This is a genomic window from Chryseotalea sp. (genome assembly GCF_057350905.1).
In genome coordinates this window covers 57,672-114,528 of the sequence record NZ_JBMRCF010000022.1, presented here as the reverse complement: position 1 = coordinate 114,528, position 56,857 = coordinate 57,672, and the positions used below count along the sequence as shown (strand labels likewise).

The 56,857-nt window shown below is 39.2% G+C and carries 64 protein-coding genes (2 of these 64 only partly in view); 24 read left to right on the top strand and 40 right to left on the bottom strand.

Annotated elements, in window-relative coordinates; translation table 11 throughout:
• The 3 genes from ACO1XM_RS20365 to ACO1XM_RS20355 all read right to left on the bottom strand — a co-directional run.
• Positions 1–242, bottom strand: the 5' portion of a protein-coding gene (locus tag ACO1XM_RS20365; RefSeq protein WP_486232485.1) for a hypothetical protein. 46 nt of this gene lie to the left of the window's left edge; 242 of the gene's 288 nt are visible here — the first part of the coding sequence; the start codon lies at positions 240–242; its stop codon lies beyond the left edge, outside the window.
• Between the two features lie 304 nt (positions 243–546).
• The gene (locus tag ACO1XM_RS20360) at positions 547–1,401 is read right to left on the bottom strand and encodes an OmpA family protein (protein WP_486232483.1); all 855 of its coding nucleotides are present in this window, start codon (positions 1,399–1,401) and stop codon (positions 547–549) included.
• 75 nt (positions 1,402–1,476) lie between these two features.
• Positions 1,477–1,914 carry a hypothetical protein gene (locus ACO1XM_RS20355; protein ID WP_486232481.1) on the bottom strand — a complete coding sequence of 146 codons (438 nt, stop codon included), beginning with the start codon at positions 1,912–1,914 and terminating at the stop codon, positions 1,477–1,479.
• Positions 1,915–1,988: 74 nt separating this feature from the next.
• Here ACO1XM_RS20355 and ACO1XM_RS20350 point away from each other — a divergent pair, with 74 nt between their 5' ends.
• Entirely contained in the window at positions 1,989–2,930 is a 942-nt protein-coding gene (locus tag ACO1XM_RS20350; protein WP_486232479.1) for a DM13 domain-containing protein, read from the top strand.
• 2 nt (positions 2,931–2,932) lie between these two features.
• Positions 2,933–3,772, top strand: coding sequence for a hypothetical protein (locus ACO1XM_RS20345; RefSeq protein WP_486232477.1), 840 nt, complete (start codon positions 2,933–2,935; stop codon positions 3,770–3,772).
• 78 nt (positions 3,773–3,850) lie between these two features.
• On the opposite strand, the gene ACO1XM_RS20340 is transcribed toward ACO1XM_RS20345, so the two are convergent.
• Together ACO1XM_RS20340 and gap are read right to left on the bottom strand one after the other, a co-directional pair.
• Positions 3,851–5,050, bottom strand: coding sequence for a J domain-containing protein (locus ACO1XM_RS20340; RefSeq protein ID WP_486232475.1), 1,200 nt, complete (start codon positions 5,048–5,050; stop codon positions 3,851–3,853).
• Positions 5,051–5,224: 174 nt separating this feature from the next.
• Positions 5,225–6,223 (bottom strand): type I glyceraldehyde-3-phosphate dehydrogenase, encoded by a 999-nt coding sequence (gene gap / locus ACO1XM_RS20335; RefSeq protein ID WP_486232473.1) that lies wholly within the window; start codon positions 6,221–6,223, stop codon positions 5,225–5,227.
• Positions 6,224–6,351: 128 nt separating this feature from the next.
• Here gap and ACO1XM_RS20330 point away from each other — a divergent pair, with 128 nt between their 5' ends.
• From ACO1XM_RS20330 to ACO1XM_RS20305, 6 genes are all read left to right on the top strand, one after another.
• Positions 6,352–6,945: a TetR/AcrR family transcriptional regulator gene (locus tag ACO1XM_RS20330; protein ID WP_486232471.1), complete on the top strand. Its 594-nt coding sequence runs from the start codon at positions 6,352–6,354 to the stop codon at positions 6,943–6,945.
• A gap of 5 nt (positions 6,946–6,950) precedes the next feature.
• Entirely contained in the window at positions 6,951–8,195 is a 1,245-nt protein-coding gene (gene fabF, locus ACO1XM_RS20325; RefSeq protein ID WP_486232469.1) for a beta-ketoacyl-ACP synthase II, read from the top strand.
• A gap of 17 nt (positions 8,196–8,212) precedes the next feature.
• A complete protein-coding gene (locus ACO1XM_RS20320; protein ID WP_486232467.1) occupies positions 8,213–8,440 on the top strand; it encodes a hypothetical protein in 228 nt (75 codons plus the stop codon).
• A gap of 91 nt (positions 8,441–8,531) precedes the next feature.
• Positions 8,532–8,774: a UPF0175 family protein gene (locus tag ACO1XM_RS20315; RefSeq protein WP_486232465.1), complete on the top strand. Its 243-nt coding sequence runs from the start codon at positions 8,532–8,534 to the stop codon at positions 8,772–8,774.
• Positions 8,752–9,210 carry a PIN domain-containing protein gene (locus ACO1XM_RS20310; RefSeq protein WP_486232463.1) on the top strand — a complete coding sequence of 153 codons (459 nt, stop codon included), beginning with the start codon at positions 8,752–8,754 and terminating at the stop codon, positions 9,208–9,210. The genes ACO1XM_RS20315 and ACO1XM_RS20310 overlap by 23 nt, the downstream gene beginning before the upstream one ends.
• A gap of 123 nt (positions 9,211–9,333) precedes the next feature.
• Positions 9,334–9,957, top strand: a complete 624-nt coding sequence (locus ACO1XM_RS20305) for a hypothetical protein (RefSeq protein ID WP_486232461.1) — start codon at positions 9,334–9,336, stop codon at positions 9,955–9,957.
• Positions 9,958–10,014: 57 nt separating this feature from the next.
• On the opposite strand, the gene bamJ is transcribed toward ACO1XM_RS20305, so the two are convergent.
• A complete protein-coding gene (gene bamJ / locus ACO1XM_RS20300) occupies positions 10,015–10,746 on the bottom strand; it encodes a BamJ family beta-barrel-assembly machinery protein (protein ID WP_486232459.1) in 732 nt (243 codons plus the stop codon).
• A 103-nt stretch (positions 10,747–10,849) separates the two neighbouring features.
• On the opposite strand from bamJ, the gene ACO1XM_RS20295 reads away from it, so the two are divergent.
• On the top strand, positions 10,850–11,362 hold the full coding sequence (locus ACO1XM_RS20295) for a hypothetical protein (protein WP_486232457.1): 513 nt from the start codon (positions 10,850–10,852) through the stop codon (positions 11,360–11,362).
• 135 nt (positions 11,363–11,497) lie between these two features.
• Here ACO1XM_RS20295 and ACO1XM_RS20290 read toward each other — a convergent pair whose 3' ends face one another.
• Positions 11,498–12,841: a sensor histidine kinase gene (locus ACO1XM_RS20290; protein WP_486232455.1), complete on the bottom strand. Its 1,344-nt coding sequence runs from the start codon at positions 12,839–12,841 to the stop codon at positions 11,498–11,500.
• A gap of 142 nt (positions 12,842–12,983) precedes the next feature.
• Positions 12,984–14,369, bottom strand: a complete 1,386-nt coding sequence (locus tag ACO1XM_RS20285) for a sigma-54-dependent transcriptional regulator (RefSeq protein WP_486232453.1) — start codon at positions 14,367–14,369, stop codon at positions 12,984–12,986.
• 373 nt (positions 14,370–14,742) lie between these two features.
• On the opposite strand from ACO1XM_RS20285, the gene ACO1XM_RS20280 reads away from it, so the two are divergent.
• The 6 genes from ACO1XM_RS20280 (at position 14,743) to ACO1XM_RS20255 (ending at position 24,936) form a co-directional block, all read left to right on the top strand.
• Entirely contained in the window at positions 14,743–15,990 is a 1,248-nt protein-coding gene (locus ACO1XM_RS20280) for an efflux RND transporter periplasmic adaptor subunit (RefSeq protein WP_486232451.1), read from the top strand.
• A gap of 163 nt (positions 15,991–16,153) precedes the next feature.
• The gene (locus ACO1XM_RS20275; RefSeq protein ID WP_486232449.1) at positions 16,154–16,843 is read left to right on the top strand and encodes an ABC transporter ATP-binding protein; all 690 of its coding nucleotides are present in this window, start codon (positions 16,154–16,156) and stop codon (positions 16,841–16,843) included.
• Positions 16,844–17,080: 237 nt separating this feature from the next.
• Entirely contained in the window at positions 17,081–19,486 is a 2,406-nt protein-coding gene (locus ACO1XM_RS20270; RefSeq protein ID WP_486232447.1) for an ABC transporter permease, read from the top strand.
• A gap of 186 nt (positions 19,487–19,672) precedes the next feature.
• Positions 19,673–22,102: an ABC transporter permease gene (locus tag ACO1XM_RS20265; RefSeq protein ID WP_486232445.1), complete on the top strand. Its 2,430-nt coding sequence runs from the start codon at positions 19,673–19,675 to the stop codon at positions 22,100–22,102.
• A gap of 58 nt (positions 22,103–22,160) precedes the next feature.
• The gene (locus ACO1XM_RS20260; RefSeq protein WP_486232443.1) at positions 22,161–24,578 is read left to right on the top strand and encodes an ABC transporter permease; all 2,418 of its coding nucleotides are present in this window, start codon (positions 22,161–22,163) and stop codon (positions 24,576–24,578) included.
• 82 nt (positions 24,579–24,660) lie between these two features.
• A complete protein-coding gene (locus ACO1XM_RS20255; protein ID WP_486232441.1) occupies positions 24,661–24,936 on the top strand; it encodes a hypothetical protein in 276 nt (91 codons plus the stop codon).
• A 195-nt stretch (positions 24,937–25,131) separates the two neighbouring features.
• Here ACO1XM_RS20255 and ACO1XM_RS20250 read toward each other — a convergent pair whose 3' ends face one another.
• The 5 genes from ACO1XM_RS20250 to ACO1XM_RS20230 are packed head-to-tail and all read right to left on the bottom strand — an operon-like array spanning position 25,132 to position 29,415.
• Positions 25,132–25,833 carry a lycopene cyclase domain-containing protein gene (locus ACO1XM_RS20250; RefSeq protein ID WP_486232439.1) on the bottom strand — a complete coding sequence of 234 codons (702 nt, stop codon included), beginning with the start codon at positions 25,831–25,833 and terminating at the stop codon, positions 25,132–25,134.
• 8 nt (positions 25,834–25,841) lie between these two features.
• Positions 25,842–26,336 (bottom strand): sterol desaturase family protein, encoded by a 495-nt coding sequence (locus tag ACO1XM_RS20245; RefSeq protein WP_486232437.1) that lies wholly within the window; start codon positions 26,334–26,336, stop codon positions 25,842–25,844.
• Position 26,337: 1 nt separating this feature from the next.
• Positions 26,338–26,814: an SRPBCC family protein gene (locus tag ACO1XM_RS20240; RefSeq protein ID WP_486232435.1), complete on the bottom strand. Its 477-nt coding sequence runs from the start codon at positions 26,812–26,814 to the stop codon at positions 26,338–26,340.
• 43 nt (positions 26,815–26,857) lie between these two features.
• On the bottom strand, positions 26,858–27,568 hold the full coding sequence (locus ACO1XM_RS20235) for a hypothetical protein (protein WP_486232433.1): 711 nt from the start codon (positions 27,566–27,568) through the stop codon (positions 26,858–26,860).
• Between the two features lie 20 nt (positions 27,569–27,588).
• Positions 27,589–29,415, bottom strand: coding sequence for an LTA synthase family protein (locus ACO1XM_RS20230; protein WP_486232431.1), 1,827 nt, complete (start codon positions 29,413–29,415; stop codon positions 27,589–27,591).
• A 312-nt stretch (positions 29,416–29,727) separates the two neighbouring features.
• Here ACO1XM_RS20230 and ACO1XM_RS20225 point away from each other — a divergent pair, with 312 nt between their 5' ends.
• A complete protein-coding gene (locus tag ACO1XM_RS20225) occupies positions 29,728–31,434 on the top strand; it encodes an amidohydrolase (RefSeq protein WP_486232429.1) in 1,707 nt (568 codons plus the stop codon).
• A gap of 162 nt (positions 31,435–31,596) precedes the next feature.
• Here ACO1XM_RS20225 and ACO1XM_RS20220 read toward each other — a convergent pair whose 3' ends face one another.
• The 12 genes from ACO1XM_RS20220 to ACO1XM_RS20165 all read right to left on the bottom strand — a co-directional run bounded on the left by ACO1XM_RS20220 (position 31,597) and on the right by ACO1XM_RS20165 (position 40,529).
• Complete coding sequence (locus tag ACO1XM_RS20220) at positions 31,597–32,190, bottom strand: YdeI/OmpD-associated family protein (protein ID WP_486232427.1); 594 nt, start codon at positions 32,188–32,190, stop codon at positions 31,597–31,599.
• A 33-nt stretch (positions 32,191–32,223) separates the two neighbouring features.
• Positions 32,224–32,574: a TonB-dependent receptor plug domain-containing protein gene (locus ACO1XM_RS20215; RefSeq protein WP_486232425.1), complete on the bottom strand. Its 351-nt coding sequence runs from the start codon at positions 32,572–32,574 to the stop codon at positions 32,224–32,226.
• A gap of 185 nt (positions 32,575–32,759) precedes the next feature.
• Entirely contained in the window at positions 32,760–33,323 is a 564-nt protein-coding gene (locus ACO1XM_RS20210) for a hypothetical protein (protein ID WP_486232423.1), read from the bottom strand.
• A 233-nt stretch (positions 33,324–33,556) separates the two neighbouring features.
• A complete protein-coding gene (locus ACO1XM_RS20205) occupies positions 33,557–34,144 on the bottom strand; it encodes a hypothetical protein (RefSeq protein ID WP_486232421.1) in 588 nt (195 codons plus the stop codon).
• Positions 34,145–34,251: 107 nt separating this feature from the next.
• On the bottom strand, positions 34,252–34,917 hold the full coding sequence (locus ACO1XM_RS20200) for a hypothetical protein (RefSeq protein ID WP_486232419.1): 666 nt from the start codon (positions 34,915–34,917) through the stop codon (positions 34,252–34,254).
• A 268-nt stretch (positions 34,918–35,185) separates the two neighbouring features.
• Positions 35,186–36,055 carry a TolB family protein gene (locus tag ACO1XM_RS20195; protein ID WP_486232417.1) on the bottom strand — a complete coding sequence of 290 codons (870 nt, stop codon included), beginning with the start codon at positions 36,053–36,055 and terminating at the stop codon, positions 35,186–35,188.
• A gap of 197 nt (positions 36,056–36,252) precedes the next feature.
• Positions 36,253–36,741, bottom strand: a complete 489-nt coding sequence (locus ACO1XM_RS20190; RefSeq protein WP_486232415.1) for a DUF6756 family protein — start codon at positions 36,739–36,741, stop codon at positions 36,253–36,255.
• 209 nt (positions 36,742–36,950) lie between these two features.
• On the bottom strand, positions 36,951–37,319 hold the full coding sequence (locus ACO1XM_RS20185; RefSeq protein WP_486232413.1) for a hypothetical protein: 369 nt from the start codon (positions 37,317–37,319) through the stop codon (positions 36,951–36,953).
• Between the two features lie 259 nt (positions 37,320–37,578).
• Entirely contained in the window at positions 37,579–38,046 is a 468-nt protein-coding gene (locus tag ACO1XM_RS20180) for a hypothetical protein (protein ID WP_486232411.1), read from the bottom strand.
• A 261-nt stretch (positions 38,047–38,307) separates the two neighbouring features.
• A complete protein-coding gene (locus ACO1XM_RS20175; RefSeq protein WP_486232410.1) occupies positions 38,308–38,712 on the bottom strand; it encodes a hypothetical protein in 405 nt (134 codons plus the stop codon).
• Between the two features lie 89 nt (positions 38,713–38,801).
• On the bottom strand, positions 38,802–39,497 hold the full coding sequence (locus ACO1XM_RS20170) for a hypothetical protein (RefSeq protein WP_486232408.1): 696 nt from the start codon (positions 39,495–39,497) through the stop codon (positions 38,802–38,804).
• Between the two features lie 210 nt (positions 39,498–39,707).
• Positions 39,708–40,529 (bottom strand): hypothetical protein, encoded by an 822-nt coding sequence (locus tag ACO1XM_RS20165; protein ID WP_486232406.1) that lies wholly within the window; start codon positions 40,527–40,529, stop codon positions 39,708–39,710.
• A 238-nt stretch (positions 40,530–40,767) separates the two neighbouring features.
• Here ACO1XM_RS20165 and ACO1XM_RS20160 point away from each other — a divergent pair, with 238 nt between their 5' ends.
• Positions 40,768–41,058: a hypothetical protein gene (locus ACO1XM_RS20160; RefSeq protein WP_486232404.1), complete on the top strand. Its 291-nt coding sequence runs from the start codon at positions 40,768–40,770 to the stop codon at positions 41,056–41,058.
• Positions 41,059–41,217: 159 nt separating this feature from the next.
• Here the strand turns inward: ACO1XM_RS20160 and ACO1XM_RS20155 are convergent, their stop codons facing one another.
• From ACO1XM_RS20155 to ACO1XM_RS20120, 8 genes are all read right to left on the bottom strand, one after another.
• The gene (locus tag ACO1XM_RS20155) at positions 41,218–41,757 is read right to left on the bottom strand and encodes a hypothetical protein (protein ID WP_486232402.1); all 540 of its coding nucleotides are present in this window, start codon (positions 41,755–41,757) and stop codon (positions 41,218–41,220) included.
• Positions 41,758–42,113: 356 nt separating this feature from the next.
• Entirely contained in the window at positions 42,114–42,626 is a 513-nt protein-coding gene (locus ACO1XM_RS20150) for a GNAT family N-acetyltransferase (protein WP_486232400.1), read from the bottom strand.
• A 211-nt stretch (positions 42,627–42,837) separates the two neighbouring features.
• On the bottom strand, positions 42,838–43,407 hold the full coding sequence (locus ACO1XM_RS20145; protein ID WP_486232398.1) for a protein-disulfide reductase DsbD domain-containing protein: 570 nt from the start codon (positions 43,405–43,407) through the stop codon (positions 42,838–42,840).
• A 129-nt stretch (positions 43,408–43,536) separates the two neighbouring features.
• Positions 43,537–43,992, bottom strand: coding sequence for a hypothetical protein (locus ACO1XM_RS20140; RefSeq protein WP_486232396.1), 456 nt, complete (start codon positions 43,990–43,992; stop codon positions 43,537–43,539).
• Positions 43,993–44,128: 136 nt separating this feature from the next.
• Positions 44,129–44,302 carry a hypothetical protein gene (locus ACO1XM_RS20135; RefSeq protein WP_486232394.1) on the bottom strand — a complete coding sequence of 58 codons (174 nt, stop codon included), beginning with the start codon at positions 44,300–44,302 and terminating at the stop codon, positions 44,129–44,131.
• 32 nt (positions 44,303–44,334) lie between these two features.
• Positions 44,335–44,883, bottom strand: coding sequence for an SRPBCC family protein (locus tag ACO1XM_RS20130; RefSeq protein ID WP_486232392.1), 549 nt, complete (start codon positions 44,881–44,883; stop codon positions 44,335–44,337).
• Positions 44,880–45,200: an ArsR/SmtB family transcription factor gene (locus ACO1XM_RS20125; RefSeq protein WP_486232508.1), complete on the bottom strand. Its 321-nt coding sequence runs from the start codon at positions 45,198–45,200 to the stop codon at positions 44,880–44,882. Before ACO1XM_RS20125 ends, ACO1XM_RS20130 begins: the two co-directional genes overlap by 4 nt.
• A gap of 305 nt (positions 45,201–45,505) precedes the next feature.
• On the bottom strand, positions 45,506–46,429 hold the full coding sequence (locus ACO1XM_RS20120; RefSeq protein WP_486232390.1) for a WD40/YVTN/BNR-like repeat-containing protein: 924 nt from the start codon (positions 46,427–46,429) through the stop codon (positions 45,506–45,508).
• 368 nt (positions 46,430–46,797) lie between these two features.
• On the opposite strand from ACO1XM_RS20120, the gene ACO1XM_RS20115 reads away from it, so the two are divergent.
• Positions 46,798–47,862, top strand: coding sequence for an alpha/beta hydrolase family protein (locus ACO1XM_RS20115; RefSeq protein ID WP_486232387.1), 1,065 nt, complete (start codon positions 46,798–46,800; stop codon positions 47,860–47,862).
• A gap of 39 nt (positions 47,863–47,901) precedes the next feature.
• Here ACO1XM_RS20115 and ACO1XM_RS20110 read toward each other — a convergent pair whose 3' ends face one another.
• From ACO1XM_RS20110 to ACO1XM_RS20080, 7 genes are all read right to left on the bottom strand, one after another.
• Complete coding sequence (locus ACO1XM_RS20110; protein ID WP_486232385.1) at positions 47,902–48,390, bottom strand: hypothetical protein; 489 nt, start codon at positions 48,388–48,390, stop codon at positions 47,902–47,904.
• A gap of 98 nt (positions 48,391–48,488) precedes the next feature.
• Positions 48,489–49,310, bottom strand: a complete 822-nt coding sequence (locus ACO1XM_RS20105; protein ID WP_486232383.1) for an SDR family NAD(P)-dependent oxidoreductase — start codon at positions 49,308–49,310, stop codon at positions 48,489–48,491.
• Positions 49,307–49,891 (bottom strand): SRPBCC family protein, encoded by a 585-nt coding sequence (locus ACO1XM_RS20100; RefSeq protein ID WP_486232381.1) that lies wholly within the window; start codon positions 49,889–49,891, stop codon positions 49,307–49,309. The genes ACO1XM_RS20105 and ACO1XM_RS20100 overlap by 4 nt, the downstream gene beginning before the upstream one ends.
• A gap of 67 nt (positions 49,892–49,958) precedes the next feature.
• A complete protein-coding gene (locus tag ACO1XM_RS20095; RefSeq protein WP_486232379.1) occupies positions 49,959–50,528 on the bottom strand; it encodes a Crp/Fnr family transcriptional regulator in 570 nt (189 codons plus the stop codon).
• A gap of 41 nt (positions 50,529–50,569) precedes the next feature.
• A complete protein-coding gene (locus ACO1XM_RS20090; protein ID WP_486232377.1) occupies positions 50,570–50,914 on the bottom strand; it encodes a hypothetical protein in 345 nt (114 codons plus the stop codon).
• 165 nt (positions 50,915–51,079) lie between these two features.
• Positions 51,080–52,255: an MFS transporter gene (locus tag ACO1XM_RS20085; protein WP_486232375.1), complete on the bottom strand. Its 1,176-nt coding sequence runs from the start codon at positions 52,253–52,255 to the stop codon at positions 51,080–51,082.
• Positions 52,256–52,353: 98 nt separating this feature from the next.
• Positions 52,354–52,521: a hypothetical protein gene (locus tag ACO1XM_RS20080; RefSeq protein WP_486232373.1), complete on the bottom strand. Its 168-nt coding sequence runs from the start codon at positions 52,519–52,521 to the stop codon at positions 52,354–52,356.
• A gap of 48 nt (positions 52,522–52,569) precedes the next feature.
• On the opposite strand from ACO1XM_RS20080, the gene ACO1XM_RS20075 reads away from it, so the two are divergent.
• The 6 genes from ACO1XM_RS20075 to ACO1XM_RS20050 form a co-directional block, all read left to right on the top strand.
• Entirely contained in the window at positions 52,570–52,776 is a 207-nt protein-coding gene (locus tag ACO1XM_RS20075; RefSeq protein WP_486232371.1) for a hypothetical protein, read from the top strand.
• Entirely contained in the window at positions 52,773–53,045 is a 273-nt protein-coding gene (locus ACO1XM_RS20070) for a hypothetical protein (RefSeq protein WP_486232369.1), read from the top strand. Before ACO1XM_RS20075 ends, ACO1XM_RS20070 begins: the two co-directional genes overlap by 4 nt.
• Before the next feature lie 3 nt (positions 53,046–53,048).
• The gene (locus ACO1XM_RS20065; RefSeq protein WP_486232367.1) at positions 53,049–54,098 is read left to right on the top strand and encodes a sensor histidine kinase; all 1,050 of its coding nucleotides are present in this window, start codon (positions 53,049–53,051) and stop codon (positions 54,096–54,098) included.
• Positions 54,088–54,804 (top strand): LytR/AlgR family response regulator transcription factor, encoded by a 717-nt coding sequence (locus ACO1XM_RS20060; RefSeq protein ID WP_486232365.1) that lies wholly within the window; start codon positions 54,088–54,090, stop codon positions 54,802–54,804. The genes ACO1XM_RS20065 and ACO1XM_RS20060 overlap by 11 nt, the downstream gene beginning before the upstream one ends.
• 92 nt (positions 54,805–54,896) lie before the next feature.
• Positions 54,897–55,982, top strand: a complete 1,086-nt coding sequence (locus ACO1XM_RS20055) for a serine hydrolase domain-containing protein (RefSeq protein ID WP_486232363.1) — start codon at positions 54,897–54,899, stop codon at positions 55,980–55,982.
• Between the two features lie 489 nt (positions 55,983–56,471).
• A protein-coding gene (locus ACO1XM_RS20050) for a hypothetical protein (RefSeq protein WP_486232361.1) crosses the window boundary here: on the top strand, positions 56,472–56,857 show its 5' portion. Its footprint extends 112 nt past the window's final position; only the first 386 of its 498 coding nucleotides appear in the window; the start codon lies at positions 56,472–56,474; its stop codon lies off the right edge, out of view.

The following is a 56,857-nucleotide window of genomic DNA, read 5'->3' as shown; positions in this document are numbered from 1 at the left end:
GTGTTGCTGCGTTTATTACTTAAAAGCTGACAAGCATTTGCCATCAGGTTTGCCTGCTTTCTGTAGCTGGCTTTATTTTTTCTTTGCGCCTCACGCTGGTAGTCTTTAGCATCTGCGGTGGTAGCAGAAATAATCATCCCGATCAGGATGGCGAGTATCAAAACAAAGATCTGCTTTAAGCGGCCTGAAACGTTTACGTTCCCTACGTCCTTCGAATTACTTTTCATGCTGGATGAGATCATGGTGGTTGGGTTTTGTTAAGACAAATGTCGCTTGCCAGCCCCGTTATCTTATGTAAAATAACTCTTGCACCCTACATCAGTAGCTTTACCATTAGCGAACGAATCAATTGCATATACCATGCAAAATCTGATTATAAAGGCCATTTTTAGTCTAAAAACAGAGTTTTCACTTTATCAGGGACTCCATGACTTGCTGGTTACATCATTTTTAAGGTGCTAAAAAGTGGAGGTATTCCCTCGTTTCAATGAAAAACTTGCATGACTCTGCATGATGAGCCAGCGAATCACAGTATCAGGATAGGGATCAGAAAGCCTTGAAATCGACCCTTCTGTTTTGTTGTTTACCGTCTTCGGATTTATCGCTATGGTCAGTAACTTCTTCGCCATAGCCAACCACTGAGATTTGGTCGTCATGTACACCCATATCCAACATGAGTTGTCGGATTTTTTGAACACGTTTTATGGATAATTGAACATTATAATCGTCATTGCCCTGGTGGTCAGTATGGCCTTCAATCAATATATGTTTCCCCTGCAGCGCAAATTCAACGGCAATCAGGAAAGGATCCATGTCAACAACAGAAAACTCATCCTGATCGAAAGTAAAGAAAAGTGGCTCCAATTCGATGGGTTCATTATCTGTTTTCTTACTAATTGTGTTGGCCACCAGCCTTCTGATTTCTTCGTGTTTTTCTGATGTGGGTTTGGGTAAATGATTCAACTCCAACACCTTGTCTTCTTTATTATGAAGCTCATCCAGCAGCGTTTTTGGAACTGTAGGCGTTGGTGAGAAAGTTGGTTTAACGGTAGTAATTTTAGGTATAGGCTTGGGAGTAACAACGGGGCTACTCTTTGAAGAGGCAGATGCGACAGGTGGTCCTACCTCGGCCATGGGCTTAGGTTTATTGTTTTTTCGGGCTGCCAAAGATGGCACGTGCCTGTTTTTGCCTGATTTTTTATTTCTTTTAACGATATCGCAAGCGCGCGCAACAGAAGAGTTTCCCTTCTTGTAAACACTTTTGTAGTATTTATGCTTGTCTTTATGAAAGCTTTGGGCTGACAGACCTAAGGAAAAGCAGAGCCCTGCAATAAGCAACACAGCAAAGCGCTTTTGCAAGCCTGTAAAGCCTGATGACCGATATAGAATGAGAGGGGGCATGAAAAATCATTACAAAGTAAGCCATTTTTTCTGTAAAGTGCTATAAAACAGCAGTTTTGGCTTTTTTATACCTGCTTAGGCTTCGTAAACTTTCAGGAAATCCAATACCTCCTGGCGAACATCCCGCTTCACATTGTCGTCATAAACAGCAGTGGCAATTGATTTAAATAATTCACTCACCAGGTTGTCCTTAAAGCCAAGTTTGACAGCATAAAGGGAGGCAACCTCAAGTTCCATATCTTCCACCACCTGATCCAGATAGATCATATAGACAAGGTGATAAATGGATTCAAGCTTTTCCACCTTGCTAGCCGGATCTTTATAGGCCAGCTCAGATACATCTACATTGATGTGATAGAGATCTGCAGGGCTGAGATGCAACTGAAAACCCCATTTTAGTAAACAGCGCAAATAGGCACTTCTTACTTGTTCTTTCTCAAGAAAAAGCGCTAGCATGTTTAGGTAGCTTTTTTTGATACTGATGAGTTGTTCGTGACTAAGTTCGGTATTCATGGGCTAAGGTCTTATGTCGCTGAGGCGACTCTAAATGTCAAATCAGTTGTTCAATTTCGTAAAAAAAATCGGGTATGAGGCGACCATTTGTTATAATTTTTCTTTTACTCAATTTTTCATGTGTCGGTGTTGATGTTCTGGATGATCCTATAGATCTGGTAAAAGGTAATTCTATTGCCTTCCTGAACACTGAAGGCAATATATTGGCATTGCGCACAGGTGAAGTCTTTGACGTTGAAGCGGTTTATTTCGATCAATATGGTATACTAAGAGACTACACACTTTCCTGGCAAAGTGAAAATGAAAATATTGCCAGTGTTCAGGATGGCAAGGTAGAAGGAAAAGCCGCAGGCACAACAAACATTGTTGTCACCTATTTGGATGCTTCAAAAGCACTTCAAATTACGGTAGTCAATGATGCTTCAGCCGTTGCTTCAGTTACCATTGAAACACCCTCCAATACATCTTTAAGTTTATCGGAGGAGGTTCAGTTAACAGCAATGGCTCGTAATATTGATGGTGAAGTATTGGCAGATAGAGAAATAGAATGGTTTACAGAGAATGAAACATTGGCCAGCGTTTCTTCAACTGGTCTGGTTAAGGCACTTGCGAATGGTGTAGTAGAAATCCATGCAAAAGCTGAAGGTGTAAAAAGCAATAGTATCATTTTCACTATAGGCAGTTCAAACATGCGTCAGGGCAGCTTTGTGCCAGCCGGAGGTTATCAGGCACGTGGCACTGCTACGCTAAGCATGGTAGATGGTCAGCTGGTATTAAAGTTGAGTGATGATTTCCAAACTAGTTTTGCATTAGGTACCTATATCTATTTAGCCAACACAACTGCTGGTTCGCAGGTAAAAGCAGGCGGTTTTGAAGTAGCACAGATTACGACCAATGGTGCAAAGACTTTTAACATATCTAACCTGAATGCGTCAATAACAATTGATCAGTATAAGTATGTGATTATACTATGTAAGCCAGCATCGGTCACGTTTGGTTACGCTGAAATGAATTAAAAATGAAAAGTTTATTACTATTAATCCTTCTCTCTGTTAGTGTTGAATCATTAGCGGGTGGCGGCTGGCCTGTTGGTAAGCGCAAGACTTACGTTAAGTTGGGTCAAAACGCCATTGTTTCTCCTTTTTATTATTCGCCCAGCGGTGAGATTGTTGATATACGCACCACAAGTTTATATACCACCTCTTTGTATGCAGAGTATGGTCTTAGCAACCGACTGACTGCTGTTTTGTATCTGCCTTTTTTTGTTCGTGCTACCCTTAATGAGGTGCAGTACAGACAAAGCGGACGCGTTGATGAAGGAGAGGAGCTGAATGCCGTTGGTGATACTGATATTAGTTTTAAGTATAGTTTGATTAAAGACAAACCCATTGTGGTGAGCGCTACTGTTTTACTAGGGTTGCCCCTTGGTGAAACACGTGGGGGTGCAAGCGGCATTTTACAATCCGGAGATGGTGAGTTTAATCAGCTGCTGCGTATTGATGCGAGTCACTCTTTTTATCCCAAACCAGTGTATGCCTCGGCTTACGTTGGTTTTAATAATCGTACAAAGGACTTTTCAGATGATTTTAGAGCAGGTGCAGAAGTTGGTTACACTTTTAAAAGTAAACTGGTAGCGATACTTAAGTTTGATCTTGTGCAATCGTTTTTTAATGGAAGTACTTTGGTGGCGGATAACGGAATCTTCTCCAACAACACCGAGTATGTTTCGCCATCTGTTGAGTTTGCCTACGTTGTCAATAAAAATTGGGGACTTAGTGCATCAGCTGGTTTTGCTTTAGCAGGAAGAAATATTTTAGCAGCACCTAATGTAGGAGTTGGGATTTTTATAAAGAGATAATATTCAGTTGAGTCAGAATTGTCAATTGTCAATGAACAATTGACAAGACAGCAAGCAGTGACAGAGATTGCAGGTTGATTATCCAGCGCAATTTCTTTTTCTCTCTACGTGTGCTTTTTCATGACCAAGACTTTCGGCTTTACTTAAATCATCGCAGGCACGATTGTATTTATACAGCCTTCGCGCGATGAGTGCTCGGTCGTAATAGGCATCGGGCAAATGCGGACGAAGCACAATTGCCCAACTGCAATCCTTCTCTGCATCTTCAAATTTTTGCAAGGCAATATTAACAGCAGCCCTGCGCCTGAAAATATCGAAATAAATATCGTGTACATAAGCAGGATTCATCATCAATTCAAAGGCTTCCCCATACAGACTGGTCATGTAGGTTTTGAAATTTTTACGTCCCATGCTCAAATAGATAAGCGCTTGTGGCAGGTCTTGTACATCATCCTGATAAATGAGCGCGATGCGATGAATCAGTTCAATATTGCCAGGTTGTTTTTCGAGTAGCATTTTTAGAATAGTAAGGGATTCTTCATACTGCCCAGTGTAATATTCGCATTCCGCTATTCGCTGATATGTTTGTGCACGAACTGGTTTTTCATATTGTTCCAGTAATTTAAATTGTCGTTTGGCATCCTCAAATTTGGCCTCACCAAATTCAACTTCTGCCTGCTTTCTTAATGAAATAATCAGACTGTCTTCAGCAAAAGAAAATAGATATTCCAGTGGCTCCTCTCTTTGCAGTTGTCGTATTTTAGTAAATGCTTCTTCTTGTTTACCACTAAAGAAGAGCACATTTACCTGTTGGATCAAGGCAAGATTTTGTTGATATGTTTCTGTTAGTTTTTTGTTATGAACATATTCAATGATATTAATCGCGCCAAAACAAAAACCTGCTATCAATAAAAATACACCAATCGCAAGTCCCTGTATCTTAAAATAACGTTTATCGAATTTATAAGTGCTCTGTTGTGTTTGTCTCCATTGCTCATAACGCTGCCTATGGTATTGTCGCCAGTAAGCAGAAGTGTCGTGCGCAGAACTATGGTAAGTGTGTTGAGGATAAGATATACCTAGATCATAGATCTGCCTTTTTTGTGGGTCAGCCAGCACGTGGTAAGCTTCATTGATAAGCTTGAATAACTCTTCCGCTTCTTTATTGCCGGGGTTCCGATCAGGGTGATAGAGCATGGCCAGCTTTTTATAAGCCGTTCGGATCTCTGTTGAGGAGGCATTTTGTTTAATGCCCAGAAGCTGGTAGTAATCTGCCATGTCCAACCTATTAACGTCTAAGATAGCTGAATCGTTTATACGATGCATAATCTTTTTGTAAGCAGGTAATGGCGAAACCGATTAGCCATTCCGTTAGGCTTTAATCAAGCCAGGTCTTAAAAACAAGAAAGCCCCTTTTAAGGGGCTTTCTGATTATCAAAATATGCTCAGAACTTATTTCTTGGCCAATTCCTGAACCAGGTCAATCAATTTATTTGAATAACCCCACTCGTTATCGTACCAGGCTACTACCTTCACAAACTTATCATTCAAAGCGATACCTGCTTTTGCATCGAAGATAGAAGTGCGTGCATCGCCCAGGAAATCCTGTGATACAACTTCGTCTTCAGTATAACCCAGAATGCCTTTCAACTCGCCTTCAGAAGCATCCTTCATGGCCTTCTTAATATCTTCGTAAGAAGCAGGTTTGTCAAGCTTTACTGTTAAGTCTACTACAGAAACATCGGCTACAGGCACACGGAATGACATACCTGTTAACTTACCTTTCAACTCAGGCAATACCAGGCCTACTGCTTTAGCCGCACCTGTTGATGAAGGGATAATGTTAGAGAAACCACCACGGCCACCTCTCCAGTCTTTTGCTGAAGGACCGTCTACTGTTTTTTGTGTTGCTGTTACTGCGTGTACTGTGCTCATCAAACCTTCTACAATACCAAACTTGTCGTTTAATACTTTAGCCAGTGGCGCCAGACAGTTAGTAGTACAAGATGCGTTAGAAACAATTGTGTGTTGTGCAGTAAGGTTTTTGTGGTTAACACCCATTACAAAGGTAGGGGTGTCATCTTTTGCAGGAGCAGACATCACCACTTTTTTAGCACCAGCCGTAATATGCTTTTGTGCATCCGCTTGTGTTAAGAACAAACCTGTTGATTCGATTATAATTTCTGCACCTACTTCATTCCACTTAAGGTTAGCAGGATCTTTCTCAGCGGTTACACGAATTTTCTTTCCGTTAACAATCAATGCACCATCTTTGGCTTCAACTGTGCCATCAAATCGTCCATGTGTTGAATCATATTTAAGCATGTAAGCCATGTACTCAGGATCAACCAGGTCATTAATACCTACAATTTCAATATCCTTGCGGTTAACTGCGGCTCTGAAAGCCAGGCGGCCGATACGACCAAAACCATTAATACCAATTTTTGTCATTTATATACGGGATTATATTCCTTTAAAAGCAGGCCAAAATTAAGACTACTGCTAATAAAACCAATACACAGCTTAATTAATTCCTTTATTGTTTGTAAAAATATACCGAATGGTATATTTTTGTGCGGATGTCAAAAGCAACACAAACACGTAAGTATATTATTGAGCGAACAGCACCGATTTTTAATACAAAAGGATACGAAGGCACTTCACTTGCAGACTTAACAGCCTCTACAGGCCTTACAAAAGGTTCTCTATACGGCAATTTTACCGATAAAGAAGACATAGCCCGTGAAGCATTCCGCTTTACGATCGAAAGGATCAGGGAGGTAGCGAAAACGTTTGTGGGAAATGGCGGGTCACCACGTCAGCGATTGTTGAAGCTCCTTGATTTTTATGAAAGTGTTTATTCAAATCCACCTGTGCAGGGGGGATGTCCCTTGCTGAACACAGCGATTGAAGCTGATGATTATCGGATATCAATGAAGAAAGTGGTCGCTTCGGAGATCAATAAGTCTATCGAGCATATGAATGTTTTGTTGAAACAAGGTGTTGAAGAACAGGAATTTCATGCAGACATAAACACACGCGAACTGGCCACTGTTTTTTTTGCGGCCATTGAAGGCGGTCTGATGATTTCGAAAGTATCTTCTTCATCGCTTGCATTGAGTGCAGCCATTAGTCATTGTAAAAACGTTATTAAGAGTATAACCATTAAATAAATCTGATGAAACAAAGAAGAGTGGTAGTAACAGGTATGGGGGCTTTAACACCCCTTGGTAATACAGTAAATGATTTTTGGAAAAACCTGATTGCCGGTAAAAGCGGAGCAGCAACCATTACCCATTTTGATACAACCAAGTTTAAGACAAAGTTTGCCTGCGAACTAAAAGGCTTTGATCCATTAAATTATTTCGAAAAATCGGAGATAAAAAAAATGGATCCATTTTCACACTATGCTTTAGCAGCTACGGCCGAAGCAATACAGGATTCAGCGTTAAACCTGGACACGATAGATAAAACCAGAGTAGGTGTAATCTGGGGTTCGGGTAATGGTGGTTTTCAAACTTTTCAAAACGAGATCATTGATTTTGCCAAAGGCGATGGAACACCCCGTATTAATCCTTATTTCATTCCGAAAGTTATCGTTGATATTGCTTCGGGCTGGATTAGCATAAAGTATGGTTTTATGGGACCAAACTTTACAACGGTTTCGGCATGCGCAACATCAACTACTTCTATTATTGAAGCGATGAATTATGTGCGGTGGAATAAAGCCGACATCATGATTACCGGAGGTTCGGAAGCCGCGATTAATGAGGCAGGTGTTGGTGGCTTCAACGCATTAAAAGCTTTATCAACGCGCAATGATGATCCTGGTCGTGCTTCCCGACCTTTTGATGTGGACCGCGATGGTTTTGTGATGGGTGAAGGTGCGGGTACTTTGGTGTTAGAGGAATATGAGCACGCTGTAAAACGCGGTGCTAAAATTTATGCAGAAGTTGCTGGTGGTGGCATGTCTGCCGATGCTTATCATTTGACTGCCACGCATCCGGAGGGTAAGGGTGCGCTCTTGGGTATGCAGTGGGCCTTGGATGATGCAGGCTTACAAGCGAATGATGTTGACTATTTAAACCCGCATGCTACTTCAACACCGGTTGGTGATTTAAGTGAGATGAAAGCAACGAAGCAATTGTTTGCTGATAATCATAAATTACACATCAGTGCCACCAAATCAGCCATTGGGCATTTGTTGGGTGGTGCGGGTGCGGTTGAAGCCATTATTTGTATTAAGGCTATAGAAGAAGGAATTATTCCGGCAACCATCAATACACAAAATATTGATCCGGCTTTACCGCAAGGTTTAAATATTCTTATTGGTAATGCGCTTAAGAAAGAAGTGAATGTGGCCATGAGTAATACCTTTGGTTTTGGCGGGCATAATGCTACGGCAGTGTTCAAAAAAGTTTAACTGTAAATAAGTTTTAAATGAATACGCAGGAACATCAGATAATTCTAAAACATGTTGTTACCAAAGGTGGCACAGGCAATGTGATGGAAGCCCTGCAATGGGATGTAAATCGTTTCGATGAAGGTTTTGCTATTGCCCTGGATATACAAAACCTTGATTACGTAAAACTCTTGTATTCCAATTTCAACAAAAATCTGATTGTAGTCGAACTTACCTTGGTTGGATTGGCAAAGGGGAGGGAGTAGGGTAAGACTTTTGGAGATTAGGTATTAACTTATCTTCCATAATCTTATCAAAGATTAATGGAATGTAGTAATAAAAGCTTAAATTGAAATAATGAAGACCATCACCATAAATATACCGGATACTGTTCAAATTGATGATAAAGAGGCCCTTATGGCAATAGCATCAAGGTTGTATGAAACAGGTAAGCTTTCATTAGGGCAAGCGGCAGAGTTAGTGGGACTTTCTAAAGCAACTTTTATGGAAATGCTGAACGCCTATGGCGTTTCTGTTTTTAATTATCCATCAACAGAACTCGACAGCGATTTAGCGAATGCAAAAAATTATAATCTCTGATACCAGTTGCTTGATTCTTCTTGATAAAATTGGAGAATTGAATCTGTTAAATAAACTTTTTGGAGAGATTATAATAACACAGGAGATAGCAGATGAGTTTAAAAAAGAACTGCCAAGTTGGTTTAAAGTCAAAGCAGCCACAAACAAAGTATATCAAAAAATACTAGAAGCATCATTGGATAGAGGGGAAGCAAGTGCAATAGCTTTTGCAATTGAACAAAGTGATTGTTTACTGATAATAGACGATTTGAAGGGAAGAAGGTACGCTCAACAACTTGGGATTAGAATAACAGGGTGTCTTGGTGTAATCATTGATGCAAAGTTGTCTGGGTATATACCATCTATTAAATCTATTTTAGATAAAATTAAAAAGACAGATTTTAGATTGACTGAAGAGCTTGAAAGAAGGATGCTGGAAAAAGGAGATGAACTCTGAAAAGTCAAATCTTGATCTGCGCTCTGGGATGGTATTTTTTGACTCAGGAACAGGCAAACGATGAAGCGGACAAATGGTTAAAGAATAATCATATCTTTTAATAACTATCTTAGATACTTCAATATGAGAAAAAGCAACTTATTCATTTTGGCTGCTTTGCTAACTCTAGCCTGTGCAGCACCTACAGAAAAAGAAGCAGTACCCATTGAAGCATTGTTAATTGAAGAAAAACCTGCTGAAAATAAAAAGCGTGTTTATGCAGACAGCTTGCTTCAACTCAACACCAGTGCAGTTGAGAAGACCTTTCAACTTGAAAGTCATCACTTCGGAGATTTCTTTTGCGACAGGGCTTCCTTTTATGTTATCCATGAACCTGCCAACACATTTTACTCAATAGAAGCAGCCTCTATTACCCTTTTCTATATAGATGGTGCCTTGCGACAAACAAAGTATTTATTGAAAGATGATATCAGTGCTGATCTTGTTCGCTCTTACGGTACTTTTAAAATTGCAGGCTTTGATGAAAAGAACAGGCAATTGATTAAGGCCAGGTCTATATTAAAAGATTCAGCACAAGGGATGATGGTAAACCCCACCTTAGATAACTATGAGTTGCGTTGGGTATTTAATGACAGAGAGATTAAGTACAGAGTAAAACGAGTGGGTAAGGAGACTGAATTTAAGTTTATAGAGCGTGTAAAGAATTTCGAGAAAGAATTTTCGGCTATAGAAAAAATGTGCAGCTAACTCAAAAAAGCTAACTGCACTTTATTACTTTAACACTTTAGTACTTCAACATTTTTATCAATTCACTTTTATCAATTCCACTTCAAAAAGCAGCGTTGAGTAAGGAGGGATCTGTGCACCACTGCCACGCTCCCCATAGGCAAGGTCGTAAGGAATATACAACATCCACTTATCACCTTCCTTCATTAATTGTAAAGCCTCAGTCCAACCGCGGATAACACCACTTACGCCAAAGGTAGCCGGCTGACCACGTTTTATTGAACTATCAAATGGAGTTCCGTCTATTAAGGTGCCTGCATAATGAACGGTCACGCGGTCTTGCGCAGTGGGTTGTTTACCATTGCCTTGTTGCAGCACCTTGTATTGTAAGCCGCTGGCGGTTGTGATTACACCTTCTTTCGTTTTATTGTTGGCTAAAAATTGCTGACCTGCCTCTTTTGCTTTCTCAGCCTTTCTCATCATGGCTTGCTGCATATAATTTTGCACGAGTCCCATGGCTTCATTTTGATCAACTAAGAGTGTTTTACCTTCCAGTACATCTTTTAAACCTGCTGATAGTGCTTCGAGGTCAAGCGAATCTGCTCCTTGTGCTTTTACATTAGAGGCCATCAGGGTGCCTAATGAATAGCTGATTTTAACCATGGGGTCTTCCATGTTCAAGGTTTTAGGTTTCTTGAGTTCAACTATTTCTGATTTTAATTTTTCGATCTCGGTTTGCATTTCTTTTTTTGATTGTGCCACTATGCTGGTGCTAATAGTGAGGGTTAGAATGAAGATTAACGTTCTCATGTTTTGGTTATTAAGACTACAAATAAAGTTAAAAAGAAAGTCAAGGCATAGCTTTGCCCGGCAGAAATGGGGTGCCTGAGTACTAATTGGCTCTACCTGGATTATGGAAACGAATTATTTTGCCCGATTGGTTTACATTAATCTTTTAACAATAATTATCTTGAGCCACAATTTGCCCCAGTTTTTTATGGATAGTTATGGAAATTTGTTCAACCGTATTAGTTATCTTCAATATCCCTTGATGCTGCTCGGACTGTTTTATTGCTATCGTCCTCTTTTCACCGATTTATCAACCTTGTTTGTAGAGATGAACAAGGCTCTTGTGTTTTTGGGTTTAGGTATTAGCTTTTCGGCACTTCAGGACACAAAAAAGGTTCAGAATAATTTTTCAAAACGTATTTACCAGAATCCTCGATCTACAAAAATCTTTATCAGGATTATGATGGGAATGGTGCTCTTTTTTTGTTTGACAGGTCTGGCGGCATTTTTCACAGTAGAAAAGAATGCCTTCAGCGAGCTTGCATTCGGATTGATTTCTGTTGGAATCGGTATGATAGGTATGTTGAAAGCCGCAGTTGAAATGGCGGAGTATCAGCAGAGTTTGAATAAGATTTAAGATTTAAGATTTAAGATCTAAGATTCCTAACAAAGGATATTTCGTTTTTAGATATTTAAATTTGGCAAAAAACTTCAAACCTTCAGCATCAAGCCTAGAACTTCGAGCCTCGAGCCTCCAACTTCTAACCTCGATTTAAAATTTTAGTGTAAACACCGTTTTTACATCCGGTTCTGAAACTACTGTTATCGATCCATTGTGTAGTTGCATAATCTGTCTGGACAAGCTTAAGCCAATACCTGACCCACTGCGTTTGGTTGTATAAAAGGGCACAAAGATATTCTCAATAGCCTCTTTAATGATACCTGGCCCATTATCGATGATGTCAATTTTTATGGCGTTATCCTGAAGATAAGCTTTCAGTGATAAACTGGCATCCTTTGTTTCGGCTAATGCTTCTTTAGCATTTTTAAGTAAGTTAATGAGTACTTGCTCAATCATTTCCTCATCTGCCTGTATGGTAATGTACTCTGAGGCACAGCTTACTTCAAATTTTATGTTGGTGCGTTTCAGCTCTTCTTTCATTAAAGTTGAAACTTTATCCACTAAATCTTTTAGCCTCACACTTTTGAAAACCGGTTTCGGTAAAGAGGTATATTCTCTGTAAGCATCGATAAACTTAATAAGTCCTTTGCTTCTGTTTTCAATGGTGAAAAGCCCGTCTTTTAAGTCAGTGGCAGTTTCGTCATTGATTTCAAAATGATCTCCCTGCTTTTTTATATCGTGTTCTAATATTTCACGCAGGGTGGAGGTTAAAGAAGAAATGGGTGTGATCGAGTTCATGATCTCATGTCTTAACACCCTGGTCAGGTTCTGCCAGGCTTCGGCTTCCTGCTTCTGTAATTCTCCTTGAATGTTTTGTAGTGTTATCAGCTTAACATCAACACCGCGTATGCGCAGCTCAGTACATTGTATAGTAAGTTGTAAATCGTTACTGGCCTTATACAATTCGCTTTTACCGGCCTCAACCGAATTGATGTTGTGATACAGTTTTGGATTTAAGTCAATCAACTCCCGGATGTTTTTAATAGTGTTGGTGCCGATGTAACGTTTTGCATTGTTGTTAATCAGCTGAATGTTGCCATCACTATCAAAAGAAATGATACCCGTACGCACCTGCTGAACGACTGTGTTCAAATACTGCCAGCTTTCTTCCTTTTCACTTCTGGCTTTTCTGAAGGCCTCCATTACTTCATTGAAAGCAATATTCAAATCTTTAAAACTATTGCCTAGTTTATGATCAGCTGCAAAGCCTGAAATAAAGTCAGAGTACTTAATTGATTCGAGAAAGCGAGTCAGTTTGCGGTTGGTCTGGCTCACGAACCTGAAGATTTCTGCCAATTGCCCGATAATAACAAAGCCTACCAGCACAGAGGCAAAAAGCATATTGGGTTTACTCACCATAAACATGAGTAAAGCCATGCTTGTACCCAGCAGGAGGGTTCTTAATAAAGCACGGGAACGGAAGTCTTTTAACATGTAATTTGAAAATTTGATGATTTGATCATTTGAAGATTAATTAACTTGATGACATTTAATGAACGACAAGTAAAGCAATTGGAAGTTGCTTCTGCGAAGTCAATCATTTTCAAATCTTCAAATTTGCACATTTTCAAATTGGTTATAATCCATGCTTTTCCAATCGCCTGTATAACGATGATCGGGTGAGGCCTAATTCACTGGCCGCCTGGGTTATGTTGCCATTATATTTTTTCAATACTTTCCTGATTAATAGTTTTTCCACTTCATCGAGGTTGTACTGATCTAAGCTTAACTGTTGGTTCTCTTCTTTTGGGGCTGTTGCGTTAAAATTAAAATCTTCGGGCTGCAATACACTGGCATTACTGAGAATAACAGCGCGCTCTACCGCATGTTGAAGCTCACGAATATTACCTGGCCAGGTATGTTTGTGCATGCGGGTTAAGGCGGCATCGCTGATCTTACTGATATTCTTACTGTACTTTTCAGCGTATTGCTTTAGAAAAAAATTGGCCAGTAAAGGAATGTCTTCAAAGCGCTCTCGCAACGAGGGGAGTTGTATTTCGATGGTGTTAATTCTATACACTAAATCTTGCCTGAAACGGTTCTCCTTTACCATATCGTACAAAGGCATATTGGTAGCACAGATTAAACGGATGTCGATATTGGTTTCTTTGTTGGCACCAACCCTGCTTACGCGTCTGTTTTGTATAACGGTAAGTAATTTTGCTTGCAGGGGCATGGATAGATTGCCGATTTCATCCAGAAATAAGGTGCCGCCATTTGCCAGTTCAAAGCGACCGGCACGGTCTTCTTTGGCATCAGTAAAAGATCCTTTTTTATGACCGAAGAGTTCGCTTTCAAAAAGTGTTTCTGTAATCGATCCTAAATCCACACTAACAAAGTTCTGATTTTGTCGCACAGAGTTTTTGTGAATAGCTCTTGCAATCAATTCTTTGCCGGTACCATTTTCGCCAAGAATTAAAACATTGGCGTCCGTCTTTGCCACACGATCGATGGTGGCAAATATTTTTTGCATGATGCTGCTTTGCCCGATGATTTCGCTGTAGCGGTGATTGATCTCGCGGTTGATCTCCTGATTTTTTACTTTTAAAGTCTCTACCTCATCACGTGTTTCACGTAAGCGCATAGCCGCATAGAGCGTTGCCAGCAACTTCTCGTTCTCCCAGGGTTTCAACACAAAGTCAGTAGCACCGGCTTTAATGGCTTTTACAGCCATTTGTACATCGCCATAAGCTGTAATGAGCACCACAACAGCAGAAGGATCAATTTTTAGAATTCTCTCCAGCCACATATAGCCTTCATGCCCGCTCACAACATCTTTAGTGAAGTTCATGTCAAGTAGAATCACATCATAGTCTTCCTGATTGAGTAGGCCTGGTATTGCTTCAGGATTCTTTTCTATGTCTACTTGCGAAAAATGTCTTTTCAAAAACATTTTTGCTGCTTTCAACAAGTCTTCATTATCATCAATAATTAAAATCTTTCCGTGTTTAGCTTCAGTCATAAAAACAGTCTTTTCTAGTGTTACAGTGCTCTCATGTACTCCTGTTTGGTTGTACAGGCAAGCAACATGTTCACTATGCTCATGGCTTTGTCACAAAGGGCATACCGAAGCATACAAGCCTTTAATGCCGCTCAAAAATGCATTTTTAAAAGAAATTATTCATAAAAATTTGTTCGCAATCGGACAGGTACGTCCAGTTGTGAACTTGGGAACGAACACATTTCCATGTTTTTGATGCTTTTTTCGCAGATTCCTGCTTGGCACATTTGTTGGCAATAGAGGGATAGTTGATTTTGCGAATGGAGGGCTTTATGACCTGGTGCCATAAGTATCTACAAGCAAAGACTAACCACCAACCATCAACAACTTTATAATGGATAAGCAGATTAAAAAGAAGACCTGGACACTTAAGCGTATTGCTACTTTTGGCGGTGGCGGATTATTAGTCATTTTCATAGCCTATCAGTTGGTTTTTGCTGACAGACGTTCTAAACTAAAAATTGAAAAAGATAAGATCACCATTGCTACAGTAAAGCGTGGTGTGTTTCAGGAGTTTATTCCACAAACCGGAACAGTCGAACCAAGTCGCACGGTGTTTCTGGATGCCATTGAAGGTGGTAACATTAAGCGTGTTGTAGCTGAGAGTGGTGCTATGCTAAAGAAAGGTGATGTGATTATGGAGCTTAGCAACCTGAATCGTGAGTTGACTGTATTGCAACAGGAAGCGCAATTGAATGAAAGCATTACGCGTCAGCGCGACACACGTCTGGCGATTACAAGAAATGATTTGGAGCAACGCCAGACATTAGCCTTGATTGACAACCAGTTAGCAATTCTGGGGCCTCAATATCACAGACAGAAGCAACTATTTGAGAAAAAACTCATCTCTAAACAAGATTTCGAGAGAACTGAAGCTGATTATAAGTACAACGTGGAAAGAAGACGCATCACGTATGAGGTGTACAAGAATGATTCATTGGATCGAATCCGTCAATTACGCGAACTTTCTTTCCGTGAATCTAAAATGACTGAAAGCCTTGTAGGCGTAGGAAGGATTCTTGATAATCTGGTGATACGTGCTCCCATAGACGGGCAGTTATCGCGACCACAGTTGGAGGTGGGGCAAGCAGTCAATCAAGGCCAACGCATCGGGCAGATTGATGTGGTGGGTAGTTATAAAGTAAGTGTACAAATTGATGAATTGTATTTACCACGCATTTCTCAGGGATTGCATGCCACAACCAGTTTTAACAACAGGGATTATGAACTTCAGATCACCTACATCTATCCAACAATTGCAGGCGGTCGTTTTCAGGTGGATATGAATTTTGTTGGCGAAACACCTGATGGTATCCGGAGAGGCCAATCATTACGCTTGCGTATAGAGTTAGGCCAATCTTCAGAAGAATTACTCTTGCCAGTTGGCGGATTTTATAAGGATACCGGTGGAAACTGGGTATATGTGCTGGACGGAGAAAACAAAGCAGTGAAACGAAATATACGACTTGGCCGTAAAAACACCGAGAACTTCGAAGTATTGGAAGGATTGCAGCCTGGCGATAAAGTGATTACCTCTTCGTACGAGAATTTTGGTAACAACGAGGTTTTGATCTTAAATTGATAGAAATAGAGACGCAAGCTAAATTGGATTCTAAAAAATAATTGTAAATTAAAGTGTAACCATTAAGATAAAGCTGAGTCATATAGAGAAGTAAAACTTTTAATGAATCAGCATCATCCTACTGAATATATTAAACCAGAACTTAAAAATTTGAATTAAAGCCATGATAAAACTTAAAAATCTTGAGAAGGTCTATCAGACTGAAGAAGTAGAAACAACAGCATTGAACAACATCAACCTTGAAATAAAGGATGGTGAGTTTGTTGCCATAATGGGTCCTTCAGGTTGCGGTAAATCAACCTTATTGAACATTTTAGGATTGTTAGACAATCCTTCAAATGGAGAATACCATTTTGGTGAACATGAAGTTGCCAAATATTCAGAACGCCAGCGTGCACAATTGCGCAAAGGCTCAATCGGTTTCGTATTTCAGAGCTTTAATTTGATTGACGAATTAACGGTTTACGAAAACGTAGAACTTCCTTTATTGTACATGAAAGTACCTGCGGACGAGCGTAAAAAGCGTGTGGAAGAAGTTTTGGAGCGCATGAATATCATGCACAGAAGAAACCACTTCCCTCAGCAGCTATCCGGTGGTCAGCAGCAGCGTGTGGCTATCAGCCGTGCCATTGTAGCAAAACCTAAAGTGATATTAGCCGATGAACCTACTGGTAACCTGGATTCAACCAATGGTGAAGAAGTAATGAAATTGCTTTCTCAGTTGAATGAAGAAGGAACAACCATCATCATGGTTACTCACTCTCCTTATGATGCTAACTATGCTCACCGCGTTATCAACTTATTTGACGGTAAGGTGATCACAGAAAATGTGAAAGAACAGTTTCATATTTAATAGATACGTAACAAATCTTTTAAAAGCCACCCGATTACTTCGGGTGGCTTTTTTGTTTTTTGGTGGATAATATCCGTACACAGTACTGTTCGTATCTGAACATCGCCCGAACAGTGTTCTGCGCATTCAGCGTTAAAAGAAGCATTATGATATTGGCATATAAATGGATTCCTCTGTAACACTATGCAACTTCCTTCGTCTTATACCTGTCTTTAGCTGTAACCAAAAAACTCAGCCATGATCAAAAACTACCTCCTCATCACGCTTAGAAATTTATTAAAGAACAAGCTCTTCATCTTTATCAATGTATTTGGTATGGGTGTGGCCATTGCATGTTGTATCGTAGCCTACCTCAATTGGGAATACTCTGATAAATGGGATGCCAGTTTTTCGAATACAGAAAATATCTACAGAGTTCAGTTTTGGCGTGAGTTTCAGGGTAAGCAAGAGCGCTACGGTATTATACCTATGCCGGTAGCAGGTTATGTGAAGCAAAATATTAAAGATGTAGCGGCAGTTACGCGCTTTCATACCACTTACAGCGACATGCGTATCGGGGATGAAATATTTGGTACGCAGATGGCCTTTGCCGATTCTTCTTTCTTCTCTTTTTTCGATTATAAGCTTAAGTACGGAACACTTGAAAATTTCTATGACAAAAGCCAAATTTTTATCAGTGACGAAACAGCCAGAAAATACTTCAATAAAGAAGATGTGGTTGGCGAAATGCTAACCCAAATTATTTTGAATAAAGATGGGGTAAGAAACCCTAAAGAATTTATCATCGGTGGTGTATTTGAAAAGAAGCCTACTAACATAAGCTTTGGCTTTGAAGTAATTACCTTATTCGATAATTTCTGGGAGGTGAACCGCGATCCGGAAATGAGTGAAACAAGCTGGAAGCGCTGGACGGGTGCTTTGTTTTTAAAGATCAACGATCCATCGCTGGTGAAGAGTGTTACTGCTCAACTTCAAAATTATGTGGAGCCCCAGAATAAGGCACGGGAAGATTTTAAGATTACTTCTTATTACTTACAACCCTTTGTAGGGATGATGTCTGCTAATCGCGCCAATCCAAGGTTGAATAGCGATTGGATGCGGGGTGGTATTCCGAGCGAAGCGGTAGTGGTGCCCGCCATCATGTCTGTTATGCTTTTGCTATTGGCCTGTTTTAATTTTACCAATACTTCTATTGCTATATCGAGCAGGCGCTTAAAGGAAATTGGTATCAGAAAAGTAATGGGTGGTTTGCGTTTTCAATTAGTCGCACAATTTTTAGGTGAAAACCTGATCCTGTGTTTTTTAGGATTGATTGCAGGTTTACTTTTGGCGGAGTGGTTAGTGCCAGCCTATGATTCATTATGGCCTTGGTTGGATTTAAACCTGAGTTATACGGAGAACATTGGCTTCTTATTATTCCTTGTCTTGCTGTTGATTATTACCGCGCTGATTGCCGGCAGTTATCCTGCTTTTTACATTACGGCATTTGAGCCGGTAAGCATTTTAAAAGGTAAAGCAAAGTTTGGTGGTACTAACTGGTTTACGCGCATTTTACTGGGCGGACAATTTGTGATATCACTGCTTTCTATCATCATGGGGGTAGCCTTTTATAACAATGGGGTGTATCAAAAAAATTATGACCTGGGTTTTGCTACCTCAGGCGTTATTTCTGCATGGGTAGGCAATGAAGCGGGCTTTAACACCTACAGAGACGCACTTGCATCAAATCCTGATATTATCACCATTGCCGGCACAAACAACCATGTGGCTACTGGATTTTATAACGATCCTGTTAAGTATGAATCTTTAGAACGCGAAGTAGACATCATGGATGTAGGCGATGAATATTTTGAGGCGATGGACATGACCTTAGTGGCGGGAAGAAAGTTTATCAAAGATTCTGAAACAGATATAAAGGAGTCGGTAATTGTTACTGAAGAATTTATTAAAACCTTCGACTGGAAAGATGATGTGATTGGAAAAAGATTAGTGTGGATGGATACCGTTCAGTTATATGTAGTAGGTGTAGTAAAAAATATTTACAGCCGTGCCTTGTGGGAACCTATTGAACCCATGATGATTCGCTACGCCCCCCCGGCTAAGTTTCAGCAGCTGGTGGTTAAAACAGCGCCTGGAAAAACGGCTGCAGTTCATGAATACATGGAACAAAAATGGAAAGAGGTTTTCCCTAACTCACTGTATACTGGTCAGATGATCGATCAGGAATTGCAGGAAACAAACGAGATCAATGCTAATGTTACCACCATGTTTGGCTTCCTCGGTTTCTTTGCAGCACTTATGACCGGCATCGGCCTGTACACCCTCGTGTCGCTCAACATCGTGAAGCGTATGAAAGAGATTGGTGTGCGTAAAGTACTGGGTGCTTCAATCAGCAATATTGCAGGTGTTATCAATTTCGAATTTATCATTAACCTGGGTATTGCCACCTTGTTGGGTGGTGCCTTAGGCTTCTTTGCCGCGAATGCCTTGATGGATTCTATCTGGGAATATTATTTACAACTGAATTATGTTTCACTGATTGTATCGGTAAGTGTAATGGTGGTGGTGGCTCTATTGGCTGTTGGATATAAAACGATCTCCACCGCGATGTTAAATCCGACTAAAACTTTACGTGATGAGTAATCTTGTTAAGAGCTTAGGAGTGATAAATGAAAGGTAATAATAGTTGTCCATGGTCAATTGTCCTTAGACTATTAACCATGGACAATAAACTGATGCAGATGAAATTGATTTTTGTTTACTGACACTGTAACATGAATAGAAACCGAAGCGTCCAAGGCATGTAAAAGACTCCTAACCGCACTGCATATGTTAAAGAACTACATCCTGATCGCCTTACGAACAATTCGTAAACACCGCACCTTTTCATTTATCAATATTTTTGGCTTGGCTGTGGCCATGTCCATTTGTATGGGCATAATTATGTTGGTGGCCGACCAAATGATGGTCGACAGGCATAATCCGCTGGCAGAAAGAATTTACAGAATCAATTCTATTCCCTATTACAGAGAAGAGGGTAATTTGCCTGGTAACGAAGCCGCAACGACAACGTTGCCCCTAAAGGAAGAATTGCTCACCAAATATACAGGGGTGGAAAAGGCTGTGCGACTGATGCGCGGTTTTGGCAATAGCTGGATGGAGCTGGAACCTGGTCATGATATTAATGTGCCTGTGAGTGGATTTTTTGCAGACCCTGAAGTGCTGGAGGTTTTTAACCATGAACTCTTATATGGAAATCCTGCAACTGCTTTGATCGAACCATACTCCGTGGTGTTGACCAAAGAAGCTGCTGAAAAATTATTTAAAGTTGAAAATCCCGTAGGTGAATCGTTAAAAGTTGGTGAGCTGGGTACCTATAAAGTGACAGGTGTTATCAAAAAGACAGAAAACAGATCGCACATTGTTGCTGAGGCTTTTGCCAGTATGGCTACCGTTAAAAGCTTGCAGGCGGCTGAAGTATTGGGTGGCGATCTGGACAGCTGGAATAACTACACCATGGGTTGGGTGTATGTGGTATTGGAGGAAGGAAAAAGTATTGAAGCCATTGCGCCTCATTTGACTAAAATCAATCAGGATCATTACGGAGATCTTCCACCTGATACTGGTGTGGAGATAAAATATGTACCACAGAATTTACTTGATATACTTCCGGGTAGAATGATTAATAACCCCATTGGTCCTTTTATGCCCTGGTTCCTGATTTATTTCCTGTCTGGTATTGCAGGCATTGTATTGATTACTTCGTGTTTTAATTTCACCAATTTGTCTATTGCCCGTTCATTAACGCGTGCCAGAGAGATTGGTGTTAGAAAAGTAACAGGTGCTATGCGTTGGCAATTATTTACACAGTTTATCAGTGAGTCGGTTGTGATTGCTTTGTTTGCCTTAGTCTTTGCAATCGTCTTTATCTATGCTTTACGTCCTTTTATTGAAGACCTCGCTTTTGCAAGATTCCTGAAATGGAATCTATCTGCAAATTATATCGTGTATGGAATTTTTCTGGTGCTGGCTGTTGTAGTGGGTATTGTAGCAGGTTTGTTCCCCGCTGTAGTCTTGTCTGGTTTCCAACCTATTAAAGTGTTAAAGAACCTGAATAACACCAAACTGATGTCGAAAGTAGGACTGAGAAAAGCCTTATTGGTTGTTCAGTTTTCACTTTCCATGATTTTTATACTGACAGTAATTGTACTCTATAATCAGCTGAATTTATTCCTGCATAATGACAATGGTTTTACTACAGCTAATAAACTAATTGTTCCGGCCAACAGCACATCCTTAACTACCTTAAAGACAGCACTGGAAAAAGAAAGTAATATTAGAAGTGTGTCTGCGGTTTCCCATGTACCCCTTACTGGTATTGGCTATGGAGAAGACGTGAAGCTTTCAATGGAAGAAGAAGAGTGGCGCAATATTAATTATTATGCAGTGGATGAAGATTACCTGAAGAACATGGAACTCGACTTAGTGGCTGGAAAATTTTATTCCAGTGAACTGAACAAATCCAATGCTAATTTTATTGTATTAAATGAAGAGGCTGTCAAGGCGTATCAGTTAGGCACACCCCTGGAAGCTATTGGTAAAACAATTATCTTCAGAAGAGATTCTACAGAGAAACAGGTTATAGGTGTTGTAAAGGATTATTTCTACGAATTTTTCGGTGAGCGTATCATGCCAATGGCCTTGCTTTACAGTCCGGAAGAATTTAAGCAATTGCAGGTTGTATACACGGGTGATTATAAACAGGCTGCTGCCACGGTTGAAAAAGTATGGGCAGGGATTAATCCTGGAATAAAAGCTGATGTAAGAGATTTCGAAGCTGAGTTAGGTGAACTTTTTCAAATCATCTTCGGCACCTTGCTGCGTGTACTAAGTTTCATTGCCTTCCTGGCCATTGTCATATCCTGTCTCGGTTTATTGGGCATGGCTACCTACACCATAGAAACGAAGAAAAAAGAAATTGCTATTAGAAAAATATTAGGCACCAGCGACAAGTCACTTGTCTTTAACCTTTCTAAAGGCTATTTAATTATCTTGTTGCTGGCTATACTTATCTCAGTACCTGCAGCATACTTTATCAACAATTTCTGGTTGCAGAACCTGGCCTATCATGTTAATGTCGATTTCTTAACGATTTCCATTGGGATATTAGTCTTAATTTTCTTTGGCTTGTTTACTGTTGGTTCACAAACAATACAGGCCATCAGAATTAACCCGGTAGATAATTTGAAAAATGATTAATAAATAAAGCAACCCTATGTATCATTTTGACGTCTGCATATAATCAACTCTTACTGTTATGTTAAAAAATTACTTCAAAATAGCTATTCGTAATATAAAGAAGCACAAGTTTTACTCAGCCATTAACATTTCCGGGCTTGTTATCGGTATTGCCTGCTGCTTGCTGATTTTTGTCTATGTTAAAGACGAGCTTAGCTACGATCGTTTTCACCGCAATGTTGAGAACATGTACCGTATTGGTTTGCATGGTAAAATAGCGGGACAAGAAATTTATACCACTAACTCATGCTTACCATTGGGACCCACCATGCAGGATGAAATCCCTGGTGTTGAATCGATGACGCGCTTAAACCCCTTTGGCAGAAACAGAGGTGTGGTATTCAAATATGAGGAGAAAATTTTCTCGGAGTTTAATATACATTATGCCGATTCTAATTTCTTTGAATTCTTCAGTTTTGAATTGTTAGCTGGTGATAGAGCAACGGCATTAAAAGAACCAAATTCCGTGGTCATTACTGAGGCGCTTGCGAAAAAATATTTTGAAAGTGAGGCCTTGGGTAAAATGCTTGTAATCGGAAATGGTAACGAGACCTTCAAGGTAACAGGCATTGTAAAAGAAGCACCAGGTAACTCGCATCTTAAATTTTCAGCCTTACTTTCTTTTTCTACTATTCTTGATGATCCCAATGAAATTTATGCAGGCTGGACAGGTAATTCACTCCAAACCTATGTAACACTGAACGACCAGACAAAACTGGAAGACGTTAATGCCAAACTTGAAGATATAGTGGCGAAGTATGTGGGTGTGGAATTGGAGCAAGGTCTAGGTATTAATTTCGATGAATTCAAAAAACAAGGAGGTATTTACAGTTATGTAGCCTATCCTATCGTTGATTCACACTTGCGCAATAAATTTCCTGACGATCTGGAACCGACAAGCGATATCCGTTATGTATATATATTTTCCGGTATAGGTATTTTCATTTTGCTACTGGCTTGTATCAATTTCATGAATCTTTCTACAGCACAATCTGCAGGGCGTGCTAAAGAAGTGGGCTTACGCAAAACCCTGGGCTCGCAACGCGGGCAAATGATGTGGCAATTCTTGTCTGAGTCATTGGTGTATAGTTTAATAGCTGTCATCATTTCAGTGTTGGTTTGTTATGCAGCACTACCTTACTTTAATTTGCTTTCAGGCAAGCAGCTCAGTATTGAAGCCCTGAGGGATCCTATGTTTTTTGTTTCCGCCACAGCGCTTGTATTGCTCGTAGGTTTCTTAGCAGGCAGTTATCCTGCCATTTACCTTACCTCCTTTAATGTAGTGGAGGTTTTAAAAGGTAAGGCGCGCGGAGGTATGAAAACCAAAGGCGTTCGCAGTTCCCTGGTTGTGTTTCAATTTGCAGTGTCTATCTTTTTAATTATTGCCACCATGGTTGTGTATTTGCAGATCGACCATATGCAAAATAAAAATATGGGTCTTGATCAACGCAATGTGTTTGTTTTGAAAAATGTAAATCGCTTGAACACACAAAGAATTGCGTTTAAGAATTCAATCCTTGAGCAAAGTGGTGTAGTGGGCGCCTCTTATGCCAATAATACATTTCCAGGAGCTAATAATATCAATGTGTTTCGCGCCAAAGGTGTTGAGGTTGATCATCTCTTAATGAAATACTATGCCGACTGGGATCAGGCGGAGGTTTTAAAGTTTAAAATGAAAGAAGGCAGGTTTTTATCAAAAGATTTTGCTTCCGATTCAATGGCCTGCGTTATCAACGAATCGGCTATGCGCGAATTTGGCTGGACAGAAAGTGAAGGCAAAGAAATTATTGACTTTAATTTTGAGACACCCCAAACCATCAAAGTAGTAGGAGTAGTAGAAGACTTTAATTTTGAATCGCTTAAAAAACAAGTGATGCCGGTATTGATAAGGCTTACAGATCAATCTTCTAATCTCTACATCCGCTACAGTGGCTCACCGAAAGATATTGTGGCTTCTGTAGAATCGATCTGGAAACAATATGCTCCTGGGGATCCATTTGAATATGTGTTTCTCGATGAAAATTTTGATACCCTATTCAGAGAAGAGCAGCGCTTGCGCGATATCTTTACAGTGTTCTCTTCACTCGCTATTGCTATTGCCTGTTTAGGTTTATTTGCACTGGCAGCTTTTACTACGGAGCAGCGTACTAAAGAAATTGGCATCAGAAAGGCCCTGGGTGCCTCTGTTACAAACCTGTCCTTACTATTATCCAAAGAATTTGTAATTCTCGTACTCATCGCCCTGATTCCGGCCATAGGCCTGGGTTGGTATTTGGCCAATTGGTGGTTAGCTGATTTCCCATATAGAATTGAACTGAGTCCTTTCATTTTTATAGGAAGTGCCCTTGTCTCTATTCTAATTGCATGGCTTACTGTGAGTTACCAATCCATTAAGGCAGCGTCAGCAAAACCGGTTGATTCATTGCGTTATGAATAACGCTTTTCAATGTTAAGTTTATGTTACCACACTGACTATTTACATAACATTGCATACATTGAGAATTCATTTGCCACTTGTTATGGAGAAAAATAAAGTAAACAAAAAGAAAATTGCCTCAGACTTGTCAACAGCTTTTAGTACAGCGGTAGCTTCAGTAGAAGGTGCACGTGCCGGAAGAAAGTTGAAGAAACTAGTTGCTAAAAGTGCCAAGAAGATTGCGGGAAGAATAATTGAACAAATTAAGCGCGATTTAAAAAAAGCCGAAGCGGCCTCAAAGTCCATTAATAAACTTGAAGGTGCTTTGAAGGGCGAGAAAAAGAAAAAGAAAGTGAAAACTGAAAAGGCTCCTAAATAGGAGCCTTTTTATTTGTGATCTCAATTCATTCCTTTTAACACTTTGTTATTATACCTGCTGATAAGGTTTGTTTTTACCTTAAATCCGTCTGACCGCTTCTTACTTCTGCATTCAGCGGTCTGACGGATTGTCTAGGTTGTCTAATTAAACGAAATTGATTTTTAAATTAGGAGTATCCCAAAAGATTGACAGAGTCTATTTTGTCCCGAATCTCTTTTTGAAAGCTTCGTAAATGGTAGTTACCATTAACAACATCAGCATGTTGTAAAACAAATCATCAAAAGGAATGGTGCCCATGCGGATGTTCAGGTTCTCTGCATTATTATACCAAACCACTTCTTCCTCAATAAAGGATCCGGTCAATATGCCATTCACTAAGAAGAAAGGTATTTGAACGAAAATATAAGCGAAATAAAACTTTCCTAAGTATTCACTTTTCCACCAATATAAATGCATCAGCAGAAAAATGGCAAGGCTTATAAAAGTAACTGATGTATACCAGCGATGTGTATTCAGTAAACCTGCTATTAATAAGAAGCTGATCAATACCGCGGTAATGAGCCTGCTATAAGGTTTTAAATAATCCTTCTTCGAAAGGTGCTGAGAAGAGAAGTAGATAAAAATGCAGGCATAAGGAATGAAAATAAAAAATAAAACTTCTTCCAAAGGAAGACTGCCGAGGTAAATGCCAGTGAGGTAGCGACTGTTAAAGCCCCAGATACCCATTTGAGTAAACACCTCGTCCCACACAATAAATACAATTGCTGTTATGAGTAAAGCGGGAAATAGAAATTTCCATTCCTTCGAAAAATTAGCTTTAGGGTAAAAGCTAAACAGAAAAGGAAATGAAATAGACCCTATGTCCAGTGCAAGGTATAAATAACGTTCGTTTAACACTGTTGGATCTATTGAGTTGCCTGACGATCTTTTTTTAATTCAAGGTGATTGACATCATACTTCTTTGGCGCAATTAAAAAACCAAATGCCTCACAGTCTTCTTTAGTGTGCTTAGCATGGTGTATGTAATGCGCGTGAATCATTCGATTTAAATAACTGCTTCGTTTTTTTGGTCTCCACTTTACACGCTGATGTACAATCACATCATGAAAAATTAAATAAAAAAGCCCGTAGCAAAGTATACCCACCGCTACTGAGAAAAGGTAAGGACTCTTATAAACTGTAGTTGAAATAATAAACAGAGCGATAGAAGGAATACTGAAGACAACAGCGAACCAGTCATTTTTTTCGAGTGAATGATCATGCACAGTATGATGCGATTTATGCCAGGTCCATAAAAAACCGTGCATGACATACTTGTGTGTAAACCAGGCTACGAATTCCCAAAACAGAAAAGTACCAACTGCAATGATGACACAAAGACTAATCGTAATCCAATCCATGTTATTTACTATTTACTTTCTCTGAAAAATATTTCTCCAGCACTTCATAGCGATGATCAAAAATAGCATTTACCGTACGGCCTACAAAGAGGAGATTCGCTAAACGCCCCAATGGCCCCAAAGGAATGCCGTAATTAACCTCATCTACCATTTCCACACCTCCGGGCACAGCCTTGAAATGGTGCTGGTGGTGCCATAAAGCATAGGGTCCAAAACGTTGTTCGTCCACAAAGTAATTGGGCTCTTGCACATGACTAATTTCAGTTACCCAATGCATGGGTACAAAAGGCAGACCATATACCTTATAACGAATTAACTGTCCGGGATACATTTTAGTGCCTCCGGATTTGTATAAAATATTGAAGCCCATGTGTTTGGGCGTAATTTTTTCCAAGTTGTTGGGTGTAGAAAAAAAATCCCAGGCTTCCTGAAGACTAATGGGCAAAAATTGCGTGCGCTTGAGGTTGTAAATTTTCATCGCACGTATAACAGTAAAAACAGCTAATTGTTCACGTTTTTGGCTATCTTCTTCTTTTTGGTCGGGCTTTACCCTGGCCACCGCTGCTCATAAATACACCCACCGAAAATTCTAATCCGGTTAGGTCCATCTTGGCATCTTCATAATTGAAATCCTTTGTTTCAAGCGTACCATTTCCACCAGTATACGTACCCTGCATAGCAAAACCGGCTGCTCCGGCCAGGTAGTTAGTCTCCAACGATACGCCTATCTGTTTTGTAATGTTGATTGTTAATTCAGCGCCTGCCATCCAGCCATAGCCTGGCTGACTTTTAAAGCTTGCATCGGCATTGGCCACCTGCCAGTTTTCAGCGGTGCGAATAGCCCTGTCTAAATGACCGTGGTTAAGTTTATTGGCAAAGGGTACAAAGCCAAAGCCACCGCCCTTTAGTTCGAATGATGCACCATTGCCTCTAAGCGCAAAAACAAGTTGCACGGGTACAAACAGTGTAAAGTTAGGACCTACAATAGGCTCTTTCGTAGTAAGGGGTATGTCTTTTACCATCAGGCCAGACATGCGGTAGAGGGAAGCGCCTGTTTCCAATGAAACATAGTTGTTAAAATTAACACCTACACCTCTGAGTGAAAAGGGGCTAATGGGCGTGGAGAAATAACCATTCTTTGGAATAAAGTACGAGAACGAAAGACCAAAGTCTTGTGCCTGCGCGTATGTGCACAAGAACAATAGAGTGCATAGTAAATAAATTTTCTTCATCTTATTGTGATGCGAATCGCCTAACGTTTATTAAAATCTGAATACAATTTCTGCTGATAGGCTTTTCCTAATTCCATTTCAGCTTCACTTACATTTTCAGTCTTCACAAAAATTTTAGCGGTATTGTCGTAAACCATCAGTTTATTTTCAGGTAACACAAAACCAAAGCCGTTGTTGAAAAAGAACGCAGCATGTGGATTTAATGTATACGCAAAAAGATTTTTACTAAAAATAAATTCGGGTGAAGCTGCCTTTAGCTGTGCCAGTAGGGTATTGGCTATGTCCGTCTGGCTGCCGACTGTATGAATTACTGAATCAGTTTTAACAGCACCACCTAAAAATAATAAGGGTATCCGAAATCTTCTGGAAGATTGTATATCCTGATTATCAGGTAAGCGATGCCCGTGATCTGCCGTAAGAATTACCAGCGTATTAGCCCAGTCATCTCTTGTTTTGAGTTTATCAATGAAAGCACCGATACAACTATCAGTATAGTGGCAGGAGTTAAAGAAGCGATGCTCAAGACTGTTATCTGTAAACTTAGGCTTAGCCGGAACATCAAAAGGTTCATGACTACTTTGTGTTAACCAAACTTTAAAGTATGGAGCTTGTGCGGTATCGAGTTCTTCAAGAGCACGCAGACCAACAAAGCCATCATGCACGCCCCATTTTGAATCGTTTAAGTCGTCATCAAAATCTTCATCTTCCGTGAGTGCATCAAAACCGGATGCTGTGATGTAAGACCTGAAGTTGGCAAAATCCGCATCACCACCATAAATGAAAGAAGTTCTATAACCGAGTGCTTCCATTTTTTTATTTAACGAAGGCAACTTTTGCGTTTTACCAGGAAACTTAATAATGGATGAGTTAGGTTGTGCAGGATAAGCGCTTAACACACTGCTTAATCCTTTATCGGTACGATCACCGCTCGCATAAAAATTATCAAAGAGAATGCCTTCTTTACTCAATGCGTTAATGCGTGGCGTAACACCAGGCACACCGCCCAGCGCTTCGATTACCGAAGCTGTGTAGCTTTCTATGATAATCAGTACAACGTTCGGCTTTGGTGTATTTAAAATGCTGAACGTTGAATCGCTCTCTGGATAAAGATTCTTAAAATGATTTTCTGTGAGTTGCTGATCAAAAAAAGTTTCAGGGTAAACAACGCGTGAACTGCTGCTCAGACTTCTGAAGAAATTCCACACAACATTAATGGCTGCATGGTTGGCATACATTTTTGTGGTATGAAAATAGACAAAGCCGGTGTTCATTGTAGCCACTGTAAAACTTCCCCGGATGCAGATGACCATGGCAGCGCTTACCAGCAGGAGTACGAGTGCTGATTTTTTACTTGCAGCTGTCAGCTTCCAGAGGGCAGGCGCAATCCACCTCAAATAGAGCCAGACAAAAACCAAAGCCAGTGCAGCACCGATGAGCAACACTTTAATGGCAACCCACAGGTCAATGCTACCTGCGGCACCAGACCCCATGTAAAACAAGGGAGTGTTGTTCATTCGAAAACCCCAATGTCTGTAAAGTTCAAGGTCGACAATAACGATGATGATTTGTAAAAACAAGGCCAGCATGGTGAGGCCAAAGATTGCGTAGTAAATCCAACGACCTTTGATCAGTGTTGATGCTGTTAAAAAAAGACCTGATAAAAGCATAACGTAGCCAGTCATGCTCAAATCCATGGGTGTGCCGTAGAGGAGAGACAACAGCATCTCAGCGAAGGTAAGTTGACTGCTAAAATCATAGTTATAGGCAAGGAAACTGATGCGGATTACGGACATGAAGAGCATCCAGTAGAGCATGAGTTTAGCGAAAATCCAGAGACGTGCGCGCATAGCTTGGTTAAAGCGCAAAGATACGTTTTTAAGGTTCGTTTAGGATAGTGGGGTCAGGTATTTGTAGATCACTTATTTCTAGTATCGCCTCCCGCCAGGGCATGACACGATATGTAGTAACCTTATGAATATCAACTCATCACCGAATTAATCCATCACCAAATCAGCACACCATCACATCAGCACATCAACGAATCAGCATATCACCGAATCAAAATCCCTACCGAACAAATCATCCTGGGGTCTGTTAAAGAATCCACAGATAATTTTCTGAAAAATATCCTTAACATTACAGTCTAAGCTTAAAACCCTATGCAAAAGTACATTCACATGTTCATACTGGCGATGCTTTCATTCGCTTGTTCTCAACAGGAAACGGCAGATTTAGTCGTTAAAGGCGGTACTATTTACACCGCAGATGCTAATAACAATACCGTTGAGGCGGTAGCAGTAAAAGGCAACAAGATAATCGCAGTAGGATCAACCACAGATATCGAAAAATACATTGGCGAAAAGACTGAGGTAATCAACCTCGAAGGCAAGATCATGACGCCCGGTTTTATTGAAGGGCATGGCCATATTATGGGCGTGGGTTACAACGAACTCAACCTCGATTTAATGAATGTAAAAAGCTACGAGGAAATGGTAGCCCAGGTGAAGGAGGCTGTTGCCAAGGCACAACCCGGTCAGTGGATTTTAGGCAGGGGCTGGCACCAGGATAAGTGGGATGTGAAACCTGAGAAAATGGTGAAGGGTTTTCAAACACACCAGCTGCTGAGTGAAGTATCTCCGAACAACCCTGTGTTTTTACGCCATGCCAGTGGGCACGCAGCGATAGCCAACGCCAAGGCGATGGAATTAGCAGGGGTTAATCAATTATCCAAAGAAGCTTTGAGCCAGACCTCAGAAGATGGTGGTGAAATTATCAAAGATGAATTAGGTAATCCTACCGGTATTTTCAATGAGCGCGCCATGACGCTTATTGCCTCTCAGATTCCAGAGAATACAGCGGAAACCGATAGACAGGCCTTGGAACTGGCCATTAAAGCTTGTTGGCGCAATGGTATCACCAGCTTTCATGATGCAGGCGCCAGTCGCGAAAACATTGCTTTGTTTCAAAGCTTTCAGCGAGAAGGAAAATTGGGTGTACGCTTATACCCCATGTTAACCGGATGGGATCTTGATTATGTATACGAGCTTTTTGAAAAGGGCCCGATTGTAGACAGCACTTATTTTTTAAATGTGCGTTCTGTTAAATTGAATTGCGATGGTGCTTTAGGCTCACGCGGTGCCTGGTTATTAGAACCCTACACCGATCGCCCTGACTTCTCTGGCATGGCTACTTACTCTATGGACACTGTACTAAAAGTTTCGCGCAAAGCATTGGCTTCTGGCTTTCAGGTGTGTGCACATGCCATTGGCGACAGGGCCAATCAGGAAATACTCAATCGCTATGAGCAGGCCTTTACTGAAAATCCGGAGAAGGCCACCAACCACCGTTTTAGAATTGAGCATGCACAGCATTTACATCCCACCGATATTGGGCGCTTTGCGAAGTTAGGTGTAATACCGGCCATGCAAGCCATACACATGAGCAGCGACAGACCTTGGGCCATTGACAGGCTGGGGGAGAAGCGCATTAAAGAAGGTGCTTATATGTGGCAAACATTATTGAAGTCGGGTGCGGTGATTGTTAACGGAACCGATGCACCAGTAGAACCCTTAACACCGATTCCTTCATTCTATGCATCAGTAAGTCGCATGACGCTGAAAGGTGAGCCTGCAGGTGGTTATGAGCCTGAAGAAAAAATGACGAGAGATCAGGCCCTGCGTTCGTATACTGTAGATGCGGCCTTTGGTGAGTTTGCAGAAAAAGTAAAAGGTTCTATTGAAGTAGGTAAGCTGGCCGACTTCACTGTTTTCACCAAAGACATTATGAAGGTGAGTGAAAAAGAAATTCTGGAAGCGGAAGTAGCCATGACGGTGGTTGATGGGAAGGTGGTTTATAGGAAAGAATGATTTAGACTTTAGACGTAAGACTTAAGACTTAAGACTTAAGACGTAAGACGTAAGATGTAAGATTTTAGATTTACGAATTTAGATTTACGAATTTTGAATTTTGAATTTTGAATTATATCGTCAATCACTAGAAACTCGCAGCTCAAGGCTAGCAGCCAGCAGCTATGATTTCGGTACATACTGATTGGCTTTCTCGTTTTTGGCTGCGAGCCTTACGGTTTCTTCTATTCGCTTGGCGCGCGTCTCCGGTCTTTTGGCGTTATAAATCCAATCTAAAATACCACGTCTGGAAGAGGGTGAGAATTTTTGCCAATGGGCATAAGCCTTAGGTTTTTTATCGAACAGCACTTGAAGGTCATCGGGAATGATTAGCTGATCTACCTTATCGAGTGCTTCCCAGGAGCCATTTTGTTTGGCAATGGCGATGGCTGCATAACCGGCCTCCGTCATTAAGTCCTGAGCTATCAACTTTTCTACCTTGAGTTTATTAACCTTACTCCAATTGCTTTTCGGATTTCGCTTTGCGAAGAATTGATAAAAACTTTCCTCGTCTCTTTTATTGGGCTTGCTGTCAATCCAGCCAAAGCAGAGTGCCTCATCTACCGCTTCCGGATAGTAGACACTTTTTGTACTGCTGCTTTTTTTATAGATGATGAGCCAGACTGCTTTTTTACTGACATGATTTTTCTTTAACCAATCACGCCACGCCTTTTGATTCTTGGCATAAAAGGCAGGAATGCCGTTGTTGTATTCCACGACCTTCTGTTTGTGTGTATAGGTGATTCGATTTTAAAGTGCCTCGAATTTCTTTTTTAAGGAAGGGGAGAGGTCTTCAAAGTTTTTAAAAGTGATAATCACTACACCATGATTGTTATCGTTGTAAGCAGCAGCAGCCTCACCTTTTAGTACTTGTATTTCCTGTATGGTATTAGGATCGATGGTATTGAAATCTACGGTTTTATTTTGTTGTGCATTGTAGACAAGTGTTTTGTCATCTACTTTTAAAACGTAGGTGGGTTGTTGTGCGCTTTTGTTATAAATTTTTACGCGATCAAAAATTTTATCCGTTTCATCTTGTGCGAAACTCACTACGGGACTTAGCAAAAGCAATAGTGCCAATAAGTTTAAGGTCTTTTTCATAATATCAAATTTATCAGTAGAGGAGTAAGAGACTTTTCAGTGAACTAATGTAGCATAAAATTCCGGTATGGTAAACACAGGGCTTATGTTTTTGCTGGAAAACAGCAGAAATTCTGGTGAGATTAAGATTTCTTAAGTTGAGTTAAGGGAAGAGGTGACGTGTAGCTATTATTGCGGCCAGTTGTTTAATCACAGTAAATAGCTAATCTTATTTGCCTGTATTCATTTTGGTCTCGGCCGAACATAAATAAATAGGCATTTACTTTTCCAGTCCATTTAATTCCATCTCTAAATGTTTTGTAATTGAATTCCTTTTGATTGATTTCAATTTCTGTTGGTTCTCCTAGTTTAGTTGTCAGATACTTTCTCAGCTTATTAAATTGTTTTTGAAATTCCGCTTTTTGGTCACTGGTTCTAGCTTTGTCCCATTGATACAAAATCACTCTCACTATACTGTCAGGAGCTGAATAATAGTAGTCAGTACTGATGCGAAATGAGTTTGTTTTCTTTTCAAAAGTCCGGGGTTTTGCTAAGTTAAAATTTTTGGAATTCGGATAAATATCTTCTCCGATTAAGATTAAATGGTTCGGGGAGATGTCTTTGTGTTTCTGACTTAAGTTCCATCTTGTCGCTCTGTCGACTGTTAATTGACTTATGTTTTGAAATCGTTCAGCGGTAAAAATTTCCTTGTTAGCAGAACATGAACCAAAAATCAATATTGTAAATGGTAATAGTAATCTAAATGTCATAATACTTTATTGAGCGTTCGCACAACATTCACAAACATCACTCTGTTCATATGTCAAATGGCAAAGAAGAGACAGGGTCACAACTAAAAATGATTTATACGTCATCATAGGGATCTTTCCAATTTTGTCTTGCAGCTAATGTTGATGTGTGCACAATTTAAATTTACCTTTAAAATGATTAACCAATTTTAAATCGGGCGTACACATTGTTACCAGCTGGGTCATTTTCAGCTTCACTTTAATCTTACAAAGTATATCTTCTCTGGCCACAAGTACTCTTGCGTCCCATAACCACCAGTAAATGGGTGTGACGAGTAAAGTGTAAGTGTTTTGTTAGGCTCAATGTCAAGCACTATTCCACAATGTCCATAAGCTCTACCTCCGAATACTTTCCAAAATTGCACGAAGTCACCTGGTAATACTTCACTGCTCTCCCTTATCTCTATTCCTTTGTTACTTCTTAAAAGTGCCGTCTGTACTCCCTTAATTATCGGAGCATCAGCTTCAATTAAACTGTCCAACTCAGAATCGGTGATTATTCTTATGTCGTTCTTTTCTGTCTTTGTCAGCGGTCTTACTTTGTCAATTACCTTAATCACAAATTCGGTGCAGACTGCACTTTCGTATGTTGGGGCTAAGTCTTCTCCCATAGCTTGTGTAAATTCCACAACTTCTCTGTTGGTCACAGGTAGGCCAACTAATTTATCTGCCTCAATTTTTCTGTCAACTGGCCACACAGGTTGTGTATTGTACCAAATTGTTCCGAGCAAAGCAACTAGTCCTACGATAACAAACAAGCTAATGGTTAGTAATCTCTTCATTAAAATTTCATTGCCGGTAACGCTTGGTTAAATATGTTACTTTTATTCGTTAAAAAAATTGTTAATCAAAAGTAAGGCTTTTGTCATCTTTCGTATGGCTATTTTTGTCAGAATATCCCTCTTGCTTTAAGAACTCCTTCTTTCTTGACAGTAAACAGGTCTTCGATATAAGTTCCCATAAAAGGATAAGCTTTGTTTTTAACGATTTTAAAATATTTTGATGGGAAGAACTCTTCAATCCTGTCTTTGTCGTAGTGTTTAAGGTCGTAGAAAACTTGCTCCTTAAATTTTATTCTTTGAGGTTTCAAGTCTTTTCTATGGTGGTCGTCAAATTTGTAAGGATCACCAGGACTTGCCCATTTATTTTCCTTGGTTTGATAAACATCAAAATATTGATATCTCTCATGATATAGTGTGCTATTATAGTTTGATAAGAATAATAAAACCGTTTTATAGTTAGAAAAACCAGGTTTTCCATAATGATCGTAGGCAATGAATTGAATAGTATCCCCTTTGTAAGTTCCGTGTACTAATTGCAAAACCTTATATTTTGCAACATACCTGCTGTCCATACTTATAGTAACCGTTTTGACAACAGTTTTTTTGCCATTTCTAATAATTGTATCCGGTGGTGATTCTTTTTTTTCCTCAGGGGAGTATTTGACCTCTATGATTTCTCCTACAAAAACAATCAAACTGTCTTTGCGACTTTGTCCAAGTGTATAGTCAGTTACAAAAGAGAGTATTAGAAATATCAGCACTCTAGTCTTCATAAAAGTATAGCGTTAAAGCTTGTTTACGAGGCGTTACTTTTATCTTAAAAAAAATAATTAATTAGAAGTAATGCTTTACAGTTTTTGGTGTAGAACATTTTCATTATCGAATCTTAATTACCGATCTTATATACTCAACACCATGTTCAAATGCCTAGCACTGGATTTTTTCATTAGTAGCAAAGAACAACGCCTTTATAATTGTGATTACTCAGCTTGTTAGTGATCCTCTGCTAATGCCATCGCACAACACCAACAAATTCAAATTTTATTTATACTGATTAATGTCAAAGTCAACAGAGTATATATTCTCAATAAACCGATCGCCTTGTTTTTTCTGCCTGGTGAAGTAAAGCCTTTTTTCTTTCTCATGCACGAAAGGACAAAACTCAGCAATACTCGAGTTGATAGGACTTCCCAGGTTGATGGGCCTTGTCCATGTACCTTCTTTCCTGAAAGAAATATATAAGTCCACTTCTCCCAACCCATTTTTATCTGAGGAGAAATAGATAAGATAGTTCTCCTCTGGTGAAATATATGGATTTGATTCTCTTTCATTCGTATTGATGGGCAGGCCGACATTTTGAGGCGTTTGATATTTTCCATATTTTAAAACTGAGTAATAGATATCGGATTGCCCTACTTGATTATCATTCTCTTTCATAAAATAGATGGTACCATCTTTCGTGATGGATGCATAAGACTCGGAAGCATCTGAATTAATAGCACCCTCAAGCGGATATGGCTTTGACCAACCTGTATCTGTTAATTCCACCGCCCAGATATCAAAATCTTTCCTCTCAGACGGTCTATGGGTGTTTCTATTTGATTGAAAAAGAACGGTTTTACCATCTGGTGAAAAAATGGGGTCAATGTCTTTCCATGCTCCCGTTGATGAAGAAAAGGAAGCAACATAAGGTTTCGACCATTTTCCATCCTTTTTTCTAGCCTCCATTATGGTTAGTGTGTCGCGCTTCCCATGAGAAGAAACCCACAGCGCAATTTGCGAGTCTGGCGAAATAGTTAAACCAAAAACGCCACCGTTTGATATAGTATTGGGTTCAAAAAGTACAGGATTTTTTTGGGCACTTATGTAATGTGTTATAGAGATGAGTACCAATGAGAAAATGAATTTCATACCTTATTTCTATTTGTTTGATGTTTGTTACATTCTTTAAAATTGTCATTGTTTGGTTATAGGCTATGGCGATTTTTTAAACTGCCATTGTTAACCTTGACCGAACCTGGCTACCAGTAGGAAGACATTGTAGCGAAGATAAAAATTTAAACTTGCACTTCAGTCGATATTGGTTAAGCTTTTATTTGCTGGCCGTTTTAACCCACCGTAATCTCTGTTTGAAGTTTTTTAAGTCTGTCAACCATTAACTTTCCACCAACGATAATATTGTCATGATGGTTAATACATAAAATCCAATTATATTTTTTATCAATGATAATTACTTCGTCTATACCAACTGTTTCTTCGATTAATTTTTGAATGGGTTCTATCGTCCCTTTATAAATCCAAAATTTGTCTCTCTCATTAACAGACTCATTTAAGAAAAGGAATAATTCAGTATTTGTATCAATAAGTCGTTTTAGAAATTGATAGGGTTGTCCGTCAGTTGCAATGCCAAAATTCTCGACTTTTAGCCTCTCCCAAATCCATTTTGGTCGAGATCTGCGTGAAGTTATGGTGACGAAGTTGTCGTAAAGTTTATCTTCAATATCTGTCCACTCATTCAGTCCAACGGATTTTAAATGATTCTGCAGGTGAAACGCAGTCCGTATCTTTTCTATTTCTTGTCGAAGGGTCGTCCACATATTAATAAAAATGACTGGCAGCACCGGGCTTCATGGTGTGCCGCTTAACGAAGCACGTTCGATGCCAACGTTACAAAACGAAGTTAGTAGTTTGTGCATAATTGACAAAATACGCGGCATGTAATGAGCTATTGTGGGCTTTAGGTGGGTTAAGATTTATTTACCCTGCAAATTCTCTTGCGAAAGTTTTTTACTCCCGACTCGGTTATCTATGATACTATATAGCACTGCGTTGAATAATAAGAATGCCATGACATACCAAAATCCGTATTGCTTATATAACCATGTGGATGCACCATAGCTATGGGCCAATAGGCAAAACAATAAGAATATTTACTGATCTTTTGGGGTAGATGATATCCTAGCAGTGCTATGAGGATAAGCCAACAAGCCGAAACAATAAAGATTCCGGCAACATGGTTTTCCATAAACAGCGCTCCGATGGGATTTCCTTCGTTCTTTTTAGTCAAGTCACCCTCCCAGTATTCTTTTGGTTGATGGAGTATGGTTATTGTAATATCGAATAGACTTGCCCAGCCTGCTGGAACTAAAAGAAGTAATCGGTCTTTTTTTATCATTGTTGTGTTTATAGTAAAGGTCGTAGCGAGACGCTACGACCAGGGTGGGGGGTGCTTAAAAAATGAAAAAATTGAAATCTAAGCTGAGTTATTCACTGATTTTTTACACAAAGCAAATCAAGTGAATATTTTTTATCATTTAAGGTACTTGTGTAACAATCACCACTGTTGTGGTCTGCGAACGACTAATGAAATATTTCTTTCTCTTCAATCGTCTATTCCCGTCTTGTCATATTGTTGAATTTCAATCTTGTTATCTCTAGTTCCTTCTTATCACAAACCATTTGATGCCACATTTAAATTGGGATTGATTGATGATCTCAAGTGTCTTGGCATTTCGATTTACGGATTCATTGTTACCTGTCGTGGATGCAATAAATTCCCATTGGGTATCTTTCAGGTAGATATGCCTTTCTTTAAGATTAGGAGTTTGTCCGACAATTGGATCGATTTGTGCAAATACAACGCTGTCACTCATGATGGTAATAAATTTGGCATTAGCAAAATGCTCTATTTTACCACGAATAGAGTCGCCTAGTGTCCAACTAATTCTTACATCATGGCCTTCCCTAATTGAAGCTATTAGCTTTTTAATATTACCGAATACAATTTTTCCATTTTCATCATTTTGGTACATCAATTGGAGATCAACTTTTTGAGCAGTTGAAAAATTTACTACAGCAAGTAATGTTACGGTCAAGAGGACTTTTGTCTTTTTAGAGAGCATTTTTTCCTATTTAATTTATAATATAATTGGTTCCTGTTATATCACGAAAAGTCACTGTCCCAAGGTCTTGAGTAACATGAAATATTAACATCGTCTTTAATCTCATTTTCGATCCGTGGCTCACAACGCTGGACTACATGACGTGCCGCTTATCGATGTCAGTATAATTCAAACTTTAAGTAATAAAGTTAGTAGTTTGTGCGTAATTGACAAAATACGCGGCATGGAATGAGCTATTGTTGGCATTAGGTGGGTTAAGATTTATTTACCATACAAATTCTCTTGCGAGAGTTTTTTACTCCCGACTCGGTTATCTATGATGCTATATAGCACTGCGTTGAATAATAAGAATGCCATGACATACCAAAACCCATATTGATTATATAACCATGTAGATGCACCATAGCTATGGGCCAATAGGCAAAACAGTAAGAATATTTTACTGATCTTTCGGGGTAGATAATATCCTAGCAGTGCTATGAGGATAAGCCAACAAGCCGAAATAATAAAGATTCCGGCAACATGGTTTTCCATGAACAATGCTCCGATGGGATTCCCTTCGTTCTTTTTTGTCAAGTCACCGCTCCAGTATTCTTTTGGTTGATGGAGTATGGTTATTGTAATATCGAATAGACTTGCCCAGCCTGCTGGAACTAAAAGAAGCAATCGGTCTTTTTTTGTCATTGTTGTATTTATAGTAAGGGTCGTAGCGAGACGCTACGACCAGGGTGGTATGCACTGTGCCTTTTGATACATCAATGCCACATTCCCTCATAAACAGGAAAATTATCTTGTATTTTTTCAAGATGGATTTTACCAGAAGCAGGGTCGAGGACACGCGTTGCTGATAGCCATTTTTTGTCATGGTAAATCAGTCTTAGCATCTGAGTTAGATGTCCATTTCTTGCTGAGAAAAATATATTGAAGCTTGCCTTTTTTGTCCCCATAAGAAAAGCTGTTTTACCACCAATTTGAACAGATTTTGGTGGTATTTCACCAACATTAAAAGAGTTCTCAGATAGTAGATTTCCGTTGTCGTCAACTTCTACAAATCGAACTTGTACATTTGACAGTGGATATTCACCATCATTATGTAGGACAATTAAACCATTTGTATTGTCACTAAAGCTAATGCTGGCATAGCAGAAATTGTCTCCACCTGTTATATTGGAATTAATCAGCTCACTTAGTTTAACAGTTTGATTTCCTAACTCAAGATTTTTGGAACTTAATTCAAGATTTTTTTCAATTAGACTTTGATTCTGAATGCTTAGTTTCTCATTGGTTTCAGCAAGTGATTTGTTTTCTTTTGAAAGCTTATTAGTGTCTTCAATTTTGTCTTCAATATTTTTGTCATATTCTGCACTTCTTATATATGATAGTAAACCACCTAAGAACGTAAGTATCACTCCAAGGCCAATTAGAATCTGAGGTAGGTACATTCTAAACATTTCATTTCAAGTTTATGATAAAAGTGATCTAATTGAAATTGTCTCAAAGCATCACGCACAACGTTTGTGCATAAGCAGTGGCGGGAATTCGTAGCGCGTCACTGTCCCACGAAACTAAACGTAATTTAAAAAACTAAACTACAAATTTACACTGAACCCCGCCATTGATTATACATTTTGTTAGCGGCTGGCACTTCTCATGTCGTCACGTTATCCTTTCATTCTTTTTAGTCTCTCGTTAACAGCCAATTCAAACATAGCGATGTCAACAATACGATTGGGATTTTGTATTTCCACAATATAAAGTTCATTTAAGTCCGAAATGCATTTTGCATAACATTCGTCAATGTTGAGCATTGTTATTACAACATATCTAAAACCATCCCAAGAGTAAGAATGTCTAGAGTCACGGTAGCAGGCTATGTCCATGAATTTGGTATTCATTTCCTCAAAAAATTGAACCTTATTAGCAAAAAACTTGTCAAAAAAGTCCTTGGTTTCTTGTTGATTGGTCAACTTATATTTTTTGTCAAAAAGATAATCATGTATTAGCAGTAGTTGTTTACTGATTTCTTTGCACATGTAGGGATCGGTAATTTTAGTCTCTGTCAAAAACTCCTTAACAGTCTGAATCCAAATAGTTCTATTTCCTGCTTTGTATGCCGTCAAATTTGCGTCAGTCATTATACCAAGTCTTTCAATTGCAAGGTATGATGCGATTACAATGAATGTCGCAGCGAACAGTATCGAGTAAGGAACAAACAGAATCAAATAGTTCTGAAATCCTTTTGATGAAAAATTGAATTGCATACTAAATCCCTCAATGGATGCTAGCCCAAATGCTATTAAAGAAAATATGATAAGTATCCATTGTAGATAGAATATCGGTTGTTTCAAATGTCTCATATTATTGTCAACTAGTCTCGTGCTTGCCGCTAACGTCCGGCTATATTCAGTCATTCCATCAATCACTGCACATAGCCGCCCGGTAAAGTAAATATATACAATTGTTATTATTTTTTTGAGCTCCATCTAATCACTTTTGGACCTACGCCAACCTTCCCTGCTTTTTCAGAGGCACTTGTGAACTGAAAAAAACGTATATTTGCCATGCGAACTTCATTAAATTCTATGGTGTTATTATCACAAGTCCGGTTTAAACAACGATCTTGGAGGGGCATACGGGTGCAAGTCCCGAGACCAGTCAAAGCACGCTTTGATGAAGTTCGCAGTGACCTCTCCTCTTTTGTTAACCTTAACCCATTTCAACATGCGAACTTCAAATGGTCCAGGTGCGGAACTGAATAATTATTCAGTGCGCCCAACAAATGAGGTGCGAAAAGCACCCAAAAAAGTCAAGGTGTTGTTAACACCGTCTCAGGCAGAGTTTATTGATTTTGTGCTCTTTCATGGTGTCAATGATTTATCAAAATCGCTGAAGCTCATCCATGATTTAGCCCTTTATCATTCCGATGTTGCGGTGGATGAAGACGAAAAAATGGCGCTGTTTGATGTAAAGCTGCTGTGGGAGAGCTTTGAGCGAATAGGGGAGGAATGTTAAATTTATTAGTGGACTGTCGTTTACGCGGCAGTCCTTTTTTATTGGCTTTACCATACTAATTGACCGAGCATGTTTACTTTCAATGCTAAGTAACTACATTAGTAGTTTTGTTTGATTGCTAAATCACTTGGCTAGCTATTGTTGTGAGTACTACCTTGATTACACCTCTTTCAATTTTAATTTCGTTGATAGGAAATCTTTTAACTCTGTATATTTAGTAATTGTCAATTCATCTTCTCCTAAAACGTATGAAAAATCAAAGGAATGATTCTGATTTATAAGTAAATCTTTATTCAATACTGTGTAGCTGTCAAATATATCCCAGTTCAGTTTTATATCTCTTTGACTGTCAATATATCGGATAAATGAATCTGTGAATTCGTATTCCGAGAAATGGTTCTTGCTTTTGAGTGTATTTGCCATGTCAACCAATTGCTTTTTATATTTTCTTTTTCCGTTTAGTAAGTATATCAGTACCCCTAATGCATAAGTAAGAATAATCATACCAATTATTGTATAACCATTTACATATTGCTCTTTTTCAATTCCAACAAGTATCCCAATAGCGAAAATTAAACCCCATCCAATCAATATTGATCTAACATTTTTAAAATTTTTCTTATTCGACAGCGCCCACCTAACCATACATTGTCTTATGTATATATTCTCATCAAAGGGAATTTCTAGTTTTAAGTACATCTATTTTTTAGAAAAAATTATTTATCGCGATACCAGTCTATGCTCACTTATTACCGCTATATCTTCATATAAAGACTGTTACGGTAAATATATACAATTGTTAGTATTCTTTTCATGTAAAGCTGTTTTGAAGGCTTTGAGCGAATAGGGAAGGAGTGTTAAATTTATTGGAGGACTGTCGTTTGTGCGGCAGTCCTTTTTTTTCGAAAAAGAGTTTTTCAAGTAGCATAATCCAATGGCTAATCTTCAAAGTTATGCAAGTTAATGAGCAGACATTAGAGAGCGCTAATGGGTAGTATACAGGGGCATAATGAGAAGTGCCACTTTATGCAATGCAAACATCTTACTATGGCCAACTACGCCAGTTTTAACTCCAATAAAGCAAGTGCAAGTTTTCTGTGTTGGGAAGGTAAGGCTGCACTATCAGGCGTTGTATAGTTTTCAATAAAAGTAAAACCAAAACTTTTATAATAGTCGATAATAGTAGGGTTGTCGGCCCAGGTATCCATGCGAACATAAGTAAGTCGTTTTCTTTTTGTATGTTCTATAGCCCAGGTCAGTATCTGACTGAAAAGTTTTTGTCCTTTGAATGATGGGTTCACGGCTATTCTATGCAAGTAGATGGCATTGCCTTGGTCCATATGACGCCAGATGAATTTGTCTGAATAACAGACACTGAAAACGATGGCAATCTGAGAGTCGATTAAAATCTTATATTGATTTCCAGCGTCAATATCGTTTTTGAAAGTATTCTTGTCGTACCCTCTCCAGACAGGATAACCTTTTTTCTTTTGATAGTCAATGGCACTATCAAAAAGGCTGTAAATGAATTCCAGGTCTGATGTGTTAGTATTTTCAATTGTTGTCATTTTCCCGATTAATTATCCGCAGATGAACTACAAGCCCTGACGATAGTTAAGCATTCCGATGTGATACAGTAAAGATAAATAATTGTTGCTAAATCTAATTTGCTTTAATGCAATCTTAAGCGCCAATATTAAATGGATCGTACTTTTTAGCTTATCCTGTATTTCAATTTTTTTAACGTTTTAAACGCTATTGCAGAACTAACCTTACTACTTACTTTCCCTCCCGATTCCCCTTTACTTTAAAAGAAAATTCTTCATCGGAGAAAACGCATTGGCCGGTAAGGCAAATCACATAATTAACAGCACCCCTAACAACAAAGTCTTCTTTGCTCAGTATTTTTATTTTTTGTTTGAATGTAGCTTCGTTTTCAAAATACTGAACTTCCATGCCTAAATTGGGATCATACTTTTTGCTGGGCTTACCTTCTTCAGTAGCTCCCACTAGGGCATAGTTAAGCAGACTATCATAAGTAAATTCCGTTTGTGGACCCTTATTGGCAATGTGTTGAGAATACAAATACCATCCCGAGTCAATGTTGGCTATGCTTATCAGTGTTGCTTCATCAGCCGAGTTTTGCTCAAGTTGAAAAGTCCATTCGCATGGACGTAATATCTGACTGCTATCTTTAGGTATAGTGCTGGCAAAAGGATTTGGTGCTACATTGTTTGTCTCGGATTTATTTTTGCAAGCAGAGAATGTTAGACAACACAAAAGTAACAAGGCCGATAGCACCTGCTTTTCAGAATTAATATAAGTGGTAGGTATAAATTTATTTTTCATTCGCTAAGAATTAATGCTTGTGGTTATACTGATTCATTTTTATTGCGTATCTGTATACTAAAATTAATGCCTATGCTTTAAATTTCTCAATTTCGGATAGGTATTATTTTGTTGACATTTAAATTATAATCAATACTTCTTGCTTTCCTCTTGGTTGTTATCAATTTTATGGCTGATGTATAAGGCTGGACTAGCAGCTGCGTAACTTCCCGTTATTACTAAAATTAAGCTGTTTTTATAGTCGATCATATAGTACATAATGAGTGCAAAAAGAAAGGGGAAACTCCCAAATGAAATGATGTCTCTTATGAAATCTGTTTTTTTATCAGTTTTATTTTCTTTCCAGAGAATGCAATATACGATAAACATTATACCGTTGAACCCGGCTAACCCCCAGGTCATGTTGGGGTCGTAGTTTCTTTTGCTATTAATTTTCAGTATTTCATATTCACTTAAATCTCTAACAGATTCGTATTCCAACCAATCAAATGTATAGTTTGAAATACAAATCAGCGTATATGCGATAGCAATAATTAGCTGGAATAGACCGGCAAAAACTATGTATTGCTTATTTGTTATTTTCATTGCTGAAAAGCCTAGTTTGTTGACTCAGTCATATTCATTTTAGTAGCGGCAGTTCCAGCGAAAGTTAAAACTTAAATGAGAAATTGAAATCATTGTTTTAGATTACTAATCCTTATTATTTCTAATGTGATTTTTTTCACACTAATTCTTCGCAGGTGTGGTTATGAATAGTTAATAAATCTTTTATTAGTAGACCTATATTTTCTTCACCGTCAATGCGCAAAATTTTATCGCAATCTTCCAGGTCAAAGTTCCATTTTTCGTTAGGCACTATTCTGTCAATATGCGGTTTAAGTTTCTTTACCTGCATTTTAGTTTTAACCGATGTCTTGAAAACCAGGATCATTTTTGTGCAAACGTTGCTAAGAAATTTTCCAGATTGCGCATGGACATCTTAAATCCTTCTGTGAAGCCCATTTCAATCATTTTCTCCATGCGTTCAAGGGATTCATTATAAATAATGATGCTTACTTTTGTCTTTCCATTTTCTTCGCTAAAAGTATAATCCCATTCAGAACCTGGCAGCTCGGGGTTTTCGTCTTTGTCTGCAAAAGTGTTGAACATTTTGAAGTTGGTTTTTGGACTAATGGAAGTGTAGCGCTGAATAGCCCAACGCTCTATGCCTTCCGGGCTTACCATGGCGTAAAATCTGCGCCCACCCACTTTGAAATCCATGAACTTTGTTCTGGATGTCCAGGGCTTCGGTGCCACCCATTGGTCGAGCATTTCGGCTGTGGTAAATGCATCCCATACCATGGATAGGTCCGCATCAAATTCTCTTGTGATGAATACCTTTTTCGCTGTTTTGTCAACGGTAAAATCAAAGAGTAAATCGCTTTTACTCATTGCTTCATTATTTGCTTGTTGGTGTTCCTTATTTTTTGCTTTCATTTTTTCTGCTTTTTAATAGTTGAAAATATATTGTCAAGCTGGTTAAACTGCGTTTCCCAATTTTTCCTGAATTGATCTAGCCAATGGTCAAACTCCTGCATTTTTTTCGGATTAAAATGATAGTATATTTCTCTCCCGGATTGCTCTGGTTTAATCAATTGGCACGCTTGCAATACTTTGATGTGTTTTGATACGGCCTGTCGGCTCATATCAAATTTTTCGGCCATGGCATTTGGCGTTAAGGCTTGCATGGCAATTAAAGTAAGGATAGCCCTGCGGGTCGGATCAGCGATGGCCTGGAACAAATCCTGTTTCACTTTTTTCATATCAATTGCGCAACTTTCTGGTTGCAAATATATGCGCAACTTTTGGGTTGCGCAAATTTGTAAGTGATTATTTTTTAATGGTGTAAATGCCTTGAATGTTGACGCTGACAGCACTGATGCGCCTTTTTTTGATTTTGGCAGCGGATTGCCGCCTATTTTTTACAGAATGCTTCTTTCGAGGATACAGGTGATGTGAAAAACACAGTGCTAGGTTGTAAGCTCCTCGTCCTTTGGGAGACAAGGAGCGAACAAGGGTTTACAAGCTGAACATAAGGACCATGGCAATATGCGCGTGCCTATTTTCCTGACCATTGGGAACTTGCGGCAACAATGATATCGCCCATAGTAACTAATTCCAGCACTGGTAATTTAGTGGGAAGTCCTTTGTTTGAAAGTACCCAACCCTGCGTATCCGTTTTTAGATACACGCCATCCCATTGGCCTGCCAACACTGTATGATCTTTTTCAATTACCTGAAAAGTATACATGCCATCGGGCATACCTTTTTGGTCGCTACGCCAGGTAGCACCCTTGTCTGCAGAAACAAACAATTCGCTATAGGTTAATGCGAAAATATTTTTACCATCATTGCCGATATTGTGTAATGAACGCTGTGCCATAATTTGTGTCCATTGATTATTTTTCAATCTGTAGGCGCCTTCATTCGTACCTATATAAATTTCATTATTTAACTCCGTTATTCCATTTACTTGTAAGGAAGCATGTCCGTATACAAATTGCCACTTTTTATTAAGCTCATCGTATGCATACAGCCCGCCATTGGTACCCGCATATAGTTTGTTTCCAATAACGCTTAGTTTCCTGATGGTCATATTTTTTAAATCTTCATTAAAATCCATCCAGTTATCTCCTTTATTGGATGACATAAAAACTCCACTATTCCTGGTTCCGACAAACAACTTGTTTTGGTGGAAGCATAAGGCGTTGATCTCATCGGTTTCAATGGGAGTTGATTTCATCTGCTTCCATTGATTTGTGGAAAAGTCAAAAGTGAATATACCGTGTTGCTTTGTTGTTAAGCCTAAAAAATTATTGGCTACCGTTAAGTCCGATAAAAAGATATGGTCAGGTAAACCCTGGCTTTTATTTTCCCAGGTCTTTCCCTTGTCAAAAGAAAAGTAGACGATGCCTTTCTCTGCATTTTGAGGAACGAGGCTAATGAAGTTCAGGATAATGGTTAGAAGGAGCGGTTTTATCATTTAAGTAGATATATTTTTTTGACAATAGGGTCTTTATGACTTTTGACTATTTGTAGTGACTGACTTTTTAAAACGTAACTGTTGATTTTGATAGTAGTCAAGGTAAAACTGTAGTATTAAAATGTTTCATTGAACGGGTTATTGGAATTAGATACATCGCACAACCACTTACTGTAAATATATAGAAAAGACATTGCCTGATTTTTATATTACGTTTCATAAAGAGTTTTTTGTAATGTTTCAAGGCAGCTTTTGACGGCAATGGTTAGTAATTATGCATAGTTGATTTAAATTACCGTGAAAGTACGTTGTCTATTGTTGCGAAGTACCTAAAAGGCAGTAACTTCAACTGAAAATCCACTTGGTTTATGAAACACCTTTTTTTGTTTTTGTCGCTGTGCCTCAGTGCTCCAGCGCATTGTCAAACCTTTCGCGAAGAAGAAGTGTCTTTCAACAATGGCGATATTACGCTAGCGGGTACTTTATCATTTCCAGCGCAAGAAAATAAACAATACAAAGCAGTTGTTTTAGTTTCAGGTAGCGGACCACAAAATCGCGACAGCGAATTACTCGGCTTTAAGCCCTTTAAATTACTGGCCGATTTTTTTAATAGTAATGGTTATGCCGTACTTCGCTATGACGACAGGGGCGTGGCTAAATCAAAAGGAAAATCGGTTAATGAGTCAACAAGTGCTGATCTGGCAGAAGATGCACGACAAGCTTTTTTATTCCTTAAATCGCGTAAGGATATAGATGCAAAGGAAATTGGTATGCTGGGGCACAGTGAAGGTGGCATTGTGGTGCCCATGGTGGCAGTACAGGAAAAATTATCCTTTATCATACTCATGGCCGGCTATGGTGTAAAGGGCGTGGAAATTACGAACGCACAGCAAGAAGCCATTTTAAGATCCAGTGGTATGAGCGATGATTTCGTTAAAGCATCGGGTGCGATGAATAGAGAACTGATGCGCATGATCGCAGATGATACCATTACCGATGATGACATTACTGTGTTTACAAAAGCAGAGACCTTAAAACTCTTGCCCTTATTACCTGAGAGCATCCAGGCGCAGATTGTAGATAAGGAGATGTATGCGAGTATGACAGCACAACAAGTGATTGCACAAAGAAAAAATGTTTGGGTGCGTTATTTTATGAACTACGATCCCTTGCCAACGTTAAAAAAAGTTACGTGCCCTGTTCTATTACTTTTTGGTGAATTAGATAAGCAGATCTTGGCTTCACAAAATAGTGATGTCATGAATAATGCTTTAATGCAAGCAGGTAATGAGCAAGTAGAAGCAATTACCATTTCAAAGGCCAATCATCTTTTTCAGGAGGCTATCACGGGTAGTCCAATGGAATATGCTACTTTGAAGAAGGAGTTTGCGCCTGGATTTTTGGAGGCTATTAAAGTATGGTTGGAGAAATAAGACGGCCTGGTATTTTAAGGCAAGCCTACAAGCTGGTTGTTACGAAAGCACTTTAGCCTCTCCATCTGTATAGTCAAGTACTTTGATATTGAGGCTTTTCGAAACAGGGAGGATTTTTTTAACAAGAGCATCCCTACTGGAGGCCGTCATGACATGTAATTTTTCCTCTTCAGAAAATTTGAGATAAGCATCACATACTTCTTTAACTACGGTAGTGTTCGCTGCCTTTAATCCCATGGTTTGACTTACCTTATTATTCTTAATAAAAAAGTATTCAAGCTTGTCAAAATTATATGCTTTACCATCTTTTAATCCCAGAATCCAGAGGTAATCGCGGTACTCTTTTTTATCGAGATCAATTCGCAGGCGATAGTGTGTTGTAAAAATGATGCTGCAGAGCAAGAGAATAGCCAAGCCACCCAATATGCTCTCTTCTAAAACAGCTAATGAAACAAAGACCAGACAAATGGCTGCCGCATGTACATGCCAGGAAAAATAGTTTGATGTTTTAAAATCTATGGTTTTCATATGGCTGCTTGTCGTAACAGCATTAGAAATGGTGCCAACTGCCGCTACTGAGAAGAAATATACTAAATTTGTTTTAGTTTTTTCTAATTGTGTAAATTTCAAATTGATTTACCCATCTGATGCTTTGTAAACCCTCTCATAATCGTTTCCATAATTTTAACGCGTAAAAACCGAGGAGCTGTTCTTAAAGAAGTCACCAACACCTTACTAAGCAAGCCGGGTAACGCACTGTTGCGTTTACCGAGTGCTTTCAAAACAGACACAGCTACTACTTCTGGCTGCAGCGCAGTACCCATCTGCATATTGGCCCGTTGACCAAATCCACTGGACACCGGTCCGGGAATAGCCGCCAGCACATCTACACCAAGTCCTTTTACTTCTGCTTGTATGCCTTCTGCCAAACTTTGCACATAGGCCTTGGTTGCGGCATAGTGCGCAGCGTAAGGCACACCCTGAAAAGCCACGATGGAACTTAGTAAAATGATTCCACCCTTTTTTCTTTGCACCATGTGTTGCAAAAAATAATGACTCAGGCGCAATACAGCTTCACAATTCAGGCGTAGCATATTTACTTCCTCATGAATGGAACTTTGTAAAAATTTGCCCGAAGTACCAAAGCCTGCCGAGGCAACGAACAAGCTAATGTTAAGGCCTTGCGTTTGTTGAATGAGCCGGTCTATGCTTTCTGCTTCACTTAGGTCAAGGGCAATTACCTTCACAGATATGCCATAATTCTTTTTTAATTGACTGGCTTGTGTATGCAGTTTATCTTCACTTCTGCTGCAAAGGATCACGTTGATCTTGCAGGAAGCAATCAGTTCACTTAAGGCCATGCCGATGCCAGAACTGGCCCCGGTGATCAGCGCCCAATCACCATAGGCCTGCTTTAACCTTTGTTGTTCTTTTTTGCTTAACATCATTTCGATTCGGCTTTAGTATTGTCAATTTGTTCAGCTCTATTCTTGATTTGTAACAACCACACATCGTGAAGCTTGCGAAGCTTGTTGGGTTGAAAAACTTTTTCCATGTTACTTAACCAGCCATGTTGTGATTCTTCAGTAACAAGTATTGTTCCGGTATCAGTGGGTATTAATAACCAGGCATGATACCCTTGTATACTTTTCTTATCCGACTCCCAACTCAACCTTTCATTTGGTTTATATTCACGAACCGTAGAGGTGAAATCTAATCCCATGGTTTTCCAGGTAAAGACAGCGTTAGGCAATAGTTTACCTTTATCGTTATCACTTACTTTTACATGTTCAGCGCCCACATAAAAGCTAGGCCACTGTTCAGCTTCAATCAGGATATTCCAAACGGTAGAGGGTGCAGCCTTGATCTCAATGGCATTGTGGACAAAAAAGTTAGCTTCTTCGGGCTTGTAGGCTGAAGGCCATTCAATAGTATCTACAAAAGGCTGAGCTGACCTGAGTGTTTTTTTTAATGAATAGCAACCACTCAACAAGAGTATAGAGGCAAGAAGTAAAAGATTGTTTCGCATAAAATTTAATTTATATGCGAAGGTGGGTGGTAGACCGTACTTAAAGCGTTAACAAATGTTTAGATTTTTAGTCGTTCTCCTTTTTTAACCTGCTTAAATGGATAGGCGTAATGCCCAGGTAAGAGGCAATCATGTGTTGTGGCACACGATTATGGATGTTGGGAAATACCTGTGTTATAGAATCGTAGCGCTCTTTTGGACTGCGTATATATTGATTATTGATTCTATTGTCCTGATAGATGAAATAAAATTCTGCAATGAGCCTTCCAAGTCTGTCGCCTTGCTTTAACTCGCGATAACCCCATTCAATTGCGGACCGGGGCATAACTACACAAACTACCTCTTCCAGGGCTTGTAGCGTATAGAGGGAGGGTTGTTGTTGAATGAAGCAGGAATAATCAGCAATAAACTGGTTTTCTAAGGCAAAATGAATCGTGTGTTCTTCTCCTTCCGGGTCGTTGACTAACACGCGTATAAGACCCTCGTTGATAAAGAATATTTCGTTGGGTACAATGCCGGGGTGACTCAATATTTCTTTTCGCTTAAATTTTTTAATGAAACAGGAGCTCAGCAGATTTTTCATTTCCTCATCGGAAATGTTAATCATTTGACTGATTACATTTTTAATTTGCTCCATATCCATTAATACTGTTTCTCAAAGAAACATCTCAGCACTATTTACTTTAACTTCATTGTATACGCGTACTCTACGCCAAGGGGACTATCAGTAGAAGACTGAATATTGTGTGTATTAACACTTATTATTTCATATTGTTCATTACCCAATTTTTCCAATGTTTTAGCCAGCTCCAGTTTAGCTGGGTCATGTATCAGATTAAAAGGTACTTTAATTTCTTCTTTAGTACCATTGCCCCGATAAATGTTTACTTCTCTAAATGCAGTATTGTAAATGACAATAACATATTTGGCTTGGTCATCGTTATTGACATTCCTAAAGGAACTGAAAGCAACACCGCAAAGAACAAGAATGCATAGGGTAATGATGGTCAGGTATTTTCTCATAGCTTTATTTTTAATGTTGTACCTGAAACATACGAATTTTTCAATCAATGTTTTTTGAGGATGACCTCATTCACGTTGAACTAAGTATTATTTTAATGTCATTTTAATATCCTGCAAGTGAACCCAACGGTATTAAATCAAAACAGCATCCTATAATCCTGTCCACTATTGAGCGGCTGCAGTTTCCCTTGCTTTTGTAAGCGCAAGTAATCCTAAGAATGGCCCAATCGCTAATAAAGCATATACAAGATGTGGCTCCATGTGTTTGGACATGCTATTGATAAATTCTATGCTGACAATCGTAATAGAAAAACCAATGCAATTCACAATAGTCAGGGCACTGCCTTTATTTTCGTTAGGAGCATGTTTCGCAACAAGGCTTGAAAACAAGGGTGAGTCAGCAATGACAGTGATGCCCCAAATGAATAAAAACAAAAAAAATAAATAAGCAGAATGGCTTTGCAGTAAAAAGGGTGAAAGCAAACAACATAAAAATGACAAGGTCAAGGCTGAGAAAGCGATTTTTTTGGCACTGATTTGTTGCGATAATAAGCCTGCACCAACGCAAGCAGGTGCCCCGACTGCAATTACTGAAAAAGAAAGTAAGGAGGGCGAGAATTCTAATTGCGGATGCTGTTTCAAGTACTGACTGATCATGATGGGAAGAAAAGTCCAGAAGGCATAGAGCTCCCACATATGACCAAAGTAGCCGAAGGCTGCTGCCCTGAAATTGTTGTTCTTAAAACCTTTTGCAAAATCCGTGAAACGTAAGGTGGAACTTTTCTTACGGTAAGGTCCATCCGGCACAAAGAGTAAAACGAGTAATCCACCACAAAGAGATAAAGCTGAGGTAGTGTACACAACATATAACCATGAAACATCAATGAAACTACCTTTTACTAAATGCGGGAAGGCCGTGCCAAGTACCAAGGCGCCAACTAAAAATCCTAATGACTTACCGAGGCCTTCTTTAAAATGATCGGCAGTGATTTTCATGCCAACGGGGTAGATACCGGCCAGACAAAAACCGGTTAAAAAACGGACTATTAAAATTTCCAGGCCTTCCAATCCATCTATACAAAGTGCGAGGTTAAAAAGAGCTGCGAAAAGTGCACAAATAAAAAAAACATAAGAAGGGGAGAAGCGATCGGCCAGGGCCAGTATGGCAAAGACTAATGTGCCACTGATAAAACCTATTTGTACAGCGCTGGTAAGATGCGCCAGCAGACTGGTATTGTCTATTCTTGTGATGGCTAAGTCCGTAATGATCACATTCCCTGCAAACCACACCGAAGTGCAAAAGAATTGTGCAATAACAATGAGGGGAAGAATGCGCTTCATCAGGTGCTTAAGGTTAGGACTTTATCACCTTACATATATAGCATAAAGGATTGATTTTCTGTATATGGTCTAAGTGCTGATTTTTAATTCAATGTTATTTAGTTAAGCATTTTTTTGGCCCCGCCTTGCCGAAGCGGCTTCGTGCAGGCAGACTTACCTTCACTTCCCTCCAAAGGAGAGGATGAATAGGGAAGCTTAACTAAACGCCCTTGTATTTTTAATACCCAGCGCTCAGCCTTCATTATCTGCACTCCTGTATTTTCCATCAACTGCTAACTGAGCCTCCCGTATTTTAACCTAAATATTAAACAGACATGCAAAAAAAGAATATCGCAGTACTTACCGGGATTTTGGCCGGCTACCTGGTGCTCATCATCGTTGGCTTTTTTATGGGATTGGCATCGGAAGAACTAGTGCTTATCCTCGGACTTGGACTTCTATCCACCTTGCCTGTGTTATTGCAAAGCGACAATAAAAAAACAAGCTGTAAACAAATAAAGGTTAAACAAACAAGCTTATGACAAGTTATCAGGAACTGAGTCAACAGAAAAGGAACAAGCTGATAGGCCGTATTGGCTATAGCTTTATGCTTGGAATTAGCTGTTTAGCGGCATTTTATTTAAAGGATTACGGACTCTGCCTCAGCGGACTCGGCTTGGCACTCATCTTTGATCCCTTCGATGCAGAAGTGCCTTTTGTTCAACGCCCGCTTTTTCAAAAGCTTTGGCTGATCGCACACCTGGCAGTCTTGTATATACTACTTATTTATTTGCTGCTTACCTTTAGTTAAGGTATGCCTCAACAATCTGATACACGCAAGGTCTATTGGTTATGCCAACTACTCGGTTGGGGTGGTATGGTGGCTATAGAAGTCACCAATTATACTTTTTTTATTGTAAAGATTTTTGATTGGTCCTTTGTATTGCTTTTTAGTTACGGAGCCTTTGTAGGTATTGCCCTTACGCATTTTTTTAAAATTATTATCAGGCGTACCCCGGTTTTTACCAAGTCCAATACCTACATCTGGTTGGTGGCTCTTTTATCTTCATTCACTATATCTTTCACCTTAAACCTTTTAAATGTTCTTCCTTATTATATTTTTTCCAAAGGCAGCTTGAGCGAAATCTTTGAACCCATTTCTTTTTTTGCCGGGATAATTAACTGGATGCGTTACGTAGGGGTGTGGATAATCATTTACTTTTTATACAAATTATTAGAGCGTAAAAGAGAAATCGAAGAAGGCAAACTGAGAAGCGAGAACCTGGCCCGCACGACAGAACTGGAATTACTGAAAACACAACTGAACCCACACTTTTTATTTAATTCACTCAACAGTATCAAGGCTTTGGTTACGATTGATCCTGAAAAAAGTAAAGATGCCATTGTTAAATTAAGTGAGCTGTTACGCTTTACATTGAATTATAGCATGCAGGAGCTTATTCCTTTTAATGATGAATTACAAGAGGTGAAGAAATACCTGGCCCTTGAAAAAATCCGTTTCGGAGAAAGGTTGTCAATTTCCTATAAAGTAGACGATACCGTATTGAATAGGTTAATACCACCTACTATGCTCTTAAGTATGGCAGAGAATGCCATCAAACATGGTATAGCTAAACAGAGTGGTCTTGGTATTTTAACAATTGAGTCTTCGCTTTTGAATAATAGTCACCTTATAAAGATGACCAATACAGGTGTGCTGGTGAATAATGGCAGTAACGGTATTGGTTTACGAAATATTCGTAAGCGCCTGGAGAGTTTGTATGGGAACAGGGCTGAATTGTCCTTGAGGCAAGAAGCAGATAATGTTGTAGTAACTATAAAAATAGATAAGGATGAAAATTAAAGTAGCCTTACTCGATGATGAAGCCTTGGCCATTGAAGAATTAAAAGCCATGCTGCGTGCTTACGATTTTGTTGAGGTGGTGGCAACGTATACCAATCCGGAGGACGCATTGGATAAGCTAGGCGATATGGATGTAGATCTTGTCTTTTTAGATATACAGATGCCCGGCATGAGTGGCTTTGAATGGTTGGAAAAATTGGATCATGCACCTGAGGTAATTTTTGTTACCGCTTATGATCAGTTTGCCTTGCGGGCTTTTGAAGTGAGTGCGCTCGATTACATTCTTAAACCTGTCAATAAAGAGCGACTTTCAGAGGCGCTTGAGCGTGTAAAGAAACGCCTGCTACCACAATCTACTGAAGAAAATAAGCTGACCATTGAGAAGCGGATTTTTATAAAAGATGGTGAACAATGTTTTTTCGTGCCGCTGGCTGATATTTTTTTATTAGAGAGTGTAGGCAATTATGTAAGGGTATATTATCAGGATAAGAAACCCTTATTACACAAATCACTGAATTATATGGAGGAGAAGTTACCAGCCGAATTTTTCTTTCGAACAAACCGCCAGCACATTATTAATGTAACATTTATCGCCAATATCAGTCCTTACTTTAACAGTACTTTACAGGTGGAATTAAAAAACGGTATGAAGAGTGACATCAGTCAAAGACAAAGTGTAAAGTTTAAGGATAAAATGGGTGTATAATAAAAATTATCGCGGCTATCCGTCAGACCGCTAAAAGCCGAAACGAAAAGCGATCAGAGGGATTTTAAGTAACTGATCCGTAGTTAAAAAATATGAAAAAGACTTTTCTCCTGGTTGCGATCATCTGTAGTATGCCTTTATTAAATGCGTGCATGGTAGGTCGTTTTGTGTGGTATAATTTTTCAGATATCACTGATCATAAGATTTTTCCATCCCGCCCATTACCCAAATCATCTGCACCCTTTCGCTTTACAGATGCCCAAAGAAATGATAGTATAGGAAATGTATCGTTAACTATTTTAGATAGTTTAGTAGAAGCTAACAATTCTGTCGCCTTCCTGATCATCAGAAATGATTCTATTTTATTTGAGAAATATTATCAAGGGTATGAAGAGTCATCGACCGTAGCCAGTTTTTCAGCAGCCAAATCTTATACCTCTGCCTTGGTAGGTGCAGCCCTTGCCGATGGTTTTATTAAGAGCGTAGACGAAAAAATTATTACCTATCTACCGGAATTGAAATCAAAAAAAGATTTCGATAAAATTACTATCAAGCACTTGTTGCAAATGACGAGTGGCATAAAAGCCAATGAAAGCTACTATAACCCCTTCGGTCAGGCTGCACACATTTATTATGGAAGAAATTTGCGTTCTTATATTAAACGACTGAAGGTTGATTATGAACCAGGGACCAAGTTTGCATATAGAAGTATTAACACCCAGTTGCTGGGCTTGATTGTTGAAAGGGCTAGCGGCAAACAGCTGACTACTTATCTCAACGAGAGGCTATGGTCTAAGCTTCAACCAGAGTATGAGGCCAGCTGGAGTATAGACAAGAAAAAAGATGGCTTAGAGAAAGCATTTTGTTGTTTGAATGCAAAAGCAAGGGATTTTGCAAAGTTTGGCAGACTCTATTTAAATAGAGGCAATTGGAATGGAGAACAAGTATTGCCAGCACAATGGATCGAACAATCTACGACACCAGAGAAGTCAGCGGGTGGCGTTTCCTATTATAAATATCAGTGGTGGATGACCAGGCGTGGCTATGAAGCCAATGGTTTGCATGGTCAATATATTTTTGTTTGTCCTGAAAAAAATCTGATTGTGGTAAGGTTAGGTAAACGAGAAGGCGATGTTTCCTGGGAGGCCGTATTCGACCGCCTTGCAGAAAAACTCTAGTTTATTAAATAAGGATCTCTGTTGATTAAGCTATTGCCGCTATGTTTTGTCCAATCAGCGTCTCCGCAGGGACGCTGATTAATACTATTTTTTTTCAATGATAAAGCTTATAGAGAAATCAGTACATTAAGTTTTTTGGCTCCTCGTCCCCTTCGGGAGACGAGGAGCGGGCATGGGTTTTTAAACTGAACCAAGTGGCTTGTGGCTAGCAGCTCGTAGCAAGCAGCTAATGAGTACTTCGCTGCAAGCAGCTAGGTCCAATTTTAAGCATATCGGGTTTACAGCAATCAAATACGCTTTTCCTCGATGGTGTACTTTTAACTAGAAATCCTTAAAAAAGACAGTTTCTTTACTTTATAAATTAAAGTATATGAAAACGGAATCTAGGTTTGTAATACTGCCACTGGCTATGGGTCTTTTTCTTTTACTGGGTTATTTAATGGGGGCATGTTCTTAAGCCACACATAGTAAACCTGTATTTTACACATCATGAATTGGATAAAGGAAGGCGAGCTATATTACCTGCGCACTGAAAACGAGTCTCTGTTAAGTTTGAAGTTTGACTTATTAAAGTCGACCACTTTTAAGATTCGTAATCAGGAATATACTATTCAAAAAAAAGGCTTCTGGCAACCTTATTACCTCGTGTATAAAGGAGAGCAACTTATTGCCAAACTTCTACACGATTTTTGGGGAAGCAAGGGGCGTATTGAATTGGCTAATTTTACTACCTATCAAGTAGAGTACACTTTTAAAAATACCTTAACCTTGAAATTTCTTCATAAAGAGCAAGAAATTCTAAGTTACCATGTTGAAACAACGGGTGCTGTAAGTAAGTCTGTTTTTAAAGTGGGTGTAGTCATTGTGGAAGAAGA

Coding starts and splice junctions, on each gene's coding strand:
- ACO1XM_RS20360 (WP_486232483.1), bottom strand. CDS start 1,401: ATGCCCCCTCTCATTCTATATCGGTCATCAGGCTTTACAGGCTTGCAA.
- ACO1XM_RS20355 (WP_486232481.1), bottom strand. CDS start 1,914: ATGAATACCGAACTTAGTCACGAACAACTCATCAGTATCAAAAAAAGC.
- ACO1XM_RS20350 (WP_486232479.1), top strand. CDS start 1,989: ATGAGGCGACCATTTGTTATAATTTTTCTTTTACTCAATTTTTCATGT.
- ACO1XM_RS20345 (WP_486232477.1), top strand. CDS start 2,933: ATGAAAAGTTTATTACTATTAATCCTTCTCTCTGTTAGTGTTGAATCA.
- ACO1XM_RS20340 (WP_486232475.1), bottom strand. CDS start 5,050: ATGGCAGATTACTACCAGCTTCTGGGCATTAAACAAAATGCCTCCTCA.
- gap (WP_486232473.1), bottom strand. CDS start 6,223: ATGACAAAAATTGGTATTAATGGTTTTGGTCGTATCGGCCGCCTGGCT.
- ACO1XM_RS20330 (WP_486232471.1), top strand. CDS start 6,352: ATGTCAAAAGCAACACAAACACGTAAGTATATTATTGAGCGAACAGCA.
- fabF (WP_486232469.1), top strand. CDS start 6,951: ATGAAACAAAGAAGAGTGGTAGTAACAGGTATGGGGGCTTTAACACCC.
- ACO1XM_RS20320 (WP_486232467.1), top strand. CDS start 8,213: ATGAATACGCAGGAACATCAGATAATTCTAAAACATGTTGTTACCAAA.
- ACO1XM_RS20315 (WP_486232465.1), top strand. CDS start 8,532: ATGAAGACCATCACCATAAATATACCGGATACTGTTCAAATTGATGAT.
- ACO1XM_RS20310 (WP_486232463.1), top strand. CDS start 8,752: ATGCAAAAAATTATAATCTCTGATACCAGTTGCTTGATTCTTCTTGAT.
- ACO1XM_RS20305 (WP_486232461.1), top strand. CDS start 9,334: ATGAGAAAAAGCAACTTATTCATTTTGGCTGCTTTGCTAACTCTAGCC.
- bamJ (WP_486232459.1), bottom strand. CDS start 10,746: ATGAGAACGTTAATCTTCATTCTAACCCTCACTATTAGCACCAGCATA.
- ACO1XM_RS20295 (WP_486232457.1), top strand. CDS start 10,850: ATGGAAACGAATTATTTTGCCCGATTGGTTTACATTAATCTTTTAACA.
- ACO1XM_RS20290 (WP_486232455.1), bottom strand. CDS start 12,841: ATGTTAAAAGACTTCCGTTCCCGTGCTTTATTAAGAACCCTCCTGCTG.
- ACO1XM_RS20285 (WP_486232453.1), bottom strand. CDS start 14,369: ATGACTGAAGCTAAACACGGAAAGATTTTAATTATTGATGATAATGAA.
- ACO1XM_RS20280 (WP_486232451.1), top strand. CDS start 14,743: ATGGATAAGCAGATTAAAAAGAAGACCTGGACACTTAAGCGTATTGCT.
- ACO1XM_RS20275 (WP_486232449.1), top strand. CDS start 16,154: ATGATAAAACTTAAAAATCTTGAGAAGGTCTATCAGACTGAAGAAGTA.
- ACO1XM_RS20270 (WP_486232447.1), top strand. CDS start 17,081: ATGATCAAAAACTACCTCCTCATCACGCTTAGAAATTTATTAAAGAAC.
- ACO1XM_RS20265 (WP_486232445.1), top strand. CDS start 19,673: ATGTTAAAGAACTACATCCTGATCGCCTTACGAACAATTCGTAAACAC.
- ACO1XM_RS20260 (WP_486232443.1), top strand. CDS start 22,161: ATGTTAAAAAATTACTTCAAAATAGCTATTCGTAATATAAAGAAGCAC.
- ACO1XM_RS20255 (WP_486232441.1), top strand. CDS start 24,661: ATGGAGAAAAATAAAGTAAACAAAAAGAAAATTGCCTCAGACTTGTCA.
- ACO1XM_RS20245 (WP_486232437.1), bottom strand. CDS start 26,336: ATGGATTGGATTACGATTAGTCTTTGTGTCATCATTGCAGTTGGTACT.
- ACO1XM_RS20240 (WP_486232435.1), bottom strand. CDS start 26,814: ATGAAAATTTACAACCTCAAGCGCACGCAATTTTTGCCCATTAGTCTT.
- ACO1XM_RS20235 (WP_486232433.1), bottom strand. CDS start 27,568: ATGAAGAAAATTTATTTACTATGCACTCTATTGTTCTTGTGCACATAC.
- ACO1XM_RS20230 (WP_486232431.1), bottom strand. CDS start 29,415: ATGCGCGCACGTCTCTGGATTTTCGCTAAACTCATGCTCTACTGGATG.
- ACO1XM_RS20225 (WP_486232429.1), top strand. CDS start 29,728: ATGCAAAAGTACATTCACATGTTCATACTGGCGATGCTTTCATTCGCT.
- ACO1XM_RS20215 (WP_486232425.1), bottom strand. CDS start 32,574: ATGAAAAAGACCTTAAACTTATTGGCACTATTGCTTTTGCTAAGTCCC.
- ACO1XM_RS20210 (WP_486232423.1), bottom strand. CDS start 33,323: ATGACATTTAGATTACTATTACCATTTACAATATTGATTTTTGGTTCA.
- ACO1XM_RS20205 (WP_486232421.1), bottom strand. CDS start 34,144: ATGAAGAGATTACTAACCATTAGCTTGTTTGTTATCGTAGGACTAGTT.
- ACO1XM_RS20200 (WP_486232419.1), bottom strand. CDS start 34,917: ATGAAGACTAGAGTGCTGATATTTCTAATACTCTCTTTTGTAACTGAC.
- ACO1XM_RS20195 (WP_486232417.1), bottom strand. CDS start 36,055: ATGAAATTCATTTTCTCATTGGTACTCATCTCTATAACACATTACATA.
- ACO1XM_RS20190 (WP_486232415.1), bottom strand. CDS start 36,741: ATGTGGACGACCCTTCGACAAGAAATAGAAAAGATACGGACTGCGTTT.
- ACO1XM_RS20185 (WP_486232413.1), bottom strand. CDS start 37,319: ATGATAAAAAAAGACCGATTACTTCTTTTAGTTCCAGCAGGCTGGGCA.
- ACO1XM_RS20180 (WP_486232411.1), bottom strand. CDS start 38,046: ATGCTCTCTAAAAAGACAAAAGTCCTCTTGACCGTAACATTACTTGCT.
- ACO1XM_RS20170 (WP_486232408.1), bottom strand. CDS start 39,497: ATGTTTAGAATGTACCTACCTCAGATTCTAATTGGCCTTGGAGTGATA.
- ACO1XM_RS20165 (WP_486232406.1), bottom strand. CDS start 40,529: ATGGAGCTCAAAAAAATAATAACAATTGTATATATTTACTTTACCGGG.
- ACO1XM_RS20160 (WP_486232404.1), top strand. CDS start 40,768: ATGCGAACTTCAAATGGTCCAGGTGCGGAACTGAATAATTATTCAGTG.
- ACO1XM_RS20155 (WP_486232402.1), bottom strand. CDS start 41,757: ATGTACTTAAAACTAGAAATTCCCTTTGATGAGAATATATACATAAGA.
- ACO1XM_RS20150 (WP_486232400.1), bottom strand. CDS start 42,626: ATGACAACAATTGAAAATACTAACACATCAGACCTGGAATTCATTTAC.
- ACO1XM_RS20145 (WP_486232398.1), bottom strand. CDS start 43,407: ATGAAAAATAAATTTATACCTACCACTTATATTAATTCTGAAAAGCAG.
- ACO1XM_RS20140 (WP_486232396.1), bottom strand. CDS start 43,992: ATGAAAATAACAAATAAGCAATACATAGTTTTTGCCGGTCTATTCCAG.
- ACO1XM_RS20135 (WP_486232394.1), bottom strand. CDS start 44,302: ATGCAGGTAAAGAAACTTAAACCGCATATTGACAGAATAGTGCCTAAC.
- ACO1XM_RS20130 (WP_486232392.1), bottom strand. CDS start 44,883: ATGAAAGCAAAAAATAAGGAACACCAACAAGCAAATAATGAAGCAATG.
- ACO1XM_RS20120 (WP_486232390.1), bottom strand. CDS start 46,429: ATGATAAAACCGCTCCTTCTAACCATTATCCTGAACTTCATTAGCCTC.
- ACO1XM_RS20115 (WP_486232387.1), top strand. CDS start 46,798: ATGAAACACCTTTTTTTGTTTTTGTCGCTGTGCCTCAGTGCTCCAGCG.
- ACO1XM_RS20110 (WP_486232385.1), bottom strand. CDS start 48,390: ATGAAAACCATAGATTTTAAAACATCAAACTATTTTTCCTGGCATGTA.
- ACO1XM_RS20105 (WP_486232383.1), bottom strand. CDS start 49,310: ATGATGTTAAGCAAAAAAGAACAACAAAGGTTAAAGCAGGCCTATGGT.
- ACO1XM_RS20100 (WP_486232381.1), bottom strand. CDS start 49,891: ATGCGAAACAATCTTTTACTTCTTGCCTCTATACTCTTGTTGAGTGGT.
- ACO1XM_RS20095 (WP_486232379.1), bottom strand. CDS start 50,528: ATGGAGCAAATTAAAAATGTAATCAGTCAAATGATTAACATTTCCGAT.
- ACO1XM_RS20090 (WP_486232377.1), bottom strand. CDS start 50,914: ATGAGAAAATACCTGACCATCATTACCCTATGCATTCTTGTTCTTTGC.
- ACO1XM_RS20085 (WP_486232375.1), bottom strand. CDS start 52,255: ATGAAGCGCATTCTTCCCCTCATTGTTATTGCACAATTCTTTTGCACT.
- ACO1XM_RS20080 (WP_486232373.1), bottom strand. CDS start 52,521: ATGGAAAATACAGGAGTGCAGATAATGAAGGCTGAGCGCTGGGTATTA.
- ACO1XM_RS20075 (WP_486232371.1), top strand. CDS start 52,570: ATGCAAAAAAAGAATATCGCAGTACTTACCGGGATTTTGGCCGGCTAC.
- ACO1XM_RS20070 (WP_486232369.1), top strand. CDS start 52,773: ATGACAAGTTATCAGGAACTGAGTCAACAGAAAAGGAACAAGCTGATA.
- ACO1XM_RS20065 (WP_486232367.1), top strand. CDS start 53,049: ATGCCTCAACAATCTGATACACGCAAGGTCTATTGGTTATGCCAACTA.
- ACO1XM_RS20060 (WP_486232365.1), top strand. CDS start 54,088: ATGAAAATTAAAGTAGCCTTACTCGATGATGAAGCCTTGGCCATTGAA.
- ACO1XM_RS20055 (WP_486232363.1), top strand. CDS start 54,897: ATGAAAAAGACTTTTCTCCTGGTTGCGATCATCTGTAGTATGCCTTTA.